Source organism: Sporosarcina sp. G11-34, assembly GCF_026931025.1.
This window is the reverse complement of record NZ_JAHNZW010000003.1, coordinates 288,358-346,028: the sequence shown is the minus strand read 5'-3', so window position 1 is coordinate 346,028 and position 57,671 is coordinate 288,358. Positions and strand designations below refer to the sequence as shown.

General features: G+C 39.9%; 57 protein-coding genes and 1 other annotated feature (2 of these 58 only partly in view). Of the genes, 9 read left to right on the top strand and 48 right to left on the bottom strand.

Annotation, left to right across the window (positions count from 1 at the left end):
- Both KSU66_RS05890 and KSU66_RS05885 read right to left on the bottom strand, forming a co-directional pair.
- On the bottom strand, positions 1 to 824 hold the 5' portion of the coding sequence (locus KSU66_RS05890) for a metallophosphoesterase (protein WP_269050486.1). The gene continues 13 nt to the left of window position 1, outside the view; 824 of the gene's 837 nt are visible here — the first part of the coding sequence; it begins with the start codon at positions 822 to 824; its stop codon lies off the left edge, out of view.
- Between the two features lie 25 nt (positions 825 to 849).
- Positions 850 to 1,335, bottom strand: a complete 486-nt coding sequence (locus tag KSU66_RS05885) for a dUTP diphosphatase (protein WP_269050485.1) — start codon at positions 1,333 to 1,335, stop codon at positions 850 to 852.
- A 94-nt stretch (positions 1,336 to 1,429) separates the two neighbouring features.
- Here KSU66_RS05885 and KSU66_RS05880 point away from each other — a divergent pair, with 94 nt between their 5' ends.
- Complete coding sequence (locus KSU66_RS05880; protein ID WP_269050484.1) at positions 1,430 to 1,816, top strand: sigma-w pathway protein ysdB; 387 nt, start codon at positions 1,430 to 1,432, stop codon at positions 1,814 to 1,816.
- Between the two features lie 56 nt (positions 1,817 to 1,872).
- Here KSU66_RS05880 and KSU66_RS05875 read toward each other — a convergent pair whose 3' ends face one another.
- The 20 genes from KSU66_RS05875 to citZ form a co-directional block, all read right to left on the bottom strand.
- On the bottom strand, positions 1,873 to 2,163 hold the full coding sequence (locus tag KSU66_RS05875; protein WP_269050483.1) for a DUF1294 domain-containing protein: 291 nt from the start codon (positions 2,161 to 2,163) through the stop codon (positions 1,873 to 1,875).
- 112 nt (positions 2,164 to 2,275) lie between these two features.
- The gene (gene rplT, locus KSU66_RS05870) at positions 2,276 to 2,635 is read right to left on the bottom strand and encodes a 50S ribosomal protein L20 (RefSeq protein ID WP_269050482.1); all 360 of its coding nucleotides are present in this window, start codon (positions 2,633 to 2,635) and stop codon (positions 2,276 to 2,278) included.
- A gap of 36 nt (positions 2,636 to 2,671) precedes the next feature.
- Positions 2,672 to 2,872, bottom strand: a complete 201-nt coding sequence (gene rpmI / locus KSU66_RS05865; RefSeq protein WP_269050481.1) for a 50S ribosomal protein L35 — start codon at positions 2,870 to 2,872, stop codon at positions 2,672 to 2,674.
- A 27-nt stretch (positions 2,873 to 2,899) separates the two neighbouring features.
- Positions 2,900 to 3,406 (bottom strand): translation initiation factor IF-3, encoded by a 507-nt coding sequence (gene infC / locus KSU66_RS05860; RefSeq protein WP_269050480.1) that lies wholly within the window; start codon positions 3,404 to 3,406, stop codon positions 2,900 to 2,902.
- Positions 3,407 to 3,706: 300 nt separating this feature from the next.
- The gene (gene thrS, locus KSU66_RS05855; RefSeq protein WP_269050479.1) at positions 3,707 to 5,644 is read right to left on the bottom strand and encodes a threonine--tRNA ligase; all 1,938 of its coding nucleotides are present in this window, start codon (positions 5,642 to 5,644) and stop codon (positions 3,707 to 3,709) included.
- A gap of 506 nt (positions 5,645 to 6,150) precedes the next feature.
- On the bottom strand, positions 6,151 to 7,095 hold the full coding sequence (gene dnaI / locus KSU66_RS05850) for a primosomal protein DnaI (RefSeq protein ID WP_269050478.1): 945 nt from the start codon (positions 7,093 to 7,095) through the stop codon (positions 6,151 to 6,153).
- A gap of 1 nt (position 7,096) precedes the next feature.
- Complete coding sequence (locus KSU66_RS05845; RefSeq protein WP_269050477.1) at positions 7,097 to 8,467, bottom strand: replication initiation and membrane attachment family protein; 1,371 nt, start codon at positions 8,465 to 8,467, stop codon at positions 7,097 to 7,099.
- 20 nt (positions 8,468 to 8,487) lie between these two features.
- The gene (gene nrdR / locus KSU66_RS05840; protein ID WP_269050476.1) at positions 8,488 to 8,949 is read right to left on the bottom strand and encodes a transcriptional regulator NrdR; all 462 of its coding nucleotides are present in this window, start codon (positions 8,947 to 8,949) and stop codon (positions 8,488 to 8,490) included.
- Between the two features lie 112 nt (positions 8,950 to 9,061).
- Positions 9,062 to 10,084, bottom strand: coding sequence for a glyceraldehyde-3-phosphate dehydrogenase (locus KSU66_RS05835; protein WP_269050475.1), 1,023 nt, complete (start codon positions 10,082 to 10,084; stop codon positions 9,062 to 9,064).
- Between the two features lie 124 nt (positions 10,085 to 10,208).
- Entirely contained in the window at positions 10,209 to 10,805 is a 597-nt protein-coding gene (gene coaE, locus KSU66_RS05830; RefSeq protein WP_329958778.1) for a dephospho-CoA kinase, read from the bottom strand.
- A gap of 17 nt (positions 10,806 to 10,822) precedes the next feature.
- Positions 10,823 to 11,695 carry a bifunctional DNA-formamidopyrimidine glycosylase/DNA-(apurinic or apyrimidinic site) lyase gene (mutM, locus tag KSU66_RS05825; RefSeq protein WP_269050474.1) on the bottom strand — a complete coding sequence of 291 codons (873 nt, stop codon included), beginning with the start codon at positions 11,693 to 11,695 and terminating at the stop codon, positions 10,823 to 10,825.
- Positions 11,696 to 11,704: 9 nt separating this feature from the next.
- On the bottom strand, positions 11,705 to 14,329 hold the full coding sequence (gene polA / locus KSU66_RS05820) for a DNA polymerase I (RefSeq protein ID WP_269050473.1): 2,625 nt from the start codon (positions 14,327 to 14,329) through the stop codon (positions 11,705 to 11,707).
- Positions 14,330 to 14,423: 94 nt separating this feature from the next.
- Entirely contained in the window at positions 14,424 to 15,428 is a 1,005-nt protein-coding gene (gene hflC / locus KSU66_RS05815; protein ID WP_443028938.1) for a protease modulator HflC, read from the bottom strand.
- A complete protein-coding gene (hflK, locus tag KSU66_RS05810) occupies positions 15,425 to 16,399 on the bottom strand; it encodes an FtsH protease activity modulator HflK (protein WP_269050472.1) in 975 nt (324 codons plus the stop codon). Before hflK ends, hflC begins: the two co-directional genes overlap by 4 nt.
- 66 nt (positions 16,400 to 16,465) lie before the next feature.
- Complete coding sequence (gene pnpS, locus KSU66_RS05805) at positions 16,466 to 17,878, bottom strand: two-component system histidine kinase PnpS (protein WP_269050471.1); 1,413 nt, start codon at positions 17,876 to 17,878, stop codon at positions 16,466 to 16,468.
- Positions 17,875 to 18,597 carry a response regulator transcription factor gene (locus KSU66_RS05800; protein WP_329958777.1) on the bottom strand — a complete coding sequence of 241 codons (723 nt, stop codon included), beginning with the start codon at positions 18,595 to 18,597 and terminating at the stop codon, positions 17,875 to 17,877. The genes pnpS and KSU66_RS05800 overlap by 4 nt, the downstream gene beginning before the upstream one ends.
- Before the next feature lie 45 nt (positions 18,598 to 18,642).
- Positions 18,643 to 19,083 (bottom strand): MaoC/PaaZ C-terminal domain-containing protein, encoded by a 441-nt coding sequence (locus KSU66_RS05795; protein ID WP_269050470.1) that lies wholly within the window; start codon positions 19,081 to 19,083, stop codon positions 18,643 to 18,645.
- Positions 19,084 to 19,150: 67 nt separating this feature from the next.
- A complete protein-coding gene (mdh, locus tag KSU66_RS05790; RefSeq protein ID WP_269050469.1) occupies positions 19,151 to 20,089 on the bottom strand; it encodes a malate dehydrogenase in 939 nt (312 codons plus the stop codon).
- A 141-nt stretch (positions 20,090 to 20,230) separates the two neighbouring features.
- Positions 20,231 to 21,499: an NADP-dependent isocitrate dehydrogenase gene (icd, locus tag KSU66_RS05785; RefSeq protein ID WP_269050468.1), complete on the bottom strand. Its 1,269-nt coding sequence runs from the start codon at positions 21,497 to 21,499 to the stop codon at positions 20,231 to 20,233.
- A 71-nt stretch (positions 21,500 to 21,570) separates the two neighbouring features.
- Entirely contained in the window at positions 21,571 to 22,686 is a 1,116-nt protein-coding gene (gene citZ, locus KSU66_RS05780) for a citrate synthase (protein WP_269050467.1), read from the bottom strand.
- 182 nt (positions 22,687 to 22,868) lie between these two features.
- Here citZ and KSU66_RS05775 point away from each other — a divergent pair, with 182 nt between their 5' ends.
- Positions 22,869 to 23,846 (top strand): AI-2E family transporter, encoded by a 978-nt coding sequence (locus tag KSU66_RS05775; protein WP_269050466.1) that lies wholly within the window; start codon positions 22,869 to 22,871, stop codon positions 23,844 to 23,846.
- On the opposite strand, the gene KSU66_RS05770 is transcribed toward KSU66_RS05775, so the two are convergent.
- From KSU66_RS05770 to KSU66_RS05735, 8 genes are all read right to left on the bottom strand, one after another.
- The gene (locus tag KSU66_RS05770; RefSeq protein WP_269050465.1) at positions 23,833 to 24,216 is read right to left on the bottom strand and encodes an FxsA family protein; all 384 of its coding nucleotides are present in this window, start codon (positions 24,214 to 24,216) and stop codon (positions 23,833 to 23,835) included. The genes KSU66_RS05775 and KSU66_RS05770 overlap by 14 nt on opposite strands.
- Positions 24,217 to 24,274: 58 nt before the next feature.
- Positions 24,275 to 26,035 (bottom strand): pyruvate kinase, encoded by a 1,761-nt coding sequence (gene pyk, locus KSU66_RS05765; protein ID WP_269050464.1) that lies wholly within the window; start codon positions 26,033 to 26,035, stop codon positions 24,275 to 24,277.
- Between the two features lie 22 nt (positions 26,036 to 26,057).
- Positions 26,058 to 27,017, bottom strand: coding sequence for a 6-phosphofructokinase (gene pfkA / locus KSU66_RS05760; RefSeq protein WP_269050463.1), 960 nt, complete (start codon positions 27,015 to 27,017; stop codon positions 26,058 to 26,060).
- A 42-nt stretch (positions 27,018 to 27,059) separates the two neighbouring features.
- On the bottom strand, positions 27,060 to 28,013 hold the full coding sequence (locus KSU66_RS05755) for an acetyl-CoA carboxylase carboxyltransferase subunit alpha (protein ID WP_269050462.1): 954 nt from the start codon (positions 28,011 to 28,013) through the stop codon (positions 27,060 to 27,062).
- A 1-nt stretch (position 28,014) separates the two neighbouring features.
- Positions 28,015 to 28,875 (bottom strand): acetyl-CoA carboxylase, carboxyltransferase subunit beta, encoded by an 861-nt coding sequence (gene accD / locus KSU66_RS05750; protein ID WP_269050569.1) that lies wholly within the window; start codon positions 28,873 to 28,875, stop codon positions 28,015 to 28,017.
- A complete protein-coding gene (locus KSU66_RS05745; protein ID WP_269050461.1) occupies positions 28,865 to 29,530 on the bottom strand; it encodes a FadR/GntR family transcriptional regulator in 666 nt (221 codons plus the stop codon). The genes accD and KSU66_RS05745 overlap by 11 nt, the downstream gene beginning before the upstream one ends.
- Positions 29,531 to 29,676: 146 nt before the next feature.
- Complete coding sequence (locus KSU66_RS05740) at positions 29,677 to 32,754, bottom strand: DNA polymerase III subunit alpha (protein WP_269050460.1); 3,078 nt, start codon at positions 32,752 to 32,754, stop codon at positions 29,677 to 29,679.
- Positions 32,755 to 32,773: 19 nt separating this feature from the next.
- Positions 32,774 to 33,712, bottom strand: a complete 939-nt coding sequence (locus KSU66_RS05735) for a DHH family phosphoesterase (protein ID WP_269050459.1) — start codon at positions 33,710 to 33,712, stop codon at positions 32,774 to 32,776.
- 94 nt (positions 33,713 to 33,806) lie between these two features.
- Here KSU66_RS05735 and KSU66_RS05730 point away from each other — a divergent pair, with 94 nt between their 5' ends.
- Positions 33,807 to 34,127, top strand: a complete 321-nt coding sequence (locus KSU66_RS05730; RefSeq protein WP_269050458.1) for a YtpI family protein — start codon at positions 33,807 to 33,809, stop codon at positions 34,125 to 34,127.
- A gap of 23 nt (positions 34,128 to 34,150) precedes the next feature.
- On the opposite strand, the gene KSU66_RS05725 is transcribed toward KSU66_RS05730, so the two are convergent.
- Positions 34,151 to 35,458, bottom strand: a complete 1,308-nt coding sequence (locus KSU66_RS05725) for a DRTGG domain-containing protein (protein ID WP_269050457.1) — start codon at positions 35,456 to 35,458, stop codon at positions 34,151 to 34,153.
- A 96-nt stretch (positions 35,459 to 35,554) separates the two neighbouring features.
- Entirely contained in the window at positions 35,555 to 36,235 is a 681-nt protein-coding gene (locus tag KSU66_RS05720; RefSeq protein WP_269050456.1) for a metal-dependent hydrolase, read from the bottom strand.
- A gap of 107 nt (positions 36,236 to 36,342) precedes the next feature.
- Between KSU66_RS05720 and KSU66_RS05715 the strand changes: the two genes are divergently transcribed.
- Entirely contained in the window at positions 36,343 to 37,443 is a 1,101-nt protein-coding gene (locus KSU66_RS05715) for a M24 family metallopeptidase (RefSeq protein WP_269050455.1), read from the top strand.
- Positions 37,444 to 37,488: 45 nt separating this feature from the next.
- Here the strand turns inward: KSU66_RS05715 and ald are convergent, their stop codons facing one another.
- Positions 37,489 to 38,607, bottom strand: a complete 1,119-nt coding sequence (gene ald, locus KSU66_RS05710; protein ID WP_269050454.1) for an alanine dehydrogenase — start codon at positions 38,605 to 38,607, stop codon at positions 37,489 to 37,491.
- Positions 38,608 to 38,867: 260 nt separating this feature from the next.
- Here ald and KSU66_RS05705 point away from each other — a divergent pair, with 260 nt between their 5' ends.
- A complete protein-coding gene (locus KSU66_RS05705) occupies positions 38,868 to 39,320 on the top strand; it encodes a universal stress protein (protein ID WP_269050453.1) in 453 nt (150 codons plus the stop codon).
- A 108-nt stretch (positions 39,321 to 39,428) separates the two neighbouring features.
- On the opposite strand, the gene KSU66_RS05700 is transcribed toward KSU66_RS05705, so the two are convergent.
- The 5 genes from KSU66_RS05700 to sppA are packed head-to-tail and all read right to left on the bottom strand — an operon-like array spanning position 39,429 to position 43,768.
- Positions 39,429 to 40,619: an acetate kinase gene (locus KSU66_RS05700; RefSeq protein WP_269050452.1), complete on the bottom strand. Its 1,191-nt coding sequence runs from the start codon at positions 40,617 to 40,619 to the stop codon at positions 39,429 to 39,431.
- Between the two features lie 36 nt (positions 40,620 to 40,655).
- Positions 40,656 to 41,567, bottom strand: a complete 912-nt coding sequence (locus KSU66_RS05695) for a class I SAM-dependent methyltransferase (protein ID WP_269050451.1) — start codon at positions 41,565 to 41,567, stop codon at positions 40,656 to 40,658.
- Between the two features lie 53 nt (positions 41,568 to 41,620).
- On the bottom strand, positions 41,621 to 42,127 hold the full coding sequence (gene tpx / locus KSU66_RS05690) for a thiol peroxidase (protein WP_269050450.1): 507 nt from the start codon (positions 42,125 to 42,127) through the stop codon (positions 41,621 to 41,623).
- Positions 42,128 to 42,159: 32 nt separating this feature from the next.
- Entirely contained in the window at positions 42,160 to 42,744 is a 585-nt protein-coding gene (locus KSU66_RS05685; protein ID WP_269050449.1) for an RDD family protein, read from the bottom strand.
- A gap of 13 nt (positions 42,745 to 42,757) precedes the next feature.
- Entirely contained in the window at positions 42,758 to 43,768 is a 1,011-nt protein-coding gene (sppA, locus tag KSU66_RS05680) for a signal peptide peptidase SppA (RefSeq protein ID WP_269050448.1), read from the bottom strand.
- Between the two features lie 106 nt (positions 43,769 to 43,874).
- On the opposite strand from sppA, the gene KSU66_RS05675 reads away from it, so the two are divergent.
- On the top strand, positions 43,875 to 44,675 hold the full coding sequence (locus tag KSU66_RS05675) for an NAD kinase (RefSeq protein WP_269050447.1): 801 nt from the start codon (positions 43,875 to 43,877) through the stop codon (positions 44,673 to 44,675).
- Between the two features lie 52 nt (positions 44,676 to 44,727).
- Here the strand turns inward: KSU66_RS05675 and rarD are convergent, their stop codons facing one another.
- The 8 genes from rarD to ezrA form a co-directional block, all read right to left on the bottom strand.
- Positions 44,728 to 45,636, bottom strand: a complete 909-nt coding sequence (gene rarD, locus KSU66_RS05670; RefSeq protein ID WP_269050446.1) for an EamA family transporter RarD — start codon at positions 45,634 to 45,636, stop codon at positions 44,728 to 44,730.
- Between the two features lie 109 nt (positions 45,637 to 45,745).
- Positions 45,746 to 47,314 (bottom strand): acyl-CoA synthetase MbcS, encoded by a 1,569-nt coding sequence (mbcS, locus tag KSU66_RS05665; protein ID WP_269050445.1) that lies wholly within the window; start codon positions 47,312 to 47,314, stop codon positions 45,746 to 45,748.
- Positions 47,315 to 47,459: 145 nt separating this feature from the next.
- Positions 47,460 to 47,660 carry an alpha/beta-type small acid-soluble spore protein gene (locus tag KSU66_RS05660; RefSeq protein WP_269050444.1) on the bottom strand — a complete coding sequence of 67 codons (201 nt, stop codon included), beginning with the start codon at positions 47,658 to 47,660 and terminating at the stop codon, positions 47,460 to 47,462.
- Positions 47,661 to 47,823: 163 nt separating this feature from the next.
- A complete protein-coding gene (locus KSU66_RS05655; protein WP_269050443.1) occupies positions 47,824 to 48,039 on the bottom strand; it encodes an alpha/beta-type small acid-soluble spore protein in 216 nt (71 codons plus the stop codon).
- 190 nt (positions 48,040 to 48,229) lie between these two features.
- Entirely contained in the window at positions 48,230 to 48,439 is a 210-nt protein-coding gene (locus KSU66_RS05650) for an alpha/beta-type small acid-soluble spore protein (RefSeq protein ID WP_269050442.1), read from the bottom strand.
- Between the two features lie 81 nt (positions 48,440 to 48,520).
- On the bottom strand, positions 48,521 to 49,723 hold the full coding sequence (thiI, locus tag KSU66_RS05645; protein WP_269050441.1) for a tRNA uracil 4-sulfurtransferase ThiI: 1,203 nt from the start codon (positions 49,721 to 49,723) through the stop codon (positions 48,521 to 48,523).
- On the bottom strand, positions 49,710 to 50,855 hold the full coding sequence (locus KSU66_RS05640; RefSeq protein ID WP_269050440.1) for a cysteine desulfurase family protein: 1,146 nt from the start codon (positions 50,853 to 50,855) through the stop codon (positions 49,710 to 49,712). Before KSU66_RS05640 ends, thiI begins: the two co-directional genes overlap by 14 nt.
- Positions 50,856 to 50,944: 89 nt before the next feature.
- A complete protein-coding gene (gene ezrA / locus KSU66_RS05635; RefSeq protein WP_269050439.1) occupies positions 50,945 to 52,636 on the bottom strand; it encodes a septation ring formation regulator EzrA in 1,692 nt (563 codons plus the stop codon).
- 197 nt (positions 52,637 to 52,833) lie between these two features.
- Between ezrA and KSU66_RS05630 the strand changes: the two genes are divergently transcribed.
- Positions 52,834 to 53,316 carry a GAF domain-containing protein gene (locus KSU66_RS05630; protein WP_269050438.1) on the top strand — a complete coding sequence of 161 codons (483 nt, stop codon included), beginning with the start codon at positions 52,834 to 52,836 and terminating at the stop codon, positions 53,314 to 53,316.
- Between the two features lie 45 nt (positions 53,317 to 53,361).
- On the opposite strand, the gene megL is transcribed toward KSU66_RS05630, so the two are convergent.
- Positions 53,362 to 54,582 carry a methionine gamma-lyase gene (gene megL / locus KSU66_RS05625; protein WP_269050437.1) on the bottom strand — a complete coding sequence of 407 codons (1,221 nt, stop codon included), beginning with the start codon at positions 54,580 to 54,582 and terminating at the stop codon, positions 53,362 to 53,364.
- Positions 54,583 to 54,937: 355 nt separating this feature from the next.
- Here megL and rpsD point away from each other — a divergent pair, with 355 nt between their 5' ends.
- Positions 54,938 to 55,540: a 30S ribosomal protein S4 gene (gene rpsD, locus KSU66_RS05620; RefSeq protein WP_269050436.1), complete on the top strand. Its 603-nt coding sequence runs from the start codon at positions 54,938 to 54,940 to the stop codon at positions 55,538 to 55,540.
- A gap of 101 nt (positions 55,541 to 55,641) precedes the next feature.
- Here rpsD and tyrS read toward each other — a convergent pair whose 3' ends face one another.
- Positions 55,642 to 56,907 carry a tyrosine--tRNA ligase gene (tyrS, locus tag KSU66_RS05615; RefSeq protein ID WP_269050435.1) on the bottom strand — a complete coding sequence of 422 codons (1,266 nt, stop codon included), beginning with the start codon at positions 56,905 to 56,907 and terminating at the stop codon, positions 55,642 to 55,644.
- 112 nt (positions 56,908 to 57,019) lie between these two features.
- Positions 57,020 to 57,215 (bottom strand) — a binding site (T-box leader).
- 106 nt (positions 57,216 to 57,321) lie between these two features.
- Here tyrS and KSU66_RS05610 point away from each other — a divergent pair.
- A protein-coding gene (locus KSU66_RS05610) for a transglycosylase domain-containing protein (protein ID WP_329958776.1) crosses the window boundary here: on the top strand, positions 57,322 to 57,671 show its start. The gene runs 2,605 nt beyond the window's last position; 350 of the gene's 2,955 nt are visible here — the first part of the coding sequence; it begins with the start codon at positions 57,322 to 57,324; its stop codon lies off the right edge, out of view.

Here is a 57,671-nt window from a genome sequence, read left to right as displayed (position 1 = left end):
TTCAATGTCACGACTACAATTTCAGGTTTGTTAAATATGCGAATTGGAAACGAGCTGTTCCCAAGCCCACGACTTATGACTAGGTGACTTCTATCGTTCTCATGGACACCTGATGTAAGCTTCGGAAACAATCCTTGCCCCGGAGATATAAAACCACCGATGCCCGGTATTCTAAATTGTCCACCATGAGCATGTCCACTAAAAGTAACGTCCATTTTCTTTGCAACATATGTTTCAACATATTCCGGTCGATGAGACAGTAGGATTTTGAACATATCACTAGGGATTTTAGCAAATGCCTGAGTAATGGACACTTCTACCGCGGTTTCATCATCTAGGTGACTAGCAAGAGGGTCTTCAATCCCGCCAATAGCAATGGATTCCCCATCATTACCAACTAAAATATCAGCTTCATCAGATAAAATTCGCACACCTAAATCTTCCAAAGATTTTTTAATACTTTCCGAATTATTTGTTGAAACTTCGTGATTTCCTGTTACGTAATACATCGGTGCTACGCCTTGTAGCTCCTTCACCAAAAGCAAACTTTGTTGCAAATCATACCGATTTCTATCAATAAAATCACCAGTAATAAATATCGCTTGGGGAGCTATTGCTTTCACTTCATTCACTACATCTGCATGCTTCTCTCCAAATAAAGCATCATGGAGATCAGATAATTGAACGATTGTATAGCCATTGAAACTGGACGGAAGTCGGTTAGACGCTATTTCATAATGTGAAGTACCAACCGTTGTATTTCCTTTATAAACTATAAAAACAAAGATACTTAAAACTATGACAACAAGAAGTAATTTTTGCATAAAGGGCCCCTTTTCACTCTATCAATTAGTAGCCCGAATTTTGCCGATTAAAGTTTTCTTCATTTTTCATAACATAAGCATCGATTATATTTGCGTATGTAAACCCAAGACTTTTTGCGATTGCACCGTAATGAATCCATACATCCTCATAGGACTCGATTGTTAATTCATTTAAAAACTCGATAATACTTTCAGTCGTCTTTAAAAATAGTTCTGTTAGATCTCCCGCAACTTCTTTCTCAGGCCAACGGGTTAAATCATCGAAACCTTTTTCGATTCCAAGGGACAACAAAAAGTGAATCGAATCTACATACTCTTCTAAAATGACTTCATTTGCCGATGGGCCTTTTGTGCTCCAAAATTTAAAGCTACGTGTTTCATTTGCCAATTCCGCGAGTTCTACGAGTAAAGCCAATCCTTTTTCGCGAAAAGTATTTGTATTCTTAGTTCTATTTTTCTGAATAAATGCATCCAATTCACGCTGCATTATGTACATTTTTGACAGTTCCATAAAAAAACCTCCGATTAATTTTACTTTATTGAAACCTTTTCATAAAGTCATCCGTATATGAGAGTAATCATTTAAACATTAAGGGGGATCCGTCATGCTATTTCTAATTCTGATCCGCTTTGTCATCATCGCTTTTATCGTCTATTTGTTCTATCGTGGGATTCGTTATTTGACCGACCCAAAGCGAAAGCTAGATGAAGCATATGAAAAGGAAAGTTATTATTTTCACGATGATGTTAAAAACGTACGAAAAAATTTCTTTATTACGTATAAAGGTGCGATGTTTGAAGGCGAAAAGTATTTAGGCACAACAGAAAACTCGTTTGACATTGTAACTATTTTTGTTTGGGTAAAAAATGAAGCTAAATTACAAGGAATGACGAAAGACGATTTTCATTTTTTGAAATCCGAAATCCTATTAAATTATCCCATGGCTGAAATAAGCTGGAAAAATCCAATTGAGCAGCTAATGAGTAACTAACGGGGTCCATCGACAAAGCGATTAACATTAAATCGCTTTGCCGATGGACTTTTTTCTTAAACCTCTGAAATGCCGGGAACATTGACGCCAAATAAATAGAAAATAAGTACGCCATATGCAAGTGCTAAAATAAGAAATCCTATGCGAAAGGATGTATGTCTCGTTTTATGTCGAAACGTTTGCATCCCAAAATACGCTCCGATTCCTCCTCCTAGTATCGCAAGCGCCCACAAATTCTTTTCCGGTATACGTTGCCCTTTTTTCTTCGCTTGTCGCTTATCATACCCCATTGCAGAGAAGGCCCAAAGCGACATTATTCCGATCCATATTAGTATTACAAGTTGCATTGACAAGTCCCCTTTTCGTTACCTCTATTTTACACCTTCATCGAATAAATAAATAGAAAAAACCGCCAAGCGATTGGACAAATCCAATCAGTTGGCGGAAATCTCACGATTATTATTTTGCAATCGATTTTTTTGCTACGTCTGCAAGCTGTGTGAACGCTTGTGCGTCAGTAACAGCAAGATCTGCAAGCATTTTACGGTTTACATCAATGCCAGCTACTTTCAAGCCGTGCATTAGTGTGCTGTATGATACGCCATTCAGACGTGCTGCAGCATTAATACGTGTGATCCAAAGTTTACGGAATTCACGTTTACGTTGACGACGGTCACGGTATGCATAGTTATATGACTTCATGACCTGTTGGTTTGCTACTTTAAAAAGTTTATGTTTTGAACCGTAGTAACCTTTTGCTAATTTCAATACTCTATTACGACGCTTGCGCGTGACTGTTCCACCTTTTACGCGTGGCATAATGAATTACCTCCTGCTATTCTATCAAAGTTTAGTTTATTTCATATAAGTAAGCATAAAGCGAATGCGTTTGTAATCGCCTGAAGAAACAAGTGATGCTTTACGAAGATGACGTTTTGCTTTTGTTGTTTTATTCGCAAATAAGTGACTTGTGTACGCACGGCCACGTTTCAATTTACCTGAACCAGTTTTTTTGAAACGTTTCGCTGAACCGCGGTGTGTTTTCATTTTTGGCATATCGGGTTCCTCCTAAATCATTCATTGTTACGGTTTTTCAACAGTTGGTGCGAGTATGAGAAACATACTGCGACCTTCCATTTTTGGTCTTTGTTCAATTGTAGCTAGATCTTTACACGCTTCCGCGAAACGATCCAATACACGTTGTCCAATTTCTTTATGTGTAATGGCGCGTCCTCTAAAGCGAATTGATGCTTTTACTTTGTCGCCGTTTTCAAGGAACTTAATCGCATTTCGAAGTTTTGTTTGGAAATCATGTTCATCAATAGTAGGGCTTAGGCGCACTTCCTTGAGAAGAATGATTTTTTGGTTTCTTCTTAATTCGCGTTCCTTTTTCTGTTGCTCAAATTTGAATTTTCCGTGGTCCATAATTCGAGCAACTGGCGGCTTTGCTGTTGGAGCAACAAGGACAAGATCCAAGTTCGCAAGAGCAGCTATTTCTAGTGCTTCAGTACGTGTTTTGATTCCGAGCTGTTCGCCGTTATGATCGATAATACGAAGCTCGCGGGCACGTATACCCTCGTTCACATACATGTCTTTGCTAATAGTAATCCACCTCCGAATATTCTCGCACGAATACATGGTTTGGGTATATTGTCCGTTATAGACAATCCCACAGGTCCATTCAATAAAAAAGCGGGTAGACAAATTTACTTTGTCTACCCGCGTATCTGTACATGCATAAAAATGCATGGCACGATTCACTAATGTACTGACCCGTCAACAACGTCTAAGCGTCGATCAGGTGAGAAGCGGGTAGCCTCTACTTATACCTCAAACTGTATTCATTAACCTTATTAAATTTACCATAGTGGTATTGTATTGTCAACCTTTTTATTTCATTGTCACAACTTTTTCTTGTAATTTAGCAAGAAACTCTTCGAATGGCATACTTTCAGATTTCTGTTCGCCATATTTCCGAACGTTTACTTCGCCAGATTCAGTTTCTTTATCCCCAAGAACAAGCATGTACGGAACTTTTTGCATTTGTGCTTCACGGATTTTATAACCAATTTTTTCTTCACGTTGGTCCATGTCAACACGGAATCCAGCTGCAACAAGTTTTTCCTGTACATCTTTTGCATAGTCGAAGTGGACATTTGGAGAAACTGGAATGACTTGAACTTGAACAGGCGCAAGCCATGTCGGAAACGCTCCTTTGTATTCTTCGATAAGAAGTGCCACGAACCGCTCCATTGTCCCTACAACACCACGGTGGATAACGACTGGACGGTGTTGTTTCCCATCTTCGCCTACATATGTTAAATCGAAACGTTCTGGAAGCAAGAAATCGAGTTGGACTGTAGAAAGTGTTTCTTCCATCCCAATCGCCGTTTTCACTTGGACGTCAAGCTTCGGTCCGTAAAATGCCGCTTCGCCTTCCGCCTCAACATAATCGACACCAAGTTCATCCATTACTTCCTTCAGCATGCTTTGTGCGCGTTCCCACATTGCATCGTCATCAAAGTATTTCTCTTTGTCTTCCGGATCACGATACGAGACGCGGAACGAATAATCTCCAATATTGAAATCTTTATACACATCAATAATGAGCTGCACAACTTTCTTAAACTCATCTTTGATTTGATCTGGGCGAACGAAAAGATGCGCATCATTCAATGTCATTCCACGTACCCGTTGCAATCCCGAAAGTGCTCCTGACATTTCATATCGGTGCATCATTCCAAGCTCTGCGATTCGAAGTGGTAAGTTCCGGTACGAGTGAATGTCATTTTTGTAAATCATCATATGATGCGGGCAGTTCATCGGGCGAAGGACAAGGTCTTCGTTGTCCATATTCATTACAGGGAACATGCCGTCTTCATAGTGTCCCCAGTGACCGCTTGTTTTATATAGTTCCGAACTTCCAAGCACTGGTGTATACACATGATGGTAGCCAAGCTTTTCCTCTTTATCGACGATATAACGTTCAATAATTCGGCGGATTGTTGCGCCTTTTGGAAGCCACATCGGAAGACCTTGTCCTACCTTTTGAGAATTCATAAATAGATTCAATTCTCTTCCGATTTTTCTATGATCACGCTCTTTGGCCTCTTCAAGCATTTTTAAATGGGCAGCTAATTCGTCTTTCTTGAAAAATGCTGTTCCGTAAATCCGTTGAAGCATTTTATTATCTGAATTTCCGCGCCAGTACGCTCCCGCGATACTAAGCAGTTTGAATTCTTTAAGTTTTGCTGTTGATGGTACGTGAACCCCACGACATAAATCGACAAATTCACCTTGTTCATAAAGGGATACTTGCTCGTCTTCAGGAATCGCTTCGAGAAGTTCAAGTTTATATTCGTCACCGATTTCTTTGAAACGTCTTTCGGCTTCAGCGCGTGATACATCATGTCTTATAAATTCAATATTTTCATTTACAATTTTCTTCATTTCTTTTTCAATCGCAACTAAATCTTCGGAAGTAATTGGCTCTGGTGAATCGATATCATAATAAAATCCATTTTCAATTGCAGGGCCTACTCCAAACTTTGAACCTTTGAAAAGGCGTTTAACCGCTTGTGCCAGAACATGTGCAGTACTATGGCGCAGTATTTCAAGCGCTTCCGGTGAATCTGGCGTAACAATTGCGATTGCTCCATCTTTTTCAATAGGTGTTTTAAAGTCAATTAGTTGGTCATCCAGTTTTCCCGCTAGTGCATTTCTTCGAAGTCCCGGGCTAATCGATGCAGCTACCTCTTCTGTTGTCGTACCATGTGGGAATTCCTTTACCGATCCATCTGGAAATTTCAATTGAATTATTTCTGACATTTGAATACACTTCCTTTTCATTTATCAATCACGCCTTGGCGTGATTACGTTCAGATTTTGAATTAGGCTTTCGCATTCATCCCGCCACTTATAAAAGTGGTAGACTTCTGCTGTATAAAATTAACCAACAAAAAAAGCCCCATCCCTGGAAAGGGACGAAGCTTTAGCTCGCGGTTCCACCCTTGTTTCTTCAATGCGGCTAAATTAAGCCAAATCAATGAAGCTTTACAATCGGCTAACGGGCCGGTACCGTCATCGGATACTAAAAAAGTTCACCGATGCTGCTCCGAGGTGGTAAATCAATTCATCCGTCCTTAGGGGTTTCCAGCCAATGACCCCGTTCTCTGTAGGTGACAAATTCGATTGTTGTTCTCATCTGCGCATTTCAAATCCTTATTAAAAATAATTATACGGTGATTATTTAAAAATTGCAAGCGCTGTATGGATTGAAACAAAGAATCGCTTCGGCACTTTGCACACGTATGCATTTATTCAACCTATACATTTTACTTATCGCGCCTGTTGTCGCCTTCGAGTTTTATCGGTGTTGATATTGTACTAATTCTTTCCATAATACGGCTTGCCTTCATTACTTCCTTATCCCCACGCTGCGAATACGTCAAGTGATGCTCAAGTTCGCTAAAACTGAAATTCGACGTGAAAAATGTCGGTAATTTTTCTGCCATACGATATTGTAAAACCGTACCAAGTACTTCATCACGCGTCCAAGCCGACATTGTTTCCGCACCAAAATCATCAAGCATTAGTACTTGTGCTTTTTTCACAAACTCAATCTTTTCATTGAGGGTTTGGTCTTGAATCGACTGCTTCATTTCTCTTAAAAATTCCGGTACATAGACAGCTACTGTACGAACTCGACGCTTAGCAAGCTCATTTGCAAGCGCACCAAGAATATAGGATTTACCCGTACCGAATGGGCCGTGAATATATATGCCACGTTCTGGTAACTTTCCTGTTTCATCAAAGACTTTCAGGAAGTTTTTCGCCTCAATAACTACATCAAGTCGACTGTCGTCATAATCGATATCAATATCAGGGAGACGGGCCTGCATAACATCCTTTTGCATATGCAGACTTTCAATCATTCTAGAAATATTACGCTCGTCTTCGTCAATCAATTTATTCGGACATTTTGTATATGCGACATCGATAAGCCCCTGAGTTAGAACTAATTCGGGTTCAAAACCTTTCATTATATTTACACAGTTAGTTAAATCCGTACACTTTTCACATCGATGAGATGCAGTTGAGTATTCGTATAATTTACCTAAACTACGCTCTATAACTTCACTAGTAATTTCACTCGAATGGGCCGTTAGAAATTTCTGTACTCCAGGATTGCCCATTATTTCTTTTCGCATTTCTTCATATCGCGCAGCAAAATTGGGAGCTTTTACGACGCGATTCAATGTATCCCCTATTCGTTCCATCTCATTTCACCTCATTTCTCATTGCATTCAACTCTTCTTGCAGTTTACGACGCCTTTCAGCAATTTCTGCATTAGGCTTCTTTGTTTTTTCCGGTTTTTCTTCGTCTTTCTTATAAAACCAATCCGGAACTTTTTCTTCACGTGTATTATTATATCGCCTTGGGCTTGGAGTAGGTTTTTGTCCTTCATTTTTCCACTGCATGTACTTGTCATGCTCTTTTCGTGAAAATTCCATAGCCTCTTTTGCCGTTTCTACTTTTTTATTCATCCAATGAGAAGCAATTCGTTCCACGTAATTATTCGTTATTTTTCCATCGTTACGAATATGAACATATTGCATAAGAACGTTGACTACCCCCACTGGTAATCCATGGGTATTCACAAGTTTTTCAACGAGCTGAACGTCAACCGAAAGCGGCTCTTTCCCGTTGACATCTCGAAGCATTTCAACCGGTGGCGTATGCTCCAGATAGTGTATAAGTTCATCATCACGCGATAGCGGACCAGTTGACTCACTTGGCTGAACTGGTTGCGCAAATACTTTTTCAAGCACCGGCGCCTCTTTAGATACGCTCATTTTATAAAAATCGACAGCGGCCTTCCGAAGCCTAGCCTCAGGTAACTGCATGTCATCATCGAGTGCCATCATTACTACTTTTTGCATATCGAGCGGTGTTAAGGAATAAAGGAATGCAAGCTTCGCGATAATTTCCCTTGAAACAGATGAAAGCGCCGATTGTGGCACCATCTGTTCTGACAATCCCAATTGAAGAAGATCAAAATCAAATCCGCGCGTATTAAAAGGAATACCCGCAGGCTCGTTACGGCCAACAAATTCGCTCTCATTACCTATCCCGCCGTTATATCCATTCGTCATTGGTTTATATACATCAAGAAATGTCCTCGATACTTCTTCAAAACCTTCGTCACTCTCGACATCATTTGCAAATCGCGCCCTCAACCCACGATATGCTTGTTCACCAATTTTACTAAAAAGGAACGTTGATAATAAAGGATCGGTAAAAAATGCTTTTGCATCAAGGGGCGGAAGTAATTCATACAGAAACGACCTCATATCGCCGTCTTTTTTCCGCAATGTCCTTAGCAATCCAATTGCTTCAAGAGATATACGTGCCTCAAATACCGGACCAAGAGGAAGCGTTAATATATTCATTAAATGGTAATGTGTATATTCATGTTCTTCCCCGCGTTCTGCATCGGCCCAAAGCGTCATAAATAAGCTCATTGCGCTTGATCCAATAAGAGGTTGATAAAACAATGTCAGTAATTGTCGATCATAATCCGAAAACGGATGTGGCAACCTAATTTTGTATGAGTCTACTGGCTGTAATTCCTTATAAAGGGTTACCACTTCAACCTCTCCTTTTCAAATTATTTTCCTAAACGGCTTTGTAGATTTTTCAACTCTTCAATGAATACCGTTACGTCTTGGTATTCACGATAAACGGAGGCAAACCGTACGTAAGCAACTTCGTCAACATCTGCCAGGCGCTCCATAACTATCTCTCCCACTTTGTCAGAATTTATTTCCGCGATTCCCGAACTTCGAAGTTCTTTTTCAATTGAATAAACAAGTTCCTTAAGTTCTTCTAATGATACGGGACGTTTCTCACATGCCCGAATAAGACCTCTAAGCACTTTTTCTCCACTAAATTCTTCACGTGAACCATCTTTCTTCACGACAATTAAAGGAGTTCCTTCTACTTTTTCAAATGTCGTGAATCGGAAGGCACAAGACTCGCATTCCCTTCGGCGACGTATTGATTTACTTTCATCCGCAGGTCTCGAGTCGACAACCCGGGAGCCATTGTACTGACAGGCTGGACATTTCATTTGGCATCTCCCACTTTTACATTATATTAATTTAATTATAACAGAACAATACCAAAAACATCGAAAAAGCAGAGGAGTAATTCCTCTGCCTGATTTTTTCTATTTATTTCACTTATGCTTTTGCAAGTGTTTTTAGGTCTTTTCCGACTTTTTTCGACAAATCGACAACACGGGCTGAATAACCCCATTCATTGTCATACCATGCAAGTACTTTAATTTTACGGTCGCCCATAACTATTGTTGACAGTCCGTCAATAGTAGCTGACTCTTTTGTCGTATTGAAATCAACAGATACAAGTGGCTCTTCCGTGAAACGAATAATACCTGCCATATTTTCTTTAGCAGCATCTTTAAATGCATCATTTACCATTTCGACTGTTACGTCTTGTTCAACGTCAACAACAAGGTCCACGAGTGAGACATTTGGTGTCGGAACACGAAGTGCCATTCCATGGATTTTCCCTTCCAATTCAGGAAGTACAAGCGATAAAGCTTTTGCAGCTCCGGTTGAAGTCGGAATAATTGACTGACCGCATGCTCGTGCTCTGCGTGGGTCTTTATGTGGATTATCTAGATTGTTTTGGTCTGTTGTGTACGCATGAATCGTTGTCATTAAACCATTCACAATACCGAACTTATCATTCAAAACTTTTGCAACTGGTGCTAGACAGTTTGTTGTACAGCTAGCATTGGAAATTACGTCATGTTTTTCAACGTCGAGTTTGTCATCATTGACACCAAGAACGACAGTAATGTCTTCATTTTTACCCGGTGCAGATATGATTACTTTCTTTGCACCCGCTTCAAGATGAAGTGCCGCCTTATCCCGTGAATTAAATGCGCCTGTTGCTTCAATAACGATATCGATACCAAGGTCTTTCCACGGTAGTTTCAAAGGGTCGCGCTCCGCAACAAGTTGGACACGTTTTCCGTTAACTACAAGTGCATTTTCTTCTGCAATTATTTCGCCTTCGAATGTTCCATGATTCGTATCGTACTTAATAAGATGCGCAAGTGTTTCAGATGGATATGATGCATTTACAGCAACAATTGTTACATCTTCCTCCATAATCATTTGGCGGAAAACCATCCGTCCAATACGTCCAAACCCATTAATCGCTATAGAAGTTGTCATGTGTTAATCCTCCAGTAAGTATGTTATACTTTATATCTTTTATCTGCTGATTAGTATAACACATTAAACGATAATAAATCACCCTAATTAACAAGATTCAATAGTTCATATTTTCCGAATCAATTTACGGTTTCACATTCCATTTTGCAAGTATCTCCAGTAATTGTTTTTCCGACTCTTCTACAGTTCCATTATTATAAATAATTTCGTCTGCGCCCTCTTCTTTTTGTTCCATAGGTAGTTGGGATCCAATGCGCGCCAATGCTTCTTCTTTCGTTAATTCATTTCTCGACATGAGCCGCTGTTTTTGAATTTCGGGCGTTACCGAAACAACAAGAATCTTTTCAACAAAATGTTGCAGCTTGCTTTCAAAAAGCAATGGGATATCCATAATGATTGTCTTAAATCCGTCAAAAACAAATTTTTCTTTTTGCCTAATCATTTCAGCTCGGATAGCTGGATGAATAATCGAATTTAACTTTTCACGTTCAACTACATTTCCAAATATACACTCCCCAAGTTTTTCCCTGTTTAGCGTATTATCAGCGTGTAACACTTCTTCTCCAAAAACACGACGAATTTCTTCTATTACTTCTGTTCCAGGTTCAACAACAAGACGCGCAATTTCATCTGCATCAACGATTGGAAATCCTTTTTTTGCCAACATCTTAGAAATGGTACTTTTACCGCTAGCAATACTTCCGGTTAAACCGATAATCATCTGCACTCTTCCTTTCATCATCTTTGGCAACTAGGACAATAGACTGAAGTCCTTGCGGCAATTTTCATGCTTTTTGTCACTGCATTACAACTAGGACAAATTTTTCTGCCGTACATCTTCAACCGATGTTGCATCGTGCCCGACTCCCCATCGATCTTTCGATAATCAGAAATGGTACTGCCGCCTGCGTCGATACTTTCTTGCAAAATATCAACAATTACATGGAACAGCTCCGTTTTCCGTTTCAAACTTATACGTTCTGCCGTCCTACCCGGATGGATTTTCATTTTGAAAAGGGCTTCCGTTGCGTAAATATTGCCGCAGCCGGATATAACTTGCCCATCCATAATTACTTCTTTAATTGCCTTTTTTGCATATTTGGGTGTAGCCGAGTACTCAAGATAATGCGCGCAGGCTTCCTGATCAAATGGTTCTGGAGCCATTCTCAATAAGGGCGGGTAATCCGCTTCTTTATCCAATAGTCGTAGTTCTCCAAAACGACGAATATCCGAATAGACAAGCAATCCCCCGTCTTCCATTTCTAAAATGACGTGGATGTGCTTGCGAAATTTCAATTCGGTTACTTCGTCGATGGACCCAACCGCAAACCAAGCCCCCGACATACCAAGATGACTGACAAGAAGATAAGCACTATCCTCTTTAACGACATCAAAATAAATATACTTACTGCGACGAGTTACATCCGTTATCGTCATCCCGACCATTTCTTTTACAAATCTCTCGGTCGACATTCCTTTTAAAATAGCTTCCTTACCTTGTGCTTTCGATTCGATTACGATGTCCGACACCGTAACCGCGCGAATCGTTCTGCCGATTGCCGCGGGTGCCAGCTCACGGACAAGTCCTTCAACTTCAGGCAACTCTGGCATTTATTTCCCTCACTTTGTGTCGTACCAAGACGTTCCGAATTCCCAATCAACTTTTAGTGGCACGTCTAGTGCTATTGCGGATTCCATTACTTCTGGCACGATTAATTTTAATCGTTCTATTTCGTCTTCCGGTGCTTCAAAAATAAGTTCATCATGAACCTGTAGTAGCATACGTGTTTTCAATCCTTCAGTTTCAAGTCTTGCAGCCATGTCAATCATTGCCTTTTTAATGATATCCGCCGCACTACCTTGGATTGGTGTATTCATCGCGGTACGTTCTGCAAAACCTCTTATATTAAAGTTGGAGCTCGTTATTTCTGGTAAATACCTTCTGCGATTCATAAGTGTTGTTACGAAGCCTTTAAGCTTCGCTTCCGATACGATGTCATCCATATATTGCTTTACACCTGGGAAACTCTCCAGATACGCTGAAATGAACGCAGCGGCTTCTTTACGGGTAATATTCAAGCTTTGTGACAGACCATAATCACTAATACCATAAATAATTCCAAAGTTTACTGCTTTCGAAGATTGTCTCATCTCCGAAGTAACTTCATCAATTTCCACACCAAACACATCCGCAGCTGTTCTCGTATGAATATCGGCACCTTCACGGAACGCTTCGATTAATTTCTCATCTTGAGAAATATGAGCAAGGACACGCAACTCGATTTGAGAATAATCCGCCGTGAACAACAACCAGCCCGGTTCGGATGGTACGAATGCCGCACGAATCTTTCTCCCTTCTTCAAGACGTACGGGTATGTTTTGCAAGTTAGGATTAATCGAACTTAGGCGACCTGTTTGGGTCAATGCTTGCTGAAAGCGTGTATGAATTTTTCCGTCGTCATGAATTTCTTTTGACAGTCCAACAATATACGTTGAATTTAGCTTAGCGAGTTGGCGATAATTCAAAATATGGCTAATAATCTCATGTTCACTTTCAAGTTTCTCCAACACATCCGCAGCAGTTGAATAGCCTGTTTTCGTTTTTTTAATTGGTGTTAAACCCATTTTTTCAAACAGTATCACTCCGAGTTGTTTTGGAGAATTGACGTTAAACTTTTCTCCCGCAATTTCATAAATAATCGATTCTAGATCGATTATTTTTGCTGAAAGTTCTTTACCGATTTCAAGTAACGTTTCCTTATTTGTTTTCACTCCTGTCGATTCCATTTTTCCAAGAATCGAAGCAAGTGGTAATTCCAAATCGTGATATAAATCAAACTGTCCGTAATCTTTTAATTTCTCTTTGACAATTGGTCGTAACTTCCAAATGGCTTGTGCTTTACGACTTGCGTGTTCGGCAACAACTTCTTCAGTCGGTTCTGCTTTCTTAGCACCTTTTCCATAGATCGCTTCATCATGTTGCACTTCCATATTTCCAAATTCCCTAGCGATTGAAGCAACATCCGTATACGTTGTCGCGGGATTTACAATATAAGATGCAAGGAGCAAGTCAAACTCGATACCTTGAATTGCAAAATCGAAGCGTGACATGGATGCAAGTGCCGCCTTCGAATCAGAAGAGTATTTCTTTTTATCATCGGCTTGAAGCCATTTTTTAAGTACGTCCGATTCCTTCGCAACAGCAAAAGGGATATATAGTGTTTTTTCTTCCGTCGCAAGACTGATGCCCAATATGTCGGCTCTCAAATAATTCTCATCCATCATTTCTATATGAAGCGCCATTTCATCGGCTAATAGTTCCTCAGTTATTTCAGTCACAATTGTAACTTCTATAATTTCTTGCGGCTCATTGGCCTCTGCTGGTGCGATTTTCTCGAGAAGTGTTTTAAAACTCAGTTCCTTATAAATACTCGTCAGTTTTTCCATATCGGGTCCGTCATAATTCAATTCATCGATTTCAATCGTAATAGGTGCATTCAATTCGACTGTTGCAAGCTCTTTACTCATAAATGCTTGCTCTTCGTTGTTTGTTAAATTCTCATTCAATTTTTTTGCAGTAATTTGATCCAGTGATTTGTATACATTTTCAATAGACCCATATTCCTTCAAAAGTTTGAGCGCAGTTTTCTCTCCAACTCCGGGAACTCCCGGAATATTATCGGATGGATCTCCCATAAGTCCCATCATATCGATAATTTGAAGTGGTTCTATACCGTATTTTTCTAAAATGTGAGCAGGCGTATACTCTTCAGTATCTGTAATGCCTTTTCGAGTGATACGTACGGTTGTATGGTCCGTTACGAGTTGCGTTAAATCCTTATCACCTGATATAACAACAACTTCAAAGTTTTCTTCGTTCCCTGTTTTGCTTAACGTTCCAATAATATCATCCGCTTCATACGCATCTAATTCGTATTGAGCAATATTATAGGCAGTCAATAATTTCCGGATATATGGGAACTGTTCCGATAGTTCGGATGGCGTCTTTTGACGACCACCTTTATATTCAGTAAATGTTTTATGTCTAAATGTCGTTTTACCTGCATCCCAAGCAACGAGCATATGTGTCGGTTTTTCTTCCGCAAGTATGTTTTGAAGCATCATCGTAAATCCGTACACTGCGTTTGTATGTACGCCGTGCTCATTCGTTAACGGGGGTAATGCAAAAAATGCCCGATAGGCAAGGCTATTCCCATCAAGTAGTACTATTTTCTTTTTCGTCAAGTAAGCTCCACTCCTGTTGAATAAGATTTAAAAAACCATCATCTTCATTTATCTTACCACGTCGGCAAGAATAATTGAAAATGATGGAGGTCTGTTATTCCAAGTAACCCGTTAACACTTTCGCATATGGCGAGTCGGACGGGATGATAATCATTGTGTCATCGCCAATCGTTTTTTCATACGATTGAAGCGTTCGATACAAGTTATAAAACTCGGGGTCTTTAGAAAATGTGTCATTGTAGATTTTTGCAGCCTCCGATTCACCTTCAGCATGAATAATTGCCGCTTCTTTTTTAGCCGTTGCTAACATTTCCTGTACTTCACGGTCTGTTTCGGCTTCAATTCTACTTTTATCTGCGTCCCCTTCAGATAAATACGTTTGCGCAGTTGATTGGCGCTCTGAAATCATTCGTGTATAAATGGATTGTTCGTTTTCCTCTGGTAAATCAATTCGTTTCATGCGAACGTCAACGACTTCAACACCAAAGTTTCCAGCATCTAAAAATTCATTTACCTTTTCGGTTACACGGTCATTTAGACTGCCGCGTGAAGAGTTTTCGTCATTCACAATTTCCGCATAATTCAATTGCCCAAGTTCCGAACGGACAACAGAGTAAATAAATTCTTCCATTCTTGACTCTGCATTGACAATGTTTCTAGCGTTGGAAACCATTTTTCTTGGATCGGTTATTTTCCAAACCGCATAATTATCAATGATTATACGTTTTTTGTCTTTCGTGTTAATTTCAGCTTCTGAGACATTGTATGTCATTTGACTCTTCGGCAACGTTGTTACGTCTTGGATAAATGGAACTTTTATACTGATGCCCGGCGTTTCAACAATTCGCTTAATTTCTCCAAACTGGCGCACAACCCGGTACTCATTCTCTTTTACTATAAATAGATTAGCAACTAAGATGACAGCAATTGCAAATAGTGCGGTGATTGTAATTGTTGTTTTTATATACTTCTTAAATTCCAATGGAGCTTTTGAAATATCCGGAGTCGTTTGCTTTTTTTGCTGCGCTATTTTTTTAGCGCGTTGTCTTTCCGCAAACTTTTCTTCAATACTTTTGAATGGGTTATTATCATTACTCAATTGTCCCCGCCTCCTTCTTTTTCATCTTCGGTTACTGGAGGTAGTGGGCTGTTTTCCAATTGTTGTAGCGGTAAATATTTCACCGTTTCACCCGTATCATTCATAATATAAATTTTTGCATTCGGTAAAACTTGTTCCAACGTTTCGAGGACAAGCCGCTTACGCGTAATGTCTTTATTTTTAGCATACTCCGCGTGAAGATTATTAAACAAAGATACATCTCCATGCGCTTGTTCAATCCGAGCCGTTTTCTGTCCCGTTGCACGTGATTGGATGGCATCGCGTTCACCGATTGCTTCGTTTAGCTTTTGGTTTTCATACTTTTTCGCTTCGTTTATTTTCGTGTTTTTTGTTTCACGTGCATCTGTTACAGCTGTGAACGCTGCACGAACTTCCGCATTTGGAAGCTCAACATCTTGTAGTTTTACACTTTGAACAGCGATTCCAATATCGTATTTCTCTATTAATGTCGCAAGTAAATCTCTCGTCTTCGCTTCAATTTCTGCTTTACCATCTGTAAGTGCCGAATCAATTGTCGAACTACCAATTACAGAACGTATGGAAGCGGACGTCGCGTCATGAAGAATTACTTTCGGATCCTCAGAGTTAAATAAATACTTCTGTGGTTCAGTAATTTTCCACTGGACAACAAGATTTGTCAGGACGATGTATTCATCTCCCGTGATCATTTTCGTTTCTTTATCGAATGACACAAGCTCTCCGCTTTTATCTTGCTTGTACCCAAAACTAAGACTAAATGTCTCTTTCGATAAAACGGCTACCGTTTGAATGGGCCATGGTAATTTAAAATGTAGTCCTGAATCGGTAATTGTCGTGTCTGCTTTACCGAAAGTAATCACGGTTGCTTGTTCTGATTCGTCAACGGTATACCATGTCGTGAAAGCAACGACGACAAGTAATAGACCCGCAACAACGAGGCCAAGCGCTGTTAGTATACGGCGCGTACTCATAAGTATAACCCCCCCTTTAATTATGTATCATTACTGTATACGTACTACAAACCTAAAAGTTTCACATTATCGTTCGATTGGGAGATGGACCTTGAAAGTCGTCCCCTCACCAAGAATACTTTCTACATTTACGGTGCCACCGTGCGCTTCTACCAAATGCTTGACGATAGCAAGTCCAAGCCCCGTACCGCCGGAATTTCGGCTTCTTGCACGGTCTACGCGGTAAAACCTTTCAAATAGTCGGGATAGCTCTAAAGGAGCAATGCCGATTCCTTCGTCTTTCACTGCAAGTGACACCCGATTAGTCGATTCAGTTACAGATATTGTAATTGTCTTATTATCTTTCGAATACGTAATCGCATTCGATAATAAATTCACCATTACTTGGATTAACCTGTCCGCGTCACCTTGAATAATGACTTCGTTCGTTATATCTAAGAAGATATTCATTTTTTTCTGTGCCATATTTCCGGATACAATTTTCAATGCATCATTGATAACGCTTCTTAAATTAACAGGGGCGAGCTCAAGCGAAAATGCGTCCGTCTCCATTCCAGACAAAGCAAGAAGATCATCAACAAGTAATTGAAGTCGATTCCCTTCTTTTTGAATGATTTCAAGAAATTCTTTTAACACTTCTGGCTCTTCCATTGCTCCGGCCAATAACGTTTCAGTAAATCCTGTTATCGATGTAATCGGTGTGCGAAGTTCGTGGGAAACATTTGCAACGAAATTTTTCCTTACTTCTTCAAGCAGTCTTAATTTCGTAATATCATGCATAACGACTACGATCCCTAGCCAATTGCCATGATGCCCAATTACGGGTGCACCATAGACGTTTACATAGGAGGGCGTCACTCCACCTCGTAGACGAACTTGTTTATCATTAGCTTGTTCTGTCATGAACACACTTTCTATAAGACTTTCAATTTCAACGGGCAAGCCAATGTCATTAAATGTTTTCCCAACAATTTTTTCCGAAGTGAATCCAAAAGTTTCTCGAAACACGCCATTCACAAGATTGATGGCACCTTCACGACCAATCATTAAAAGAGCGCTTCCCATACTTTCCACAAGTGTATTCAAACGTTCTTTTTCCATCATTTTCGTAACTGACATTTCTTGCATCGTATTGGCTATCTTTTTTATAGCTACGGTCAATTCAAGATCTGGATTATGTTCGTTCGTTGGCATACTTATCATGTAGTCACCACCCGCAACTCGCAAGGCCGTTTCGGTTGCATCGTCTATTGGTTTAGCGTATTGAACCATCATTCTCGCAGCCATAAGAAACGAAAGGATAAAGGCAATTAATAAAATTAAAATTAAAAATCCAATATAACTTTTTTGTAATTCAGGATTCGCATGTTCCCCGAATAAAGGGAAAAACTGACCTAGGACAAGACCAAGGCCAGTAAGCAATAATAAAAGAAGGACTGTGCAAGCAATTAGAAGACGTCTGTAAAGACTTTTCTTCATACTTTTTGCTCCTCAAATTTATAACCAATACCCCGAACCGTTTTAATGAACAGTGGTTTTTTTGTATTCACTTCAATTTTTTCACGCAGATGACTAACATGAACATCCACAATCCGAGTATCCCCCACGAAATCGTAATTCCAAACTGCACTTAGTAGTTGGTCACGTGTTAAGGCGCGATTTTTATTTTGTACCAAATAGACAAGTAACTCAAATTCTTTCGGGGTAAATTCAAGTTCAGAGTCGTTTAAATATGCTTGATATCGATCCAAATCAATCGTCAATGCACCAGATTTAAGTAACATAGCGGAATTATCATTATTACTTGGACGATCCGCACTACGTCTTAAAACTGCATTGACTCGTGCAACTACTTCCCGTGGACTAAACGGTTTTGTCATATAATCGTCGGCACCGATTTCAAGACCATGTACCTTGTCAAATTCATCACCTTTTGCTGTTAACATAATAACTGGAATATTACTACCGGCTTGGCGTAAAGACTTACACACTTCAATTCCATCCATTTTAGGCAACATTAAATCCAATAAAATTAAATCTGGTTTTTCAGAGGATGCTTTTAAAATGGCTTCTTCCCCATCTTCAACAAGTATCGTTTCGAATTGCGCTTGTTTCAAATTGTAGTCTAGTAATGTCCGAATAGATGGTTCATCTTCAACAATAAGTATTTTTTTCTTTTCTAATGTCAATGTCTTCACTGGCTCCTATTCAAAAGTTATCTGCTACCTAAGAAGTGAGTCAATCTACTGTTTCGGCGGGATAACTGTTACCGTTCCGGAAATCACAATTTCTTCTTGCTCATTATGCGCTTCGACTCTTACTACAATTCGGTTATTTTCTTTATCTACTTGAGCTACTTCTAAAAGAAAATCGATGGTTGAATAATGATAAACAGTTTTTTTAAATGAAAGATGTTGTTCGACAACATGTGAACCAGGGCCCGGTAAATACTTTGAAGTTGCTGAAGTGATTATTCCAGTAAGCATAATTGATGGAACAATAGGTTTTGCATAACTTGTTTGAGATGCAAAGTCATGCTGAATGTAAAGTGGATTTGCATCATTAGTTAGTCCGAGATAAAGAAGTAAATCCTTATCTTCAATTTTTTCCGTCAGCTTTAATCGTTCTCCAACTGTAATGTCTTCAATTTTTCTTCCAAGACGTCTTTTCTTTCCTAGAATCAACGCGATTCCCCCTTTTCTCATCTTGTAAAAAAAACCGAGTAGCTTTAGCCACTCGATTCAGTATTAGTTATACAAGAACTTTCATTACTGCTTTAACGGATTCAGCAGAATTAGCTAATGCCGCTTTTTCATCTTCAGTCAACTCAAGTTCAATTATTTTTTCGATACCACCCGCGCCAAGTACAGTCGGAACACCAATATAAATTCCATCAAGCCCATATTCGCCTTCAAGGTATGCAATCGAAGGAAGGACACGCTTCTGGTCTTTTAAAATTGCCTCAGCCATTTCAACAAGTGAAGCAGCGGGAGCGTAATAAGCGGAACCGTTGCCTAGAAGGTTAACGATTTCTGCGCCACCTTTACGTGTGCGATCTACGATTTCTTCAAGCCGTTCAGCTGGAATCAATGTTTCAAGTGGAATGCCACCTGCATATGAGTAGCGGATAAGTGGAACCATATCATCGCCATGCCCACCTAGTACGAAGCCCGTAACGTCTTTGACAGACAAGTTAAGTTCTTGCGCAACAAATGTACGAAATCGTGCTGTATCAAGAACACCGGATTGACCGATTACACGTTCTTTTGGGAACCCGGATTCTTTGTATACCGTATATGTCATTGCATCGACTGGATTCGTCAATACAATAATTGTTGTGTTCGGAGAATGTTTAACAATTTCACTCGTTACGATTTTCATGACTTTTTGGTTCGTCTGAACTAAATCGTCACGACTCATACCTGGTTTACGTGCAATACCAGCTGTGATAATAACAATGTCAGAGTCTTTTGTATCCGCATAATCCGAAGTTCCAATGATATTCGCGTCAAAACCTTGAACTGGTCCAGCTTCCATCATGTCAAGCGCTTTTCCTTTTGTTGGATTTTCCATTTGCGGAATATCTACGATCACTACGTCGCAAAGCTCCTTTTGAGCTAAAAGAAAAGCCGTAGTTGCACCTGTGAAACCAGAACCAATTACTGAGACCTTTTTCCTCTGCATTGTCATAAGAAAACTCCCCTTTTATTCATATGTATAAGGGGGACAGAGCCCCCTTCGTTCAATTAGATAATTAAAAATCAATCACACCTTGGAATGATTGCGTCCAGATTTTTTTTAGCCGGAAAGGTTATCCCCCACTAAATAAAATTAAAGGTTTTTAATTAGTTCATTTGCAAATTCTGAAGTTTTTACTTCTGTTGCGCCATCCATTAGACGTGCGAAATCATACGTAACTACTTTAGATGCAATTGTTTTTTCAATTGAATCTTCAATCATTTTTCCAGCTTCATTCCAACCAAGGTGGTTAAGCATTAACACACCAGAAAGTAGAAGTGATGATGGGTTAACTACGTCAAGACCAGCATACTTCGGCGCAGTACCGTGAGTTGCTTCGAAAATAGCATGTCCTGTTAAGTAGTTAATGTTCGCTCCAGGAGCAATTCCGATTCCGCCTACTTGTGCAGCAAGTGCATCAGAGATGTAGTCACCATTCAAGTTCATTGTTGCAACAACATCAAACTCTTTTGGACGTGTCAAGATTTGTTGTAGGAAGATATCAGCAATTGCTTCTTTAACGATAATCTTGCCAGCAGCTTCAGCTTCAGATTGTGCTTTATTTGCAGCGTCCGAACCTTCAGCGTCTTTGATTTGATCGTATTGCCTCCAAGTGAATACTTTATCGCCAAATTCTTCTTCAGCAACTTCATAGCCCCAGTTAGCAAATGCGCCTTCCGTGAACTTCATGATATTCCCTTTATGGACAAGTGTTAATGATTTACGTCCTTCTTTGATAATATATTCAATTGCACCGCGTACAAGACGTTTTGTACCATCTTCTGAAATTGGTTTAATTCCGATTCCTGAAGTTTCTGGGAAACGAATATTTTTAACGCCCATTTCATTTTGGAGGAAATCGATTAATTTCTTCGCTTCGTCTGTACCTTTTTCATATTCAATTCCTGCATAAATATCTTCTGTGTTTTCACGGAAAATAACCATATCACAGTCTTCTGGACGTTTTACCGGTGAAGGAACACCATCAAAATAACGAACAGGACGTACGCAAGTATAAAGATCCAACTCTTGACGAAGTGCAACGTTCAATGAACGGAATCCTCCACCGATTGGTGTTGTAAGTGGTCCTTTAATAGCGATTAAATATTCGTCAATTGTATTAAGCGTTTCTTGTGGAAGCCATTCGCCAGTTTCGTTGAATGCTTTTTCACCTGCAAGAACTTCTTTCCAAACAAGTTTCCTTTTACCTTCGTAAGCTTTATCAACAGCAGCTTCAAGAACACGTGACGCCGCATGCCAAATATCTGGACCCGTACCATCACCGATAATAAATGGAATTACCGCGTGATCTGGAACATTTAAAACACCGTTTGTTACTGTAATTTTTTCACCGTTAGTCATTAATATTTCCTCCCAATCTCAAAATCATAGGGCAGACATATAATTATGCTGCCCCACTTTATTTTCAGTTTTTATCGTTCGTTAATTGGTACATACTTTTGCATGCCAGGTCCATTGTAATCTGCACGTGGACGAATTAACCTGTTGTTTGCATATTGCTCAAGAATATGTGCAATCCAACCTGATATACGGGAAACCGCGAAGATTGGTGTGAACAAATCATGGTCAATATCTAAAGAGTGGTAAACAGATGCCGAGAAGAAGTCTACGTTAGCTGGCAAGTTCTTTTCGCCTGTTACCATTTCTTCAATTTTAATAGACATGTTGTAGTATTTCTCTTCGCCACGAAGTGTCGTTAATTTCTGTGACATTTCACGAAGATGCTTCGCACGTGGATCACCTTTACTGTACACACGGTGACCAAAGCCCATGACTTTTTCTTTATTGTCCAACTTTTCTCTGATGTATGGTTCTACGTTTTCCTCTGAACCAATTTCCATCAACATTTTCATAACTTGCTCGTTTGCCCCACCGTGTAGTGGACCTTTAAGCGCCCCAATAGCAGCTGTGACGCCCGAATACATGTCAGAGAGCGTAGCCACACAAACACGTGCCGTAAATGTAGATGCATTTAGCTCGTGGTCAGCATGAAGAACAAGGGCTTTGTCGAAAGCTTCAATAGCAATCGCTTCTGGCTCTTGTCCTGAAAGCATGTAAAGGAAGTTCGCAGCGTAGCCAAGTTCAGTTTTTGGTGCAACTGGCTCTAATCCTTTGCGAATACGTCCAAATGCAGTAACGATTGTAGCAATTTTTGCTTGTAACATAATCGCTTTTTCGTAGTTTGCTTCATCAGACATATCTTCTGCTTTTTCATCGTATAATCCTAGAAGAGATACTGCCGTACGAAGTGCAGCCATCGGATGTACCTCTTTAATTGGATATGTTTTAAAGTGGTTAAGTACTTCTTGTGGAACTGCCATGTTATCTGCAAGTTGTTTTTTCAACTCCGCAAGTTCGTCCTCTTTCGGTAGACGTTTGTGCCATAGAAGATATACAACTTCTTCAAAGCTTGCGTTATTTGCAAGATCGTCAATATCATAGCCTACATATGTAAGAGTGTCATCAATAATTGAACTAATTGCTGACTGTGTAGCTACGACTCCTTCCAACCCTTTGGTCGATGTCATAAAATTCGCTCCTTCTTTTTCAGCGCAGTCGTTCTTTCCATAAAAAAAGGCAGAAAGACGACCTGTCTGCTAGTAAAGTAAATCATCTTAAAAACGCTTACAGAATTCATTATAATCAATTTTGTCGGCTTTGTGAATACAAACGCTTATTTTGTTTTAATATGTGTGAAAGGAAGGCTCCAATGACACCTAGTGACGACAAACTTCAGACAATGAATTACATCGTTTTAAAATGGATTCCCGTATTATTAACAGCTATATTGATTTTTGCGGTTCCTCCGGTAGCCATCGCTATCATCTTAGCATACTTCACTACACCAATCTTATATGCGGTTCGTTCTCTTTCTAAACTTCCTCTTACAATCGCGACTTTGTTTGTCATGTTTTTGTTAATGCTTATGACAAGTGCTTTTACGTATATTGCGTTGCACGGAATTATCGATATCGTGCCAGCCGTCGAGAGACATCTAACTCCTTTTACAAAAAACACAGATGTTGCTGGAAAAGTACTTACCTTTTTGGAAGGTAAAATCATTCAATACGGACAAGCTTTGCTTGAGTATGCTGTCACAACCATACGGACCATTTTCCAACATCTGCTAAGTCTATTCATATTTCTGGTCGCTTACTTTTTTGCCTTAAGAGAATCTGGGAAAGACCGCTTTTGGTTTCTTGTCTATTTCCCTGTAAAAATTCGTTTGTCTGCAAAAAAAATGTTAACCGGAGCCGGTAAACTCATCGGAACTTTTATTTTTGTTGAAGTACGTTTGATTTTTTTAACTTTTTTTATTTTGTCCATCGGTTTTCTTTTTTTAAGGTTCGAGTCACCTATTGGAACAGCTTTTCTAATTTCACTTGTTGATAGTCTGCCGCTTTTCGGTGTCGGCCTTTTCCTCATTCCAATGGCGGCTTTTTTTCTCCACTCAGGTAACTACTACGTAGGTGTATCACTTATTTTACTTTACGTATTTACACTTATAACACGGCAAATAGCGGAGTCATACATGTATGCCTCTACATTTCAACTTAAGCCTGTCCATGCATTTCTAATTATGGCCAGTTCATTTTATTTGTTTGGTTTGGTAGGTATCTTATTGACACCCTTTCTTTTATTCGCAGCTCTTAAAGTGAAAACTAATCCACTTTTCACCTCAGAATGATTTGCCCGCTTTTCATTTTCTTGAAAATCCACCGATGAATGAATGGTCTAATTACATTTCTTGGCCATTTAAAAAGTAATAAAATTCCGAAGAAATCTGTAATGAAACCCGGCATAATAAGGAGTAAACCACCTGCAAAAATACAAACACTATCGATGAGCGCATCTCCCGGAGTTTCCATAGTCGACATGCGTCTTCTCATCTCGTTCCATGCTTTTACTCCCTGCCTTTTTGCAAAATAGGCACCACCAATCCCAGTGATAAGGATAATTGTAATTGTTGGTAGTAAACCAATCGATTGACCTGAATAGATTAGTAAAGCAAGTTCCGCCGTAGGGATGCCTATAAAAGCGAGTACAAGCCATTTCAAAATAGATTACCTCCCGAAAAAAGCTACTCGCCGAATATTTCCGGGAGCAGCCATTTTTTTAAAGTACGCTAGCATGTCCATTATAAATAACACCGGATTCGGCGTCCATTGTAATGTCGTTGCCATGTTTAATGAGTTCAGTAGCATTTTCAACACCAACGATTACGGGGATTCCTAAACTTAGCCCAACAATCGCACCATGACTTGTTAGTCCACCCTCTTCAGTAATTAGACCAGCACACTTTTCAATTGCTGGCATCATATCCCGGTCAGAGCCATTTGTGACAAGAATTGCTCCTTCAGTATTATGCATCAATGCCTCTTCTGCATTGTTCGCAACGACCGCGCGTCCAAATGCAACCGTCTTTCCAATTCCTTGGCCACGAGCAAGAAGATCTCCGATAACGTGTATTTTCATTAAGTTTGTCGAGCCTGCTTTTCCAACAGGAACTCCAGCAGTAATAATGACAACGTCGCCGTGACCAACATACTGATGCTTAACACTTTCCTCAATGGATTCTTCCAAAATGGCATCGATTGAAGTAACTGTACTTCCAACAATCGGGTAAATTCCCCATACAAGAGTAAGTTTCCTAGAGCATGTTTCGGAAGAAGTAAGTGCAATAATCGGGCATCCCGGTCGATACTTAGCAATCATTTTCGCTGTTTGACCACTTTGAGTCGGTGCTAAAATTGCTTTTACTTTTAAGTTGATAGCAGTATATGCCGCTGCTTGACCAATAGCATCTGTCATATTACCATGCTTTTCACGTCGACGCGTTGAAACAACCGAACGATAGTCGATGGACTCTTCCGTACGAAGTGCAATTTTTTCCATCGTACGAACCGATTCAACCGGATAAACTCCCGCTGCAGTTTCGCCTGAAAGCATAATCGCATCCGAACCGTCTAAAATAGCGTTTGCAACGTCGCTCGCTTCCGCACGTGTCGGGCGGGGATTACGCTGCATTGAATCTAACATTTGTGTTGCCGTAATGACTGGTTTTCCAGCTTGGTTACATTTCTTAATTAACTTTTTTTGTACGAGTGGAACTTCTTCCGCCGGTATTTCAACGCCAAGATCTCCCCTAGCAACCATTAAACCATCTGACACATTAAGTATTTCATCGATGTTGTCGACGCCTTCTTCGTTTTCAATCTTCGGGATAATTTGGAGATGCGCCCCGTCATTTTCTTCCAAAAGCGTGCGAATTTCCATTACATCAGAAGCTCGTCTTACGAAAGAAGCTGCAATAAAGTCAACACCTTCTCTGATTCCAAAAAGAATATCTTCTTTATCTTTGTCAGTCATTCCTGGAAGTTGAACCGCTGCTCCCGGAACATTGACACCTTTATTATTTTCTAAAACGCCTGAATTGATTACGATTGTATGAATAAGTCCTCGCTCTACACTTTTACCTGTTACTTCTAATTGAATAAGACCGTCGTCAAGAAGAATAGTTGACCCTTTATCTACATCTTCAATCAACTGATTGTATGTAATTGAGAATACATTGCTATCGCCTTTTACTTCCGTCATCGAAATATCGATAGATTGTCCAGTTACAAGATCTACATGTCCATCTTTCATAGAATGCGTCCGGATTTCTGGTCCTTTCGTATCAAGTAAAATCCCAACAACTTTACCTTGTTTCCTTGATACTTCTTTAATTCTATCGATACGCACTTTATGTTCTTCATGATTCCCGTGTGAAAAATTCAATCGCGCAACGTTCATACCTGCCGCGATAAGTTGTTCAAGAATTTCTGGTGATTCACTTGCTGGACCAATTGTACATACAATCTTTGTTTTCCTCATGAAATTGTCGCCTCTTTTCGGTTTATATAGACAGCTCTTTGGACAGCCTGTACATCATTTTATTCGACTTTTGCATTTCTTCAAAAACTTCTTGCAACTTATAGTCTATCACTTGATGATTTTTCATTCCAACTGCAACGCTCCCGCGTCCCTCTTGCAACACTTCAACGGCCCTTGCACCGTATTGACTCGCAATGACTCTGTCGCGCGCTGAAGGTGATCCTCCTCGTTGAATATGACCAAGGACAGAGACCCGCGTTTCAATTCCAGCCTTCTTTTTGATAATCTCGGCTAATGCGTTTGCGGACATGACACCTTCAGCGACGATAATAATACTATGTTTTTTTCCCCGACCTGTACCACTTTTCAAACGTTTGACGATATCATCCACATCATATTGCTCTTCTGGAATTAGAATCGTTTCCGCCCCGCCAGCAAGACCTGCCCAAAGTGCAAGGTCACCAGCGTCACGACCCATCACTTCTACAATAAATGTGCGTTCATGGGAAGTAGCTGTATCCCTTATTTTGTCGATTGCATCGATGACTGTATTCAAGGCCGTATCAAAGCCGATTGTAAACTCCGTACCATTAATATCATTATCAATCGTTGCGGGTACACAAACAGATGGGATACCTAATAAACTTAGCTCAAAAGCCCCCCTGAATGAACCGTCACCGCCTATGACGACAAGTCCTTCAACGCCATGTTTCTTTAGTTGTCGAACAGCCTTTTCACGACCTTCTGCTGTCAGAAACTCCGGGCAACGCGCAGAACGTAATATCGTTCCGCCCCGCTGAATAATATCACCTACGGAACCAAGTTGTAGAAGTTCAATCTTGCCGTCGATTAACCCTTGGTAGCCATTCATCACTCCCGCGACCTCAAGTCCTTCGTAAATAGCCTTTCGCACAACTGCACGCACCGCGGCATTCATACCCGGTGCATCTCCGCCGCTTGTCAAAACAGCAATTCTTTTCATTCAAGTCACCTCCGTTTACGTAAATAATAGTTGCGCCTTTTCTTATTCAGTGAATACACCGATTGCTCGAAACTTTTCGTATCGATTATCGACAAGTTCCGTGCCGTTCATTGATCCTAATTCTTTCAATGAATCGCGAATCGCATCACCAATATGCATAGATTGTGCTTTTGAATCACGATGTGCACCACCAAGAACTTCTGGAATAACTTGATCGATAATGCCCATTTCCTTTAAATCGGGAGCTGTAATCCGCATTGCTTCAGCGGCTTGTTTCGAAAGACTCGAGTCTTTCCATAAGATTGAAGCTGCCCCCTCAGGAGAAATAACTGAGTATGTCGAGTGCTCCAGCATATGAATGTGATTCGCTATACCAAGCGCAAGCGCTCCACCGCTACCACCTTCTCCAATAACGATTGAAATGACAGGGACAGTTAGTCCAGCCATTTCAACAAGGTTGCGTGCAATTGCTTCACTTTGACCCCGTTCTTCGGCAGCTTTCCCTGGATAAGCGCCTTTCGTATCGATTAAACAAATAATCGGGCGGCCAAATTTCTCTGCTTGTTTCATTAAACGTAACGCTTTACGGTATCCTTCTGGATGAGGCATACCAAAGTTTCTCTTTACATTTTCTTTCGTATCTTTTCCACGTTGGTGGCCAATTATTGTTATAGGTGTTTGTTCAAACGATGCGATTCCGCCTACGATTGCCGCGTCATCCCCATAGTTTCGGTCACCATGCAATTGCATAAAGTCCTCAAATAATTCGGCTATATAATCTAAAGTCGTTGGACGTTGTGGGTGTCTTGCTACTTGTACACGATCCCATGGTTCCATATTGCCGTAAATTTCTTTTTCTAAATTTTTTAATCGCTCTTTAAGCGTACGGATTTCATCTGACAAGTCGACTGTAGAGTTTTCTGTATACTCTTCCAGCTCATCTATTTTCTCGCGGAGCCTAACGATTGGTTCTTCAAATGTTAATGTTTTACCCATTTTAGTTAGCTCCTTTCACATGAAGTCGTAAAATTCTACCTAAAGTATCTTTCATATCGTTACGGTGAACGACGGCATCTAACTGGCCATGATTGAGAAGAAACTCTGCCGTTTGAAAATCGTCTGGGAGTTTTTCACGTACAGTTTGTTCAATAACCCGTCTACCCGCAAAGCCAATTAGTGCTTTCGGTTCAGCGATGTTAATATCCCCTACAGATGCAAAACTGGCAGATACGCCTCCCGTTGTTGGATACGTCATTACTGAAATGAACAGCAAACCTTTTTCAGAATGACGGTTAAGGGCAACACTCGTTTTTGCCATTTGCATAAGCGACAGTACGCCTTCTTGCATTCTTGCGCCGCCACTTGCTGTGAAAATGATAACCGGAATTTGTAACTCCGTTGCTTTTTCGACTGCACGTGTTATTTTCTCACCTACGACTGATCCCATTGATCCCATCCGGAAATGTGAGTCCATTATTGCAACCGCTATTTCAAGTCCTCCGATTTCCCCTATTCCCGTAAGAACAGCTTCATTCAAGCCCGTCTTTTTTGCATCTGCTTCAACTTTTTCAGTATAGGCTGGAAAATTAAGGGGGTTTTCTGTTTGCAGATGATTGTCGATTGATTTAAACGTACCTTCGTCAAAAAGATATTCTGCTCGTTCGACAGCAGTCAATCTAAAATGATAATCACATTTCCCACATACTTTTAACGATTGATTCAAATCTTTCGTTAATACAATTGTTTTACATTCCGGACATTTTGTCATAATTCCTTCTGGAACATCATTTTTGGAATTATTGGAAGGAATCGTTGTTGTATGCTTTTTTTTGTTTTTCTTGAAAATATCACGAATCATTTCGCGTTTCCCTACTTTCTTCTTCAACTATTTCAATCCACTCTAAATATGCTTCTAGTGCCAGTAACTCATTGCCAATCAGCACTCCGTGAAGTAGATTAGTTACTTTTTCTATTTCTATCTCTTTTGTCATTTCACTAAATTTTACTTTACTGTATTGTTTCAACAAAAACCAAATTTTAAGAGATAATCTGTTTTCCGTTGCCACAATCATCTCGCGGATAATGTCTTCGCGTAGTACCTCTCTGTCAATTACCAGTTTTGTAAGCAAACTTTCCCACACGGGTAGCGCACGAAGCCCGCTATTTTTACACACGGATCGGATTGCTGCAACTTCATGGATTCTACGGGTTTCGCGAACGTCCAATATAGAATCCGGTTGTTGCATGATGAATTCCGCTAGCACCTCTACAAGCTGATGCTTGCGAAAGTCTGTAAGAAATGTTCCTTCTCCTCGGCGCGTTTCGATGAGCCCAAGTAGTTCCAGACTACGAAGTGCTTCACGAATTGTAGACCTGCCCGCTTGTAATCTCTCTGCCAATTCGCGTTCAGAAGGCAACTTACCGCCAGTTTTAATGCCTTCTTTTGTGATAAGCACTCTTAACTCTCCGACAATATCAAGAAACATTTTCGATGATGGTTTTACATTTCCCATTCATAAACCCCTCTGATTTTCCCATTACTGAAAAGTGGTCTGACCACTCCTGTGTATAAGCATACAGAAATCGATACAGGACGTAAAGTGAAATCTACAGAAAAGAGCGGGCGCCGAGGTTGGGGCGCCAATTCCAATTGGAACTTTTATGCTTTCTCTATTTTTTGAACGAGTATTTGCAACTGCCCTTTCCTTCTCTCAATCGTCCCTTGTACGATAACTAACTTCATTTCATCGAGAAGGGAATCTGATACAGCATATTGCTTTGGAAACAGCGTACACGATACCGTACCTGTTTCATCTTGCACCGAAACAAATGCCATCGACTCGCCTTTTTTTGTTCGAATCCGCTTAATTTCCGTAATGAGTCCGGTGATTTTCACGACTTGTCGATCACGAATTCCGTTAAGTGACAACACATCATGAAATGTTTCACTCGATGTTTTTTTAATTTCCGCGGCTGGGTGTTCGGAAAGATAGAAACCAAGTACTTCTCTTTCGTAATCCAGCATTACCATACGCGGCATTAATTCCCCTGGTGAATACTTTGGTCTAGCAACTGAATGCATGGCAGTCGTAAGAAAGTCTTCTCCATCGCTAGGCTGAAGAAACAGTGCATGAGAAATAGCGGCTTCTATGGAAGCAAGCAAAACGGAACGCGTTTCGTTGAACTCGTCCAACGCACCGGCCTTAATAAGCTGGGTTATAATTTTATTTGTAAAAACGTCTCCCCCCAGTCCAGCCGCCAAATCAAACATTGTTTCCCAAACACCGCCTTCTTTTCTTACTTCTTTTAGTGCATTATAAAAGCCGGGTGTAACTCCCTTGATGGAACTAAGTCCGATTCGAATCGCATTTTTTTGGACAGTGTACATATATTTACTCTGGCTAACCGATGGTGCCAGTATTTGAATACCACGGGTTTCTGCCTCTCTTATTAATTCGACCGTCTTATCGTTATTTCCTGTCGTTGTAGAGAGAAGAGCCGCATAAAAATAAGCTGGCTCGTTTGCTTTCAAATAAGCAAGTCGATATGAAATGAGGGAATAAGCGACCGCGTGACTTTTTGGGAATCCATATTCCGCAAACTTTACGATTAAATCATAGACTTCAATAGCTGCGCTTTCCGGAAATCCTTTACTCACTGCACTTTCTGTAAAGTGAATTCTTTCTTCGTTAAGAATACTGCGATCTTTTTTACTTATCGCACGTCTTAACAGATCCGCTTCCCCCATAGAAAAGCCTGCGATTTCCACTGCGATTTTCATAATTTGTTCTTGATAAACAATAACGCCATACGTTTCTGCCAAAACAGATTCAAGCGACGGATGGATGTACGTAATTTGTTCTTGTCCGTGTTTTCTACGGCTATACAGCGGAATATTATCCATTGGACCTGGTCGATATAAGGCGTTGATTGCGTAAATGTCTTGAAATCGGCTTGGCTGTATTAGTCTAAGTGCGTTTCTCATACCAGCGGATTCAAATTGAAAAACCCCTGACGTATCACCTGATTTGAATAATTCATATGTCAATTCATCGTCAAGCGGGATTTTCTCAAAATCAATTCGAACGCCTTTATCAAAAGAAATCATCGAGCGAATTCGGTCCAACAACGTTAAGTTTCGAAGGCCAAGAAAATCCATTTTAAGTAAACCTTGTTCTTCTACGTCTCCCATTGGCCACTGTGTCAAATAAATACCGTCTCCACCCGTTTGAAGTGGTACGGTATTGACAAGTGGTTTCGGCGAAAGGATTACCCCAGCAGCATGTGTCGATGCATTACGAGGTAAACCTTCCAGCGCAAGCGCCGATTCAAACCATTTGCTTCGTAATGGATCCATAGCTACCCAATCGCGAAGACCTTTAGACTCTTTAAATGCTTCTCCGAGTGTAATGCCAAGCCGGTTCGGAATTTCATGTGTGATAAATCCCATCTCTTCGTTTGAAAATCCAAAAACCCGCGCAACATTACGCGCAACTGCTCGTGCAGAAAGCGTACCAAATGTAATAATTTGCGCGACGTGAGATTTGCCATACTTCTTCACCACATATTCAATCACTTCTTCGCGACGATTATCAGCAAAGTCAATATCGATGTCAGGCATCGTCACTCGACTCGGGTTTAGAAAGCGTTCAAAAACAAGTCCATACCGCAGCGGATCGACATCTGTTATGCCAAGTGTGAAGGCAACAAGCGATCCAGCCGAAGAACCCCTTCCCGGGCCCGTTAATATATTTTGCTCAGCCGCGTAGTGCATAAAGTCTTCAACAATAAGAAAGTAATCCGAGTAACCCATTTCTTCGATAACAGCCAACTCATAATGAAGCCGTTCTTCATAGGCATCCCCGGGTTTATCAAGCCGCCTTACTAATCCTTCTAGGCAATGTTTTTTTAATAACGATGCCGAATTTTCGCCGGCGGGAACCGGGAAAACAGGCATAAGTGACTCACTAGGTGGAATTTCTGCCGAACAAGAAAGAAGAAGAGTAGACATATTGTCAAGCCATTCTTTCTTATCCGTAAACCAAGTAGTTAACTCTACTTCTTCTGGGACATACGCATTTTCGTGTAAGTTGCTCAATCTGCCTACATCATTTAATTTATGACCTAAACGGATCGCTTCAGCAACTTCGTAAGAAAATGAATCTTCCGGGTGAATAAAACGCGATTCGTACACCGCGGCAATTTGTAAATTGGTTGCTATTGCAAGTGTTTCAATTACCTCTTCATCGCTATGTTTAACACCACTTACCCTAGCCACACCAAGAACGATTTCGGCACCGCCACAACTTTTCACTAAAAGTTCAATTGTTTCTTCATCCCGCAAACCTTCCCAAGAAGGATCAGTCATCGGAAAAGTCAATATACAACCCGTGCTATAAGCTGCTAACCAATGAAGAGGTAGGTTTTCCGATTCACTGACAGAAACCGCACTACTCATCTTTAATAGATTTTTGTACCCTTCATCGTTTTTTGCGTATACATACGAAAGAACAGTTCGGTTTTCACCAATATCGATTTTTACAGACAACCCGATTACCGGATGAATATCGTATTTTTTCATCGTCTTACAAAAAGAACGAACACCATAAAGTTTCGAATTCACGATGGCCGCAGCACTAGCCCCTCTACTTTTCAGAAGAGGGGCTAGATAGTTAAGTTTAATAATTCCACGCAAAAGATCTGCGCCGGTAATTATTTGCGGATAGACAAGTGTCAACGAATTCCCTCCGCCCGTATTATTTTATACATAACTCTTTCAGTTTTGTAATCAGTTCGTCCGCTTCTTCCCATGAATGGACTGACGCCCCTGATGCAAGTGGATGTCCCCCACCACCATACTGTGCCGCTAGTGCATTAATGACAGGTTTTTTCGAACGCAAACGAACGCGAATTTGATCACTTTCTTCAATTAAAATTGCCCAAGCACAAATTCCTTTTACTTCGCCAAGAGAGCCTACAAGTTGTGAAGTCTCAGATGGTGAAACTTGGAACTTCTCAAGCGTCTTCTGATCCAATTTAATAAAAGCCGCCCCGTTTTCATCGATTTCAAAGTTTTGATAAATATAGCCTTGTAAGTGAAGGATTTTCCGCTCAACTTCATACATCCCCGCAAATAATTCAGCACGGTCGAAATCGTATTTAATCAGCTCACTCGCTCTGTCAAATGTTTTATCAGTTGTACTCGGGAACATAAACCGTCCCGTATCTCCAACAATTCCAGCAAACAACAGGCGTGCTGCATTGTCCGGCATCTTCCAACCGAATGACTTTTCTCCTTCTTCAAAAAGAGATGTAATCATTTCAGAAGTCGAACTTGCACCAGTGTCAACCCATCTTACATCTCCATAAGGATCTGCATCAGGATGATGGTCAATTTTTAGAATCAATTCACTTTCGTTATAAAATTCGCCGTCAATTCGTTCCGTATTGCCCGTATCCGTTATGATAACAAGCGCATCTTTATAATGTGAACGATTGATAACATCTGGTTTTGCAAGATATGATAACGATTCCTCATGTTCGCCACCTGCAAGTACTTCTTTGTCCGGGTAGTTTTTTTGTATAATTTCTTTAAGTCCTATTTGCGAACCGTACGCATCTGGATCCGGTCGAACATGCCGAAGAATAATAATTTTATTGTATTTTTCAATTGTGTCGATGATTTGTCTTTTCATTTCTGTTTTCCCCCAAGCTTCAATATATTCCGGTCGCAATTCAACTCAAAAGCCGCTACAATGTAAGAAGTTCTGTAACTATTGGAGGGCTTCAATGTTAAATTTAATTTTCGTGTTTTTAATTATTGGTTCTGGCGTATTTTATTTTTATTTTAAATATCGTCAATTTCGCACAACTTATGTCCTACCTATACGGAAAAAGATGTATGCAAGTAGAGCAGGTACGTATCTTGGAAGTTTACTGATCTTTTTTGGACTAAACCAATTTATGTTAGACGATGGAATCGCTAGATACATTGTTGCGGCAATCTTTGTTCCTCTAGGTTTATACGTAACAATTTTTAATTTCCGTGCACATAAACATTATAAACAATTCGTCGCTGAAGAGGCGGAACTTAACAAAACTAATGCATAATGCATTAGTTTTTTCTTTTTACCTTAGCGTTCAAAAAGCTGATACATGATCATCGCTTTTGCAACGAGTTCGCCTTCACTCATAATATCAAAATCAACCTTCACAAGTCTTCGGCTCATATGTAAAATCCTCGGTTCAACACGCACAACGCTTCCTAGTTGGACATGTTTTATGAAATATAATGTCATATTTTCTGGAACACTTTCGCCACGCTTATGCATCTTAATGGCCTGATGCCCAGCTTCCGTCAACAGCGTAGTCATTACCCCATGAGATAAGGAACCTAGTTGATTGGTCAGTTGCGGAACAACCGTAAATTCAATTGACATCGGATCATCCACACTTATCACCATCTGGCTTTTTACAACGTCGTCATTCGTTTCCCCTTGTTGCGGCTGACGTTGCGCCATTTGAAACGCTTTTAAAACATCTTGCCTACTCAGTATACCTACAAGTGTTTCGTTCTCCGTGACAACAGGAACAAGATCGATGCCTTCCCATATCATGCTATGACCTGCAGATGCGACACTTGTTTTTTCAGTTACTGTAATCGGATTTCGCGTCATCACTTTTCGAATCGATTCGTCCAATGGCTTACCGATAACATCGCGGGATGTAACGATTCCTACAAGCTTTCCAGTCTTCTCAATAACAGGGTAACCGGAGTGTTGCGATTCTTTATTCACTTTATTAAAATCATCGATAGATGCACTAGCCGATAGAACGACCGCTTCTGACAGTGGCGTTAAGATATCCTCCGCAAGAAGAATCTTTTTCTCAATTAGCTGATCAAAAATCGCCCTATTTAACATTGTTGCCACAGTGAATGTGTCATAACTTGTCGAAATAATTGGAAGTTCTAGTTCATCCGCAAGTTTTTTCACTTCGTCTGTTGCGTCAAAACCTCCCGTAACTAAAACAGCTGCCCCTGCTAACAGCGCTGTTTTATGGGCCTGCAAACGGTTACCAACTATCAGAAGATTGCCCGGGTCAATATAGCGCATCATGTCATCCAATTGCATTGCACCAATGACAAACTTCGTTAATGTTTTATGTAACCCACCCCGTCCTCCAAGTACTTGCCCGTCAACAATATTAAGTACTTCCGCAAAAGTCAGTTGTTCTATGTTTTCTCTTTTTTTCTTTTCAATTCGAATTGTTCCAACACGCTCAATCGTATTTACAAGTTTTCTATTTTCCGCTTCTTTAATCGCGCGGTACGCTGTTCCCTCACTTACCGAAAGGGCGCGCGCAACTTGACGTACGGATATTTTTTCTCCAACAGATAGTTCTTTAATATAACGTAATATCTGTTCATGTTTAGTCGACATGTCTTCACCTTTTCCTTATCATTACCTAACTTCATTCTATCATAAATGAAGATGAAAAATGGTTCGGGTAGCTTCTAGCCTACCCGAACCAAATAATTATAATTCAAAACTGTTCCCAGCTTCCATTATTTTCACTTCATGCTCTTTTACGAGTGCTTTAAACGTTTCCGGATCTTGTTCAATCGGTGGAAATGTATTGAAATGGATAGGAATCGCAAGCTTCGGATTTAGTAATTCCACTGCACACGCCGCATCTTGCGGGCCCATCGTAAAATTATCACCGATTGGAACAAATGCAACGTCAATCGGATGACGTTTCCCGATCATCTCCATATCTCCAAATATCGCAGTATCTCCGGCGTGGTAAATTGTTTTACCTTCAGCTGTAAATAAAATCCCAGCAGGCATCCCCGTATAAATAATTTCATTGTCATCCGTTGTATACGAAGAACTGTGGAATGCTTGTGTGAATTTCACGGTACCAAATGGAAATTCGTTGGCACCGCCAAGATTCATACCATGCGTACGGACTCCCTGCCAACTTAAGTAAACAGCAAGTTCGTTTGGAGCGACGATAAGCGCATCACATGCCTTCGCAATTTCAACTGTATCTCCAACGTGATCGTTGTGCCCATGTGTTAATAAAATAACGTCCGGTTTTTCTTTTTCAACGACAAGGTCTGTTAACTTATTCCCTGTAATAAACGGATCGATTAAAATAGTATATTCACCTGTTTTTACTTTTACAATCGAATGCCCGTGATAAGAAATTTGCATGCTTAGTTCCCCCTTTATTTTCTTCCCAATAATACATTTTTCGCTACAATTCCAATAAACCCTCTTTTTCTGATATAGTTAATACATTAAAAAAGGAGGTCACACTATTGGGAAAGATTGAAAGTGTTCAACAGTTCTTACGCAACCAAGACGTAGATGCAGCGTTTGTTACTACACCTGATAATATATTTTATTTATCTGGATTTAGCAGCAACCCACACGAACGACTACTCGGTCTTATGATTTTTAAAGAAGCAGAGCCATTTATTATTTGTCCTTTGATGGAAGTACCTGATGTGAAAGCAACAGGTTGGCCATTCGAAGTTATTGGTCATGCAGACACCGAAGATGCATGGGATGTCGTATTGAAAGCGATTCGTAACCGTGGCTATATGCCGAAGTCATTCGCTATTGAAAAGTCCCACTTAACGGTTGAACGATTGGAACGAGTGGATCAGCTGTTCCCGGGCGCTACTTTTACTCGGCTCGATGAACAATTGAATCGAATGCGTGTCATTAAAGATGCAGAAGAACTTACAAACTTACGTATTGCCGCGGAACTTGCAGATTATGCGGTAGAAGTAGGCTGCAAAGAAATTGCAGAAGGTAAAACTGAACTTGAAATACTTATGGCGATTGAGTTTGAAATGAAGAAAAAAGGCGTTCAAAAAATGTCTTTCGATACAATGGTACTTTCTGGACCTAAAACAGCTTCACCACACGGCACACCCGGTGATCGAAAAATTCAAAAAGGGGATTTCATCCTGTTTGACCTAGGTGTTATTTATAATGGCTATTGTTCAGACATTACACGAACTGTCGCATTCGGGGAACCTACGGATGCACAGCGTGAAATCTACGAAACAGTCAGACAGGCAGAACAAGCCGCAGTCGATCTTGTTCGTCCTGGTGTAAAAGCACTCGAGCTTGATAAAGCTGCGCGCGATGTGATTTCTACCGCTGGTTACGGTGATTATTTCACACACCGACTCGGTCATGGTCTCGGAATTTCAGTACACGAATATCCTTCCATTACGGGTACAAACGACATGATTCTCACTGAAGGCATGGTTTTTACAATCGAGCCGGGTATTTATCATCCCGACATTACGGGCGTTCGTATTGAAGACGATGTCGTTGTAACCGCAGACGGAGTAGAAGTACTTACAAAGTTCCCAAAAGAGTTACGTATTATTGACCCTGCATAAAGAAAAGGCTGTCCCCTTATAAATAAGCGGACAGCCTTTTACCTATTATTGTTGCAATAATGATTCAGCTGGGACATACTTTGCATCTTGTGCGTCTGCGACGGCTTTGTATGTTATATGCCCATTAAATGTATTCAATCCTTTTTGAAGTGCAGGATTGTCAAGAAGTGCCTTATCGACACCTTTGTTTGCAATTTGCAATGCGTAAGGAACTGTATTGTTTGTAAGTCCCATTGTTGCGGTACGTGGAACAGCACCTGGCATATTTGCAACTGCATAGTGTACAACCCCATGTTTTTCATATGTCGGTTCGTCATGTGTAGTAATTCGGTCGGACGTTTCAAAGATTCCGCCTTGGTCAATTGCGATATCTACAAGAACAGAACCTGGTTTCATCGTTTTAACCATTTCTTCAGATACAAGTTTAGGCGCTCTAGCACCCGGTATTAAAACAGCACCGACAACTAAATCCGCATCTTTTACAGCATCGGCGATGTTAAACGGATTCGAAACCAGTGTTTGAACATCATTTCCAAATAACTCTTCCAATTGACGCAAACGATCTGTAGAAAGGTCAATGACTGTAACATGCGCTCCCATTCCAATTGCGACACGAACTGCATTCGTTCCTGCCATTCCACCGCCAATAACCGTGACATTACCACGTGATACACCTGGAATTCCCCCAAGAAGAGTTCCTTGCCCGCCATTCGTTTTTTGAAGAAATTGAGCACCAATAAGGATTGCCATACGTCCGGCAACTTCACTCATTGGAGCAAGAAGTGGAAGTGTATTATTTGAAAGTTGAACTGTTTCATAAGCAATTGCAGTTACTTTCTTTTCAAGTAGGACATTTGTAAGTTTAACTTCCGTAGCAAGATGAAAATACGTGAATATAATTTGTCCTTCACGGAAAAAATCATATTCGGAAGACTGGGGTTCTTTCACTTTCATTACCATATCTGCGTTCCATGCTTCTTCAGCAGTTTCAACAATTATGGCACCCGCAACAGTATACTCTTCATCTGTAATGCTTGAGCCAAGACCCGCACCTTGTTGAATGAACACTTCATGCCCCGATTCTTTTAACGTAAAAACACCGGCTGGCGTCATTGCTACACGATTTTCATTGTTTAATACTTCTTTCGGAACACCAATACGCATAATTTGTAGCCCCCTATATAATTAACAAACCTTTGAATTTGCAAGGAAATAAGCTTAGCAAATTCACTCTCCCTTATTTTATCAGTTTTAACTGAATTATGCTTGTCTTTCAAAAACTTAATACTCTTTGTGATTTCTGTCACATTTCATCTCTATTTGCCGAATCTTTTAATTTCATTCAATAAATTAAAAGGACTTTCTATCTACTTTGTTGAATTTAATAGTTGTAGTAGTAAAAAATGAGATGGAGGTTTTTTGATATGACATTACAATACGAGCAAATTCTAGTTGCAATCGATGGATCAAAGGAATCCGAATGGGCTTTCAAAAAGTCTGTAGGTATTGCTACACGAAATAATGCGACTTTGAATCTAGTTAATATTATTGACACTCGCTCTTACGCCGCGGTCGAGGCTTATGATCGATCCATTGCGGAACGAGCACAAAAGTTTGCGGAAGAACTTCTTGGTGAATACAAACTGAAAGCGGAAGCAAAAGGTGTTACCAAAGTAAATATTATTGTCGATTATGGTTCACCGAAAACAATGATTTCACGTGATCTAGCTAAAAGAGTAACTGCTGACTTAATTATTTGTGGTGCTACAGGTTTGAATGCCGTTGAACGTTTTTTAATCGGTAGTGTTTCCGAAAATATCGTTCGCTCTGCAAAATGTGATGTTCTCGTTATTCGCACACCCCAAGATGAAGACTAATTTTACAACTAAAAAGAAGACAATTCGTTCAATATCGAACGAATTGTCTCCTTTTTCCTATTCTATCATTACGCTATGGATATCTAGCACACGCGCTTTTTCCCCTACTTATAGCCCCGCTACACGAACCGTATCGCGAGCAATCATAATTTCTTCATTCGTTGGAATCACTAAAATCTTTACGGGTGAATATGGAAAGCTAATGTCCACTTCTGCGCCGCGAATATTGTTCAAATTCGGATCGAAATATACACCCATAAACTCAAGCCCAGCTAGTACCTTTTCTCGAATTACATCCGAGTTTTCACCAATTCCCGCAGTGAAAATAATAGCGTCGACTCCACCCATTCTTGCGGCGTATGATCCTATATATTTATGAATTCGGTCCGCAAATACATCCAACGCAAGCTGTGCACGCTCATTCCCTTTAGACGCTTCAATCTCAATATCACGCAAGTCACTAGAAAACCCAGAAATCGCAAGCATACCCGATTGTTTATTAAGCACATCGAGCACTTCTTCAACTGACTTTCCTGTTTGCTCCATTATGTACGGAATAAGTGCTGGATCAATATTTCCCGAACGTGTCCCCATTGTTACTCCGGCTAGTGGCGTGAATCCCATCGATGTATCAAGCGATTTTCCACCTTTAACGGCCGCAATACTCGCTCCATTCCCTAGATGACATGAAATAAGTCGAGTCTTGTCCAGTGGACGATTCAATAGTTCAGCGGCTCTTTCCGTTACATACTTATGGCTTGTCCCGTGAAAACCATATTTCCGAATACCGTACTTCTCATAATACTCATAAGGAAGCGGATATAAAAATGAACTTTCCGGCATTGTCTGGTGAAAAGCCGTATCAAAAATTGCAACTGCGGGTATAGAGGACAATTTCTTTCTAAATTCTTTAATTCCTATTATATTCGCTGGATTATGAAGCGGCGCTAATTCTGAAAGACTTTCGAGCGTGATTAAAACATCGTCGTCAATGAGCACAGAATCGCTAAAAATCTCACCTCCGTGAACAACACGATGCCCGATACCGTCAATTTCATCGAATGATTTCACGACACCTTCACTTAGCAATGCATCAAGTACGATTGCAACCGCTTCTGAATGATTGTGTATAGTAGCAATCCGTTCTATTTTTCCCCGTTCGGTTTTCATCTTAAATACCGAATCGGAAAGCCCGATTCTCTCTATTTGTCCTATCGCAGTTACATGCTCCCCAGACATATTGAGTAGCTGAAACTTCAATGAGGAACTTCCAGCGTTAATCGCCAAAATATTTGACATTAAAAGCACCTCTTTTCAACTAAAATCAATTTATAATTATTCTTTCACCCACATATCAATCTTTTGAAAAAATAAGGCCATTGCTTGCTTGTTTTTCATATCCGGTACTTTTGCTAGTAGTACTTCTGGTGTCGCTTTCATCTCCCCATATGGTTTTTGGAGGATAAGAATGCTTTTTACATGCGATGCGTTTTTAAATAAAGAATCGGGCAGTTGGATGACCGCACGAATAAACGTCTCTTTTTTTAAATATGGTTGTAAATTTGCCGATTGTTCGGAGTCAAATAAGTTGGCGGGAACGATAAATATAGCGTGACCACCAGGCTTTGTGTGATTCATGGATTGCTCGATGAATAGATGATGAGCATACGCGTGCCCTTCTACAGGCATTAGCCTATAGTCCGATGCGTTGTCATCGTCAGGGTAAAATCCTACAGGTAAATCACTTATCGTTAAGTCCACTGGATCGATTAGTAGTGGTCTAAGTGCATCTTGCACGTAAAAGGACACTGGATGCTCCAGCAACTCCGCAGTGACCGCGGAAAGTCTTACTAGTAGCTCATCTATTTCGACTGCGCTTGCTTTAACGTCTTTTCCAATCGTGTTCATTACTGTGTAAAGTAAGTTACCAGTTCCAGCCGCCGGATCAAGAAGCGTGACGCCCGGTTCACCTTCAACAAGCTTCCCCGCAATATGGCCAATGAGCATACCAATCGAATCGGGTGTCATTTGATGGTGTGATTGCGCAGATTGTTGCATTCCTTTTAAAATAGCGAGCTGTATCCCACGGCGAATTTCCTCTTTCGTTACACCTTCTTCAATTTTTGGACTTTGCTCTCCAGAAAGCCATTGTTCACAAGCAGTAATTACTGCTTCAAGATAAAGTGTTTCAGCAGATTCCGCATACGTATCAATAAATGTAAAGATCTTCTCAGTATTTGTTTGCATTTTCATCCCTCAGTCAACAAAACCCACCCGTTTCCGAGTGGGTTTCAATTATATTATTTAGTCAATTCTTTTACTGCTTGGATTGCCTGATCGTAATCAGGATGATCTGTTACTTCCGGAACATATTCGACGTATGTAACGTTGTCGTCCTTATCAATGACAAACACCGCACGAGTAAGAAGACGAAGTTCTTGTATTACTGCGCCGTACGCTTCACCGAATGACAAATCACGATGATCCGATAATGTTTGAACATTTTCAATTCCTTCAGCCGCACACCATCTGCCTTGTGCGAATGGTAGATCTACTGAAACCGTAAGTATTTGAACATCGTCCCCTAGTGCTGCTGCTTCTTCATTGAACTTCCGAGTTTGTGTAGAGCAAACACCCGTATCAATTGAAGGTACAACACTAATTAGACGTACTTTACCTTTTGAATCCACGAGAGTCACTTCGCTTAAATCATTTGCAAGCACGGTAAAATTAGGGGCTTTGTCCCCCACTGTAATTTCTTTACCTAACAATGTAACAGGATCGTTGTGAAATGTAACTTTAGCCATTAAAAAACGCCTCCCCTTCTCTTTTAATCTTACTAAATTAGTGTACTCTCATGCAAATTATCGGCTTTTTTCGTGTGAATTATATGAAATTCTTTTTCGTACGTATCTTCATGGACTACATATGTGTCCGCGAATAAGTCGTGAAGCGCTTCTTTCTTAGGCATGAAAATAGTGAGTAAATATGGAATTACAAGCGTTTTCGATATAAATCTGCCAAAGACTTCTCTGAAAATAATCGTTCCCCACGTAAGACTTTTCCCAGCTTTAGGCACAACTTTAATGCCCAAAATCATCTTTCCAATTGTTTGCTGAAAAAACTTTGTCATCAAAGCAAAGTAAACAAGAAGCACGATTAAGGTCGTAATTTTATAGGAATTAAACAATAAAAATATGGGGCTCGACACCGAAAGATCAACGGCTCTAAATAACGGTTTAATAAGAATTCCGCTAATCGCATATACAACGATAAGATCGATGGAATAAGCCCAAAAACGTGTCCAAAAACCTGCAAACTTGGGACGAAAATGCTCTGTTTGAACGGTATCATACGCCGGTGTACGACCCATTACAGGAGGATCTTGCACATGAGTAGACTGCTCTTCAATATGTTCCGACATGGTTAACCCCTCCTTATTTTTCACCGTATAGATACATCATCCGCGGTGAGCTGTAATCAGACAATAGCTTACCAATGAGTTCTGATTCAACGTTTCCACCCAAAAGATTTCCCGCCTTGACACGATATAGCGATAACCAACTATCTTTTGCCGCATACTCGAATACTTGAGCAGTACCAAGATCATAATCTTCTTTCATTGCCGAAATAACATCTGCAGGTTTTCCATAATCATCTGCAAGACCCGCTTCAATTGCTTGGCGTCCGTTCATTATGCGTCCATCAGCAACATTTTTTACTTCTTCTTTAGTCATACCGCGACCTTCCGCTATAATTTCCACGAAGCGCTCATACGAATCATTAATCATTTCCTGAAGCATTTCACGTTCTACATCTGTCATTTCACGTGAGCCACTCATAATATCTTTATATGGTCCTGTTTTAATTGTATTAAAATCAATTCCATACTTTTCTGCCAGTTTCGCGTAGTTCATACTTTCCATTATGACACCAATTGAACCTGTAATCGTTTCTCTGTTAACGAAGATTTTTTCTGCTGGTGCTGAAACATAATAGCCACCCGAAGCCGCCATTCCCCCCATTGAAACATAGACGGGAATCTCTTTTTCAAGTTGAATCATTCGGATGGCGTCGTAAATATCTGCCGACTCGACAACACCTCCACCAGGAGTATTCACTTTGAGCACAACGCCTTTCACCGTTTCATCTTCCAATATAAGTTCCAATTGGTTCATGAAAAATTGATGATCATACCCCGCAGACTGAAATATAGAAGTAGCTCCACCAAGATCTTGAATAACTCCGTCTAGCGTGACGACCGCTATTTTCTCTTTTGTACTTCCATCTTCAATAATCGTCTCTCCATATTCCGAAGTCGTAGCCAGTACATCTTCAAATAAACTATTGAAGTCCCTTGTAAATATGTACGATAACGAATTCACACCTACCGAAACAAAAATAAGTGCTGCCGCCACGATGACCGCAATCCACCGTTTCATTGTCATTTTAACTTCCTCCTTTTAATCCCTACCTTATTCTATACGTTTGTACTCCCGAAATGTTTCATTGCATGTTAAAATATACTTAACTCATTGGAAAGGGGTGCACAATTTGACAGAACGGATGAATATTTATATTTATAGTAAACATGATGAAGATTCGCTCGATAAAAAGGCTAAAGTCGAAGATGCGCTTATTCATGAAGGGTTCACAATGACAAATAATAGTAAAGAGGCAAATATTATTATTAGTATCGGTGGCGATGGTTCTTTTTTACAAGCTGTCCGAAAAACTGGTTTTCGTCAAAATTGTCTTTATGCCGGAATTTCATTAACAGGCAAGCACGGATTATATTGTGATTTCAATTATAATAATCTTTACGAAATGACCCAGTCTATCCGTCGGTCCGAAATTGAAGTGCGCCGTTATCCGCTTATCGAAGTAACAATTGATGATCATCGTCCATTCTATTGTTTGAATGAATTCAGTATTCGTTCAAATATTATTAGAACCTTTATCTTGGACGTCATTATTGATGACTTGTTATTCGAAACGTTCCTAGGTGATGGACTTATCATTTCCACGCCAACAGGAAGCACTGCATATAACAAATCTGTTAAAGGCGCTGTCGTCGATCCACTGCTTTCCTGTTTTCAAGTAACTGAACTTGCTTCAGTAAATAATAATAAGTACAGAACATTGGGCTCTTCTTTCATTATGGGCGGCGAACGTAAACTTCGTCTTCGTGTTCACCAAGACGGTAATGATTTTCCATTAATGGCGGCAGACAACGAAGCTCTCGGTATTCGAAAAGTAGAAAACATTGACATCGTTCTTAGTAAAAAAACAATCAAAACCGTTAAGCTTAAAAATAATTCATTTTGGGAAAAAGTACAACGAATTTATTTATGATCATAAAGGCCTCTTCACTCTTCACGTGAAGAGACCTTTTTACAATTTAGATTTAAGCTTCCTGCGTTCCTTTACTTTTTATAGCTTCTATAACTTTTGACACTGTAAATAATAAAAGTGCAGACCAGATAAATGCGAATGACAACAAATCGATTTTACCGAACGTCTCATCATAAATAACCACTCCAATAAAAAGCATCATCGTTGGTGCAATATATTGAAGAAATCCTGCCATATAGAGTGGAATTTTTTGAACAGCTTTTGCATACATCACAAGCGGTAGTGCAGTTGCTGCTCCTGTTAATATAAGTAATATATCCGTTTTTAAATCAATATGTAAAAAGGCCGCGTGTCCATCTTTGAACAGCCAAATATAATAAATAACAGCAACTGGTACAATAAATAAAGTTTCAATTGTTAATCCGCGTAGCGGGTCGAGCTTAATTTGCTTCTTAATAAGTCCATACACTGCGAAAGTGATCGCAAGTGTAAATGCCAACCATGGAAATTCACCATAGGAAACCGTTAAAATTATGACGCCAATCGTTGCAAGTACAAATGCGATTTGTTGCGCTTTTGCTAGTTTCTCCTTCAGAAAAAAAACGCCGAGTAATACCGAAATTAGAGGGTTTATGTAATAACCCAAACTTGTTTGAACAATAAAGTTATGATTCACAGCCCATATATAAATAAACCAGTTGCTTGACACAAGAACCGACGCAAAAAACAAAGACCAAAAATCACGTTGTGAACTCCAAAGTATTTTTATATCGTTTTTAAAATGATGCCCATTTTTTATTAATAGAACTACGATTAACGTTAGTACAAACGCCCATACAATACGCCCCACTAATATTTCCGCACTTGCGACATGTTCAAGACTTTTCCAATACATAGGCATAAGTCCCCAAATAAGATAGGCACCAATCGCCCAAAAGATGCCACTTTTTTCTGTCTGCATTACAAATCCCCTAACTATTTAGCTTATCAAAATATAGATTAAAAAAGTAGACCACTATTGTAAGAAGAAACATCCTCTTCATACAATAGCGGTCGTTGCATTTAACTTATTATTGTTCTTTTTTTCGAAGTTCAACTCGCATTATTTTTCCTGATGCTGTTTTTGGTAACTCTTCAATAAATTCAATTTCACGCGGATATTTATAAGGTGCAGTTAATTTTTTCACATGGTCTTGCAATTCTTTAATAAGTCCTTCTTCGTTTTTGCTCTCCGAATTTCTAAGAACTACGAATGCTTTTACGATGCTTCCACGCACTTTATCAGGGCTTCCCACAACCGCACATTCCCTTACTGCGGGATGTTTAACCAATGCATCTTCTACTTCAAACGGTCCGATTGTGTATCCAGAACTGATAATAATATCATCTCCGCGACCTTCAAACCAAAAATACCCGTCTTCATCTTTTTTCGCACGGTCACCTGTTATATAGTATTCCCCACGGAATTGCATTGCCGTCCGCTCTGGATCCTCTAGGTATTCCTTAAATAAGGCAGGTGTGGAGATGTGTACCGCAATATCTCCCATCTCTCCTGTTGGGCTTGGATTTCCAAAATCATCAATAACTTCTACTCGATTTCCCGGGGTCGGTTTCCCCATTGAACCAGGTCTAGCTTCCATACCTAACATCGTTCCGACTAGGAGCGTATTTTCAGTTTGTCCGTAGCCATCCCTAACTGGCAATGAAAACAATTTATCGAAAACTTCAATTACTTCGCGGTTAAGTGGTTCTCCGGCGGATACGGCACTGCGGATTGAAGATAAGTCATACTCTCCTAGCCGCTCATCGGCTGCCATGAAGCGATATTCTGTTGGTGTACAACAAAGAACGTCCACTTGATAGTTTTTGATCAGATTTAAATACGTTCCCACATCAAACTTACCGTCATATACTAAACCTGTTGCTCCGCTTCCTAATACAGAAAGAAACGGTGTCCATATCCATTTTTGCCATCCCGGTGCGGCTGTTGCCCAGACAACATCCCCTTGTTCTATGCCAAGCCAATTTGCACTAGTCGTTCGTAAATGTGCATAAGCCCAAGCATGTGTATGGACGACTCCTTTTGGCGCTCCGGTTGTCCCCGATGTATATGAAAGGAATGCCATATCAGAACTCTTCGTTTCCGATGATGAAAACTCGGTCGATTCACTTTCCATTAACTCCGTTAACGATAGCTGTCCTTCTTTAGCGTCTCCAACGATAAACAGTTGGATATTATCCATCGTTTTAACTTCTTCAAATTGGCTTGAATAAGCCCCATAAGCTACAATCGCTTTGGCTCCACTATGCTTCAATCGATAATCGATGTCAGTTGGCCTAAGCATTTCAGAACTTGGAATAACAACAAGCCCCGCTTTAAGTGCTCCTATGTATGTTACATATGCCTCGATAAGACGTGGCACCATTACTAAAATGACGTCCCCTTTTTCGAGTCCATTAGCACGAAATACATTTGCCGCCTTGTTTGATAAGTTCATTAGATCATCATATGTAATTTCTTTTTCCTCACCTTTTGCATTTACATAAATGAGTGCTTTTGTTCCGGAACCCGTTGCATATTGTTCAAACTCACTTACAAGGTTATAGTTTTCAGGTGCTATTAGCTGTTCGCGTTTCATAAGTATTCCCCCTTCTCTTTATTATTCTATTATACAGAATTTAATCAATAACTCAAAATTTTTTATTTTTTCATAAAGTAAATATATAAATCCAATGAAAAAAACTGTTTCGGAGTGAACCCCGAAACAGTTTTTCATCCATTTGTTATTGATTATTTTGGTATCCTTTCATTTGTTGCTGGGCCTGTTGCACTAATCGCTTTGTAATTTCTCCGCCGACGGATCCGTTGGCACGCGATGAAGCATCTGGTCCCATTTGCACTCCAAATTCAGAAGCAATTTCATTTTTCATTTGATCGAGTGCCTGTCTTACGCCAGGAACAACGAGCTTATTTGAGTTTGGCATGAATAACACCTCCTTGTATAGATAGAATGCACCGTTTCAGAAAAATCATGCAAAATTTTATTAATAAGTTTTGACAACTTTAAAATTTAATATTCCTTTTCGGAAAGTTTCATAAGAAAAGCCGTTCCGAAATATTATCGGAACAGCTTTTCTTATTCATTTATTATTGATTGTTTTGGTTTCCATTCATTTGTTGCTGGGCTTGTCGCACTAAGCGCTTTGTAATTTCTCCGCCGACGGATCCGTTGGCACGCGCTGTTGCATCTGGTCCCATTTGCACTCCAAATTCAGAAGCAATTTCATTTTTCATTTGATCAAGAGCTTGTTGTACACCGGGCACTAGAAGTTGATTTGAGTTTCGACTATTATTGCTTGGCATGAATAACACCTCCTTGTACAGATAGATTGCTCTATTTTGAAAAAATCATGCGAAAGTTTTGATGGTTAAGTTTTACCTCTTTTTCCAGTACGTATACTTCTTTTCCAAATGAAACAAAAAAGAGCTGAAGTCTAGACAAGAAGAAAAGCTGTTCCGAATAAATCATCGGAACAGCTTTTCAGTCGATTTGTTATTTATTGTTTTGGTAACCACTCATTTGTTGCTGGGCTTGTCGCACTAATCGCTTTGTAATTTCTCCGCCGACGGATCCGTTGGCACGCGATGTTGCGTCTGGTCCCATTTGTACTCCAAATTCAGAAGCAATTTCGTTTTTCATTTGATTGAGCGCTTGTTGCACACCCGGAACTAGAAGTTGATTTGAGTTTCCACTGTTTGGCATTTTCAACACCTCCTTGTGCACATAGAATGTCCCGTTTGGGAACATTCATGCACAGGTGTGAACTGGTAATTTTTTCATCAGTTATAGAAAAGCGTCAAAATCATCTTTCTTTTTAAGTGGTAAATCATAAACGACTCGTTCTTTGACCGCTTCTTCAATTAGTGAATCAAAGTCCGTAAAGCTCTCATAATAAGTAATCTTTTCGAGTTTTGGTTTCGTTTTTGGTTTTGCAGGCGTGAATATCGTACAACAATCCTCGTACGGTCGGATTGAAATATCATATGTCCCAATTTGTTGGGCTATATCAATAATATCAAGTTTATCTAATGCAATTAGTGGACGTAAAACAGGAGTCGACGTAACCGCATTAATCGCCGTTAAGCTTTCTAATGTTTGGCTCGCTACTTGCCCCAAGCTTTCACCCGTCACAATGGCCAATGCTTCTGTTTCTATTCGAACCTTATCTGCAATTTGCATCATAATTCTACGTGTCGTTGTCATCGAGGCACTATCGGGCACTTTGTGGACAATCGTTTGCTGTAATTCAGTAAATGGAATGACATGAAGTCGAACAGTCGATCCAAATGAACTTAACTTTTCCGCAAGGTCAATTACTTTCTGTTTAGCCAATTCACTTGTAAAAGGCGGACTTTCAAAATGAATGGCATCTATAGAAACACCACGCTTCATCATAAGATAACCTGCAACTGGGCTATCAATACCACCAGAAAGCATAAGTAATGTTTTCCCATTCGACCCAATCGGCATTCCTTTTGCACCTTCAAATACTTTTGCTGTAAGAAAAGCGCCTTCACTTCTAATTTCTACATTCAATGTAATTTCCGGTTTTTTCACTTGCACAATAAGTTCGGAGAAATTACTAAGAACATGGGAACCAATCATTTGTTGCAACTCATGCGTGACATATGGAAATGATTTGTCCGTACGTCTGATTTCAACTTTAAATGTTTTTCCTTCTGTCTCAACCGATTCCATTACTTCTAATGCTTTACTATAAATCGCTTCCATTGTAGCGTCACATTTTGCAACTGGACTAAAAGATTGAATTCCAAAAATATATGGTAAACGTTTAATTGCTTCTTCCATATCATAGTCGTCATTTGCAATAAGAAACATACGGTCACGTTCGGCTTTTATTTCAACTGAAGGCAGATCTCTCATTGCAGCAGCAATGTTGTTTTTTAACCTTCTTACAAAGAAACTACGATTTCGACCCTTTAATGATAATTCTCCGTATCGAATTAATAATTCATTCCACTTCATATTTCTTTCCCCTTCCAAGCAAATCTATAAATTGTGTAAACGCTTTTTCAAATTGTTCGATATGCTGCTTTTCAGTATTGCTACCAAAACTAACCCGAATTACACCGTGTTTATAATTCTCTGGTAAACGAATTGCCTCAATAACATGTCCCGCGCGGCCACTTTTAGACGAACAGGCACTTGATGTCGAAACGATAATTCCATTTTCTTGAAAGTGATTCACTGCAATTTCGCCTTTTATTTTATAAAACGCAATTGATAATATATGTGGTGCACCTGCTTCTTCAGCAAGAACTACAACGTCGTTAAATTCGTTTATAAAATTCACTAAACGCTTTCTCCAAAGTTTATAGTTCTCGTTATCGTTTTTCGAAACACTAAGTCTCATCGCTTTTGCAATGGCGACTGCATTGGGTACAGAAACAGTTCCACTGCGCAACCCTTTTTCTTGTCCACCACCGAAATTGACTGCTTCTATTTTTATTCCTTTTTTCATCGCAAGTATGCCTGACCCTTTTAAACCATTGATTTTATGTGCTGAAATAGTAATTACATCAGGTCCGTCACTTGATAATGAAATAGGTAATTTTCCAAAACTTTGAACTGCATCCGAATGAAAAACTGCACGTGATTTCTCTTTAATGATTTCTGCACACTTTGCAATTGGTTGCACAGTACCGATTTCATTATTCACATGCATAATACTTACAAGAATTGTGTTTTCTTGAATTTTTCCAGCCAATTCTTTTGGGTCTACCAACCCTTGTTTGTCAACAGAAAGATAATCTATTTCAAAACCTTCTTTTTCAAGATAGTTTATCGCTCGAAGGACCGAGGGATGTTCAATCGGTGTCGTTATAATATGTTGGCCTCTTGAACGAAGCGCCCGGGCCAATCCAACAATTGCTAAATTATTTGCTTCTGTGCCCCCAGACATAAATATTACTTCCCCATCAGCCGCTCCAAGAATCGACAAAATTTGCTCTCTTGAACGTTCAAGAAGAGTTTCTGCTTCTTTTCCAGGGAGATGAAGCGATGCTGGATTCGCAAAATATCTTCGATTCACTTCCATGAATGAAGAAAGCACCTCTTCATCGGGTGCCGTCGTTGCACTGTTATCTAAATAAATCATTTATACCATCCTTTTCTTACAATTCGCCTTAAAAGCGTAACAAAGCCACCTGCACTCAATATGCCGGTGGCCAATAATAACTTAATTCACTAAACATTTTCGTGTGCAAACTCTTCAATTTTTTTCATCGCGCCCGGCTCTACCTCTTCAACCGCAGTCGCCGCTTCTTCCAATGCTTTGGCATACCTAAATTGTCTAAACGATTCCTCTGCTTCAAGAAGACGGGCATGCATAGCGGGATTTGTCGCGCGGTATCGATTTCCATATTGAATAATCCATTCAATTAGCATAACATTTTCGAGTAACTCTTCAACCTTTTCAGTCACATCCGCAACGGACTTCTCAGCGTTCTCTAAATAGGAATTCACAAGATTCATGTTTAATGGTACTTCTTGCAAACTTTGAGTAACTACATATATCTGTTCCTCGGCTTCTTCGAGTCGTGCATCCACCTCATCAGGAATACCTGGGATATTCCCTTTATACAGTTTGCGTTCCGTATTTTGCAACTTTTTTGCTAGTTCTTCGAGTTTTATTCGGACACTATTTTCGTCAATTCGTAAATTTTTCATTCGACGGGCAAATTCCTCTTGCTCTTCAGCAATGAGATCTAATTCTTCATTCATTCTTCGAAGTTCATCTTCAAGACTGGAATAGGCGGATTCGTTATTCTCTACTCTTAATGAGAGCACTTCAAACCGTTTACTAAGTGCATCCAACTTTTTCATCGCATCTATTGGTATTTGCGCTTCCTCATCATTCATTCTGTAACTTTGTTGTACAAACGCCGCTTCATCTGACGTTTCTCTTGTCAACAATCTTATAGATGATAGTTTTTCGAATGTATATTCGTAATGATCATCGACATATCTTTTCGCATGAACTTCATTTTCAAGCGCATCATAAAATGAATCGATGCGAATATTTATTTCATTTGTACGCTGTTGAATCGATTCCATTTGTAATTCCGTCATTTCTGACAACATGTCCTGAATTTCTTCTTCAATGCCATCAAGATGTTCAGTAAGTTGTAGATGGTGTAAGTAATAGAACTGATCTTCCATTTCCATGATTCCGTTCCTAAGATTACGGATGGATGATGGTATTTTGTTTTGCAATTCTGTAAGGAGTGAAGGGATTTCATCAATAAGCGAAAAAACATGCTCACCTTTTTCGGAAAGGTAAATAACTACTTCCCTTGCTTGCAAATAGTTGCCATTGGACGTGAGTTCTTCATATTCCGCAAATTTCGGATTGAATAACTCCAGCTCTTTTTCCAACGGTTCAGCAGTCATTCCAAAAGAATGTTGATAAGCAAGAATTGTTTTACGTGCCGCCCGGTGTTCGTCTTGAAGTTTTTCCATTTCAATTCGATTCTTTTCTTCACTACCGACAAGTTCATTCAATTCCTGTAAGATATCATTCATTTTTGTATCACAGAAGTGAGTTTTTTCCCGTATTTCACTTTCTATTTGGGTTGCTTTTTTAAAACGCAAACGGCCTATTACATCTTCGGCGTCAAATAGTAACGTGTCGATGCCGGGTAAATGTACATCCATTACTTCTGTCCATTCACTTCTCCAACGCTCAAATTTCTTTTCGGTTTCACCTGTCATATTTAACTGTTTAATTTTTGTCATTTCTTCAAGTATCGGTCTATTTTGAATTTGGAGTTTTTCTTGTTCTAACCTTCCGATTTCACTAATATGTTTACGTCTGTATGAAAAGACGATTATCGTTATGATTAGTAGTACGATAAGTGCGGTGACTATGTATAGCATCGTGGTCCTCCCATCATGGTATCGCCGTATCATTATATCATCATATATAATACCACGTTTTCAGACAATAAGTTGCTAAAATGAAAGTTTTTTAGGGATTTATGTGTCTTTTTATCGAATCAATCTGCGATAGTTGAATTAAACGAATTGTACATATATAATTTGGTCATACAAAATTTAAATACGGGGTGTTGTCTTTGTTCACAAAAATGGATTACGCGAATGAAACGAGCGAAAAATATGTGCAACTTGCCAATCAATTAAATGCACTTTTAACAGGCGAGACCAATCTTTATGCAAACTTGAGCAATGCTTCAGCTTTACTGAACCAATTTTTCGATCGAATTAATTGGGTTGGGTTTTATTTAATAGAAGATAGTGAGCTTGTTCTTGGACCGTTTCAAGGTCTCCCGGCATGTATTCGTATTCCACTTGGTAAAGGGGTTTGTGGAACAGCGGCAAAAACGAAAGAGTCTATCATCGTACCTGACGTGAATGCTTTCCCAGGTCATATCGCCTGCGACGCCGCATCACAATCTGAAATTGTCATACCAATCGTTAAGAACGGGAACATTTTCGGTGTTCTCGATGTCGATAGCCCTGAATTAGATCGTTTCTCTGAAGAGGATCGTATTGGGTTAGAGAAAATCGTCGAAGTACTTATTTCACATATTAAATAATAAAAATGCCTTGGTAACCAGTATGGCTGGTCACCAAGGCATTTATTATTTTGCTGATGCTTCGGTTAATGATTTTTCCAATAACGAAAATGCACGGTCTAAATCGTTAATTAGATCTTCTGCATGTTCCAAACCTACTGCTAATCGAAGTAAAGAATCTGTAATCCCCATTGACAGCCGTTCGTTTTCCGGAACAATTGAATGTGTCATCGTTGCCGGGTGTTGTATCAGTGTTTCCGCATCGCCAAGACTAACCGCTATCCTAATAAGCTCAAGACTGTCTATTAGTAGTTGCGCCTCTTCCTTACCACCTTTCACGGTGAACGAAATAAGTCCGCCCCCTGCTTTCATCTGGTTTTTAGCTATTTCAAATTGAGGGTTATTTTCATCAAATGGATAATAAACTTCTTCCACAAGCTTTTGCCCTTTTAAATATTCCATTATCTTTTCTGCATTGGATGTATGACGCTCCATCCGGACCGGTAATGTTTTCAATCCTCGGATGAGAAGCCACGCATCGAATGGTGAAATGATTCCACCATAATCTTTTTGAACGGTCATACGAATTTTTTCCATCTCTTCTTTATCATTACCGACGAGTAGCCCCGCAATGACATCACCGTGCCCGTTTATATATTTCGTTGCACTGTGCAAAACAAAATCAGCCCCGATATCGAGTGGGTTTTGTAAATATGGTGACGAAAAAGTATTATCAACGACAACACGAAGCCCGTGCTTTTTCGCCACGTTCACAATAGCATGCAAATCAACAAGTTCCATTGTTGGATTAATAGGTGTTTCAACGTATATGCAAACCGTTTCGGGTTTAATCGCGCGCTCAATTTCTTCTTCGGTTCTCATTTGAACTAAATCATGTGTAATCTTATACTTCTCGTCCAATATTCCAAGTAGACCAAACGTACACCCGTAAATTCCACGTGAGCATAAAATATGATCCCCCGATTTCGTTAAGTGAACAAGAACAGTACTTACCGCGGCCATGCCTGAACCAAATGCAAGCGCTCCCGCACCATTTTCTAGCGCCGCCATTCGCTCTTCTAGAACACGTACTGTAGGGTTACCTAATCGCGAATAGATATTGCCTTCTTCAACTCCTGAAAATCGATTCTCTCCTTGTTTTGCACTTTCAAAAGAAAAAGTTGACGTTTGGTAAAGCGGAACTGCCAGACTTCCCTGATGTTCTTGATCATTATACCCCTCGTGTATAACCGTTGTATCCTTGTGCAGTTGTTGTTTTTTCTCCATTATAAAAACACCCCATTCATGAATTGAATACTATTATTCATATAGTTCCATAATACACCTTATTCAGAAAAGTGAAAGAGGTGTCTATTTTTCATTTTCCCTATCAAAAGATTCCCTGTTTCCAAGAATCTAACTTCTTGACTCCCTCATTTAAAATTGCTATGATTGACGTTGTGTAAAATATTTGCAGCAGTTGTGTGTTTCGGTATGTCCAGTCTATTCCTTTTATAAGGTGCACCGCGTAACTTCCTGGCTGCGGAGGCGAAGATGCAAGATAATAGAATGGCTTTCGAATTGAACGCATCTGGTTCTTATTTTACAACAAAATAAAACCAATTTAGAGGAGGAGTCATTCATGGCTCGTTATACAGGTCCAGCATGGAAACTATCCCGTCGTCTTGGTATTTCACTAAGCGGCACAGGTAAAGAAATTGAAAAACGCCCTTACGCACCAGGACAACACGGTCCTAACCAACGTAAAAAACTTTCCGAGTACGGAATGCAATTACAAGAAAAACAAAAACTTCGTTTCATGTTCGGTGTGAATGAACGCCAATTTAAAACGATGTTCGACAAAGCAGGTAAAATGCCTGGTAAACACGGTGAAAATTTCATGGTTCTTCTTGAAACTCGCCTTGATAACATCGTATACCGTATGGGCCTTGCACGCACACGTCGTGCGGCTCGTCAAATCGTTAACCACGGCCATATTTTGGTCGACGGCAAACGCGTTGATATCCCTTCATTCAGCGTTAAACCTGGTCAAGAAATTTCACTACGTGAAAAATCTCAAAACCTTGACGTTGTAAATGAAGCACTTTCAGTGAACAACTTCGTTCCTGAATATGTTACTTTCAACGAAGAAACAAAAGTAGGTCAATTTGTTCGTATGCCTGAGCGTAGCGAACTTGCAGCAGAAATTAACGAAGCACTTATCGTTGAGTTCTACTCACGTTAATATCGTTTTTGAAAAAGAGCCCTTTTACGGGGCTCTTTTTTTCGCATATTTTTCACCAAAAGAAAAAGGACGTCTTGGTAGACAGCCCCCTCCTCACTAAATTATATAAATTTAATCATTTTATAATTTTTCTTCCCACGTCGGACAATTGTAAACGCATCTTCCAACCGATCAGCAGTGCTTACTTCATATGCCGTATCGGTCACACGTTCTCCGTTCAGCGAAATCGCGCCGTTCGTTACATCTTCACGTGCTTGTCTCTTTGACGGTGACACGCCTGCCTCTACGATAAAGTCAATAATATTTTTAGCTTCCCGCACCATTTCAAATGAAGGAACATCTTTAAACGCATCTTTCATTTCATCCACAGCTAATGCCTTCAAATCGCCACTGAACAATGCTTTTGAAATTCGGATTGCTTGATCCAACGCTTCCTGTCCATGAATCAAACGCGTCATTTCCTGGGCGAGTACTTGTTGCGCTTTACGCAAATGTGGTTCATCTTGCACCGTAACTTCCAGCGCCTCGATTTCTTCACGTTCCATAAACGTAAAGATTTTCATGTATTTAATAACATCTGCGTCCGCTGTGTTAATCCAAAACTGGTAAAATTCATACGGTGATGTTTTTGCAGCATCAAGCCAAACTGCACCGCCCGCACTTTTACCAAACTTTGTACCGTCTGCTTTTGTAACAAGTGGAATTGTAATCCCAAACGCTTTTGTTTCTTCTTCATGTGTTTTCCGAATTACTTCAAGACCCGTCGTAATATTTCCCCATTGATCGGATCCACCAATTTGTACACGACAACCATAGTTATTATACAAATGATTAAAGTCGATTCCTTGAATAAGCATATAAGAGAACTCCGTGAATGAAATGCCATCTTCAAGACGTGATGCGACGTTGTCTTTCGCAAGCATATAGTTTACACCCAACAACTTTCCGTAATCTCGTAAAAATTCAATAATACTTAGTGATCCAATCCAGTCGTTATTATTCACCATTTGTGCGCCATTTTCCGTATCAAAATCAAATATTTGTTCCATTTGTTTTTTAATACCTGCTACGTTTTTGTCGATTTGTTCTGTCGTTTGGAGTTGCCTTTCTTCCAATCGACCAGATGGATCCCCAATCATACCCGTTGCGCCGCCAACTAATAATATAGGGCGATGTCCATGTTGTTGAAATCTACGAAGAGTTAATAGCGGAACAATATGACCGATGTGCATACTATCTGCTGTTGGATCGACTCCGCAGTATAATGAAATTTTTTCTTTATTCAAGTGTTCTTCAAGGCCCTTTTCATCTGTTTGTTGATAGAGTAAACCTCTCCATTTTAAATCTTCCAGCAATGCATTTTTCATCCCATTTCCTCCTCAAATAAATCAAATTCGCCTTGGCGTATTTGCGTCCAGATTTTGCACCTAGCAAGACTAGATAAAATTAAAAAAGCCCCTGCACGATTTTAAAAAATCATGCAGGGACGCTAATTAATAAATTAACGCGGTACCACCCAGCTTGAGAATAAATTCTCCGCTCGAACGCAATAACGCTGCGCAAACGATACACTCCAAAGTTGTAATTCATAAACGATTCCCCGAACAGTTTCCACCACCCACTGTCTCTCTATACGGCACTATCGCTACTACTTCGACTTTTTCAACGTGTCAAAAGATATATATTCTTATACTATATGAAAATCATAAGTTGTCAATGATTATCGATTGTCTTTCCGATAAATATGCTATAATAGTAAAGATTTAAGGAGGTCATTTGACTTGAGTGAACAGAAAAAAAATCCAATTAAAATTATGGAAGAAATGATTGATAAATTCACGGAAACTAAATGGGCAAGAGGATTGCGCATTACGTCCGGTGTCGCATGGAATTTACTTTTAGTTTTTATCATCATCGGGATTACAATGTCAGTCTTTGCGGCTTCAGTTGGGGCGGGCTATTTCGCATCTTTAGTCGCGAAAGAACCACTGCGTTCAAAAGAAGAAATGCGCACAAACGTCTTTACATATGAAGAAACCTCTGAATTGTATGCGGGCGATGTCTATCTCGGTCAAGTAAATTCAGATCTCGAGCGAAAAGAAGTGAAACTCGAAGATGTCTCACAATACGT

Coding starts and splice junctions, on each gene's coding strand:
- megL (WP_269050437.1), bottom strand. CDS start 54,582: ATGGAGAAAAAACAACAACTGCACAAGGATACAACGGTTATACACGAG.
- rpmI (WP_269050481.1), bottom strand. CDS start 2,872: ATGCCAAAAATGAAAACACACCGCGGTTCAGCGAAACGTTTCAAAAAA.
- mbcS (WP_269050445.1), bottom strand. CDS start 47,314: ATGAAACGCGAACAGCTAATAGCACCTGAAAACTATAACCTTGTAAGT.
- mutM (WP_269050474.1), bottom strand. CDS start 11,695: ATGCCAGAGTTGCCTGAAGTTGAAGGACTTGTCCGTGAGCTGGCACCC.
- ezrA (WP_269050439.1), bottom strand. CDS start 52,636: ATGCTATACATAGTCACCGCACTTATCGTACTACTAATCATAACGATA.
- KSU66_RS05735 (WP_269050459.1), bottom strand. CDS start 33,712: ATGAAAAGACAAATCATCGACACAATTGAAAAATACAATAAAATTATT.
- tpx (WP_269050450.1), bottom strand. CDS start 42,127: ATGGCTAAAGTTACATTTCACAACGATCCTGTTACATTGTTAGGTAAA.
- KSU66_RS05880 (WP_269050484.1), top strand. CDS start 1,430: ATGCTATTTCTAATTCTGATCCGCTTTGTCATCATCGCTTTTATCGTC.
- KSU66_RS05655 (WP_269050443.1), bottom strand. CDS start 48,039: ATGCCAAGCAATAATAGTCGAAACTCAAATCAACTTCTAGTGCCCGGT.
- coaE (WP_329958778.1), bottom strand. CDS start 10,805: ATGATTATCGGTTTAACCGGAAGTATTGCTAGCGGTAAAAGTACCATT.
- hflK (WP_269050472.1), bottom strand. CDS start 16,399: ATGAGTACGCGCCGTATACTAACAGCGCTTGGCCTCGTTGTTGCGGGT.
- tyrS (WP_269050435.1), bottom strand. CDS start 56,907: ATGAAAAATGCATTGCTGGAAGATTTAAAATGGAGAGGTTTACTCTAT.
- KSU66_RS05685 (WP_269050449.1), bottom strand. CDS start 42,744: ATGTCGGAACATATTGAAGAGCAGTCTACTCATGTGCAAGATCCTCCT.
- KSU66_RS05885 (WP_269050485.1), bottom strand. CDS start 1,335: ATGGAACTGTCAAAAATGTACATAATGCAGCGTGAATTGGATGCATTT.
- pyk (WP_269050464.1), bottom strand. CDS start 26,035: ATGAGGAAAACAAAGATTGTATGTACAATTGGTCCAGCAAGTGAATCA.
- mdh (WP_269050469.1), bottom strand. CDS start 20,089: ATGACAATGCAGAGGAAAAAGGTCTCAGTAATTGGTTCTGGTTTCACA.
- infC (WP_269050480.1), bottom strand. CDS start 3,406: ATGTATGTGAACGAGGGTATACGTGCCCGCGAGCTTCGTATTATCGAT.
- KSU66_RS05695 (WP_269050451.1), bottom strand. CDS start 41,567: ATGCAAACAAATACTGAGAAGATCTTTACATTTATTGATACGTATGCG.
- KSU66_RS05650 (WP_269050442.1), bottom strand. CDS start 48,439: ATGCCAAACAGTGGAAACTCAAATCAACTTCTAGTTCCGGGTGTGCAA.
- icd (WP_269050468.1), bottom strand. CDS start 21,499: ATGACTAACGGTGAAAAAATTACAGTAACAAACGGTGTTTTAAATGTT.
- nrdR (WP_269050476.1), bottom strand. CDS start 8,949: ATGAAATGTCCAGCCTGTCAGTACAATGGCTCCCGGGTTGTCGACTCG.
- thiI (WP_269050441.1), bottom strand. CDS start 49,723: ATGAAGTGGAATGAATTATTAATTCGATACGGAGAATTATCATTAAAG.
- accD (WP_269050569.1), bottom strand. CDS start 28,875: ATGATTCGTGATATTTTCAAGAAAAACAAAAAAAAGCATACAACAACG.
- KSU66_RS05745 (WP_269050461.1), bottom strand. CDS start 29,530: ATGGGAAATGTAAAACCATCATCGAAAATGTTTCTTGATATTGTCGGA.
- KSU66_RS05730 (WP_269050458.1), top strand. CDS start 33,807: ATGTTAAATTTAATTTTCGTGTTTTTAATTATTGGTTCTGGCGTATTT.
- rarD (WP_269050446.1), bottom strand. CDS start 45,636: ATGCAGACAGAAAAAAGTGGCATCTTTTGGGCGATTGGTGCCTATCTT.
- ald (WP_269050454.1), bottom strand. CDS start 38,607: ATGCGTATTGGTGTTCCGAAAGAAGTATTAAACAATGAAAATCGTGTA.
- pnpS (WP_269050471.1), bottom strand. CDS start 17,878: ATGAAGAAAAGTCTTTACAGACGTCTTCTAATTGCTTGCACAGTCCTT.
- pfkA (WP_269050463.1), bottom strand. CDS start 27,017: ATGAAAAGAATTGCTGTTTTGACAAGCGGCGGAGATGCACCGGGTATG.
- KSU66_RS05705 (WP_269050453.1), top strand. CDS start 38,868: ATGACATTACAATACGAGCAAATTCTAGTTGCAATCGATGGATCAAAG.
- KSU66_RS05725 (WP_269050457.1), bottom strand. CDS start 35,458: ATGTCGACTAAACATGAACAGATATTACGTTATATTAAAGAACTATCT.
- KSU66_RS05700 (WP_269050452.1), bottom strand. CDS start 40,619: ATGTCAAATATTTTGGCGATTAACGCTGGAAGTTCCTCATTGAAGTTT.
- sppA (WP_269050448.1), bottom strand. CDS start 43,768: ATGACAATGAAACGGTGGATTGCGGTCATCGTGGCGGCAGCACTTATT.
- KSU66_RS05640 (WP_269050440.1), bottom strand. CDS start 50,855: ATGATTTATTTAGATAACAGTGCAACGACGGCACCCGATGAAGAGGTG.
- citZ (WP_269050467.1), bottom strand. CDS start 22,686: ATGACATCGACCAAAGGGTTGGAAGGAGTCGTAGCTACACAGTCAGCA.
- KSU66_RS05875 (WP_269050483.1), bottom strand. CDS start 2,163: ATGCAACTTGTAATACTAATATGGATCGGAATAATGTCGCTTTGGGCC.
- KSU66_RS05720 (WP_269050456.1), bottom strand. CDS start 36,235: ATGCAAATTTCTTATCACGGGCATTCGATTGTAAAAGTAAAAACAGGT.
- KSU66_RS05755 (WP_269050462.1), bottom strand. CDS start 28,013: ATGGGTAAAACATTAACATTTGAAGAACCAATCGTTAGGCTCCGCGAG.
- dnaI (WP_269050478.1), bottom strand. CDS start 7,095: ATGGAACGAATAGGGGATACATTGAATCGCGTCGTAAAAGCTCCCAAT.
- KSU66_RS05660 (WP_269050444.1), bottom strand. CDS start 47,660: ATGCCAAACTCAAATAAGCTCGTTGTTCCTGGCGTAAGACAGGCACTC.
- thrS (WP_269050479.1), bottom strand. CDS start 5,644: ATGTCAGAAATAATTCAATTGAAATTTCCAGATGGATCGGTAAAGGAA.
- KSU66_RS05775 (WP_269050466.1), top strand. CDS start 22,869: ATGACACCTAGTGACGACAAACTTCAGACAATGAATTACATCGTTTTA.
- KSU66_RS05835 (WP_269050475.1), bottom strand. CDS start 10,084: ATGACAACTTCTATAGCGATTAATGGGTTTGGACGTATTGGACGGATG.
- rplT (WP_269050482.1), bottom strand. CDS start 2,635: ATGCCACGCGTAAAAGGTGGAACAGTCACGCGCAAGCGTCGTAATAGA.
- rpsD (WP_269050436.1), top strand. CDS start 54,938: ATGGCTCGTTATACAGGTCCAGCATGGAAACTATCCCGTCGTCTTGGT.